49 protein-coding genes and 1 pseudogene are annotated in these 57,031 nt (G+C 65.6%); 27 read left to right on the top strand and 23 right to left on the bottom strand.

Translation table 11 applies throughout. The annotated features are described in order from the left end of the window. Nucleotides 1-446: ABC transporter ATP-binding protein (locus BFF94_RS33555; RefSeq protein ID WP_219140315.1), on the bottom strand; the 446-nt coding region annotated here is incomplete at its 3' end. Between the two features lie 11 nt (nucleotides 447-457). Next, complete coding sequence (locus BFF94_RS33560; RefSeq protein WP_128842749.1) at nucleotides 458-1,579, bottom strand: polyamine ABC transporter substrate-binding protein; 1,122 nt, start codon at nucleotides 1,577-1,579, stop codon at nucleotides 458-460. A 241-nt stretch (nucleotides 1,580-1,820) separates the two neighbouring features. Between BFF94_RS33560 and BFF94_RS33565 the strand changes: the two genes are divergently transcribed. Together BFF94_RS33565 and BFF94_RS33570 are read left to right on the top strand one after the other, a co-directional pair. Beyond that, nucleotides 1,821-2,654: a helix-turn-helix transcriptional regulator gene (locus BFF94_RS33565; RefSeq protein ID WP_128842748.1), complete on the top strand. Its 834-nt coding sequence runs from the start codon at nucleotides 1,821-1,823 to the stop codon at nucleotides 2,652-2,654. Between the two features lie 23 nt (nucleotides 2,655-2,677). Continuing rightward, nucleotides 2,678-3,142, top strand: coding sequence for a hypothetical protein (locus tag BFF94_RS33570; protein ID WP_128842747.1), 465 nt, complete (start codon nucleotides 2,678-2,680; stop codon nucleotides 3,140-3,142). A gap of 423 nt (nucleotides 3,143-3,565) precedes the next feature. Here the strand turns inward: BFF94_RS33570 and BFF94_RS33575 are convergent, their stop codons facing one another. Both BFF94_RS33575 and BFF94_RS33580 read right to left on the bottom strand, forming a co-directional pair. Continuing rightward, entirely contained in the window at nucleotides 3,566-5,902 is a 2,337-nt protein-coding gene (locus BFF94_RS33575) for a WD40/YVTN/BNR-like repeat-containing protein (RefSeq protein ID WP_128842746.1), read from the bottom strand. Nucleotides 5,903-5,960: 58 nt separating this feature from the next. Continuing rightward, a complete protein-coding gene (locus BFF94_RS33580; protein ID WP_128842745.1) occupies nucleotides 5,961-8,234 on the bottom strand; it encodes a LamG-like jellyroll fold domain-containing protein in 2,274 nt (757 codons plus the stop codon). A 373-nt stretch (nucleotides 8,235-8,607) separates the two neighbouring features. On the opposite strand from BFF94_RS33580, the gene BFF94_RS33585 reads away from it, so the two are divergent. Both BFF94_RS33585 and BFF94_RS33590 read left to right on the top strand, forming a co-directional pair. Further along, nucleotides 8,608-9,771: an acyltransferase family protein gene (locus BFF94_RS33585; protein WP_128842744.1), complete on the top strand. Its 1,164-nt coding sequence runs from the start codon at nucleotides 8,608-8,610 to the stop codon at nucleotides 9,769-9,771. A 124-nt stretch (nucleotides 9,772-9,895) separates the two neighbouring features. Next, on the top strand, nucleotides 9,896-10,450 hold the full coding sequence (locus BFF94_RS33590; protein WP_128842743.1) for a hypothetical protein: 555 nt from the start codon (nucleotides 9,896-9,898) through the stop codon (nucleotides 10,448-10,450). 79 nt (nucleotides 10,451-10,529) lie between these two features. Here the strand turns inward: BFF94_RS33590 and BFF94_RS33595 are convergent, their stop codons facing one another. From BFF94_RS33595 to BFF94_RS33610, 4 genes are all read right to left on the bottom strand, one after another. Then, nucleotides 10,530-11,030, bottom strand: coding sequence for a hypothetical protein (locus BFF94_RS33595; RefSeq protein WP_128842751.1), 501 nt, complete (start codon nucleotides 11,028-11,030; stop codon nucleotides 10,530-10,532). A gap of 224 nt (nucleotides 11,031-11,254) precedes the next feature. Continuing rightward, nucleotides 11,255-11,722, bottom strand: a complete 468-nt coding sequence (locus tag BFF94_RS33600) for a sodium:proline symporter (protein ID WP_128842742.1) — start codon at nucleotides 11,720-11,722, stop codon at nucleotides 11,255-11,257. A gap of 49 nt (nucleotides 11,723-11,771) precedes the next feature. Then, complete coding sequence (locus BFF94_RS33605) at nucleotides 11,772-12,440, bottom strand: nitroreductase (RefSeq protein WP_128842741.1); 669 nt, start codon at nucleotides 12,438-12,440, stop codon at nucleotides 11,772-11,774. A 172-nt stretch (nucleotides 12,441-12,612) separates the two neighbouring features. Further along, nucleotides 12,613-13,599, bottom strand: coding sequence for a LysR substrate-binding domain-containing protein (locus BFF94_RS33610; protein WP_219140316.1), 987 nt, complete (start codon nucleotides 13,597-13,599; stop codon nucleotides 12,613-12,615). A gap of 57 nt (nucleotides 13,600-13,656) precedes the next feature. Here BFF94_RS33610 and BFF94_RS33615 point away from each other — a divergent pair. The 3 genes and pseudogenes from BFF94_RS33615 to BFF94_RS33625 form a co-directional block, all read left to right on the top strand. Continuing rightward, nucleotides 13,657-13,938: pseudogene (locus tag BFF94_RS33615) on the top strand (EamA family transporter); the annotation flags it as partial. 651 nt (nucleotides 13,939-14,589) lie between these two features. After that, nucleotides 14,590-15,744, top strand: coding sequence for a branched-chain amino acid ABC transporter substrate-binding protein (locus BFF94_RS33620; RefSeq protein ID WP_128843973.1), 1,155 nt, complete (start codon nucleotides 14,590-14,592; stop codon nucleotides 15,742-15,744). An 87-nt stretch (nucleotides 15,745-15,831) separates the two neighbouring features. Further along, complete coding sequence (locus tag BFF94_RS33625; RefSeq protein ID WP_128843974.1) at nucleotides 15,832-16,134, top strand: XRE family transcriptional regulator; 303 nt, start codon at nucleotides 15,832-15,834, stop codon at nucleotides 16,132-16,134. 88 nt (nucleotides 16,135-16,222) lie between these two features. On the opposite strand, the gene ydiJ is transcribed toward BFF94_RS33625, so the two are convergent. Beyond that, nucleotides 16,223-19,270 (bottom strand): D-2-hydroxyglutarate dehydrogenase YdiJ, encoded by a 3,048-nt coding sequence (ydiJ, locus tag BFF94_RS33630; protein WP_219140317.1) that lies wholly within the window; start codon nucleotides 19,268-19,270, stop codon nucleotides 16,223-16,225. Between the two features lie 163 nt (nucleotides 19,271-19,433). Between ydiJ and BFF94_RS33635 the strand changes: the two genes are divergently transcribed. Continuing rightward, nucleotides 19,434-20,321, top strand: a complete 888-nt coding sequence (locus tag BFF94_RS33635; RefSeq protein WP_219140318.1) for a LysR substrate-binding domain-containing protein — start codon at nucleotides 19,434-19,436, stop codon at nucleotides 20,319-20,321. 22 nt (nucleotides 20,322-20,343) lie between these two features. Here BFF94_RS33635 and BFF94_RS33640 read toward each other — a convergent pair whose 3' ends face one another. Then, the gene (locus BFF94_RS33640; RefSeq protein WP_128843976.1) at nucleotides 20,344-21,195 is read right to left on the bottom strand and encodes a LysR substrate-binding domain-containing protein; all 852 of its coding nucleotides are present in this window, start codon (nucleotides 21,193-21,195) and stop codon (nucleotides 20,344-20,346) included. A gap of 110 nt (nucleotides 21,196-21,305) precedes the next feature. On the opposite strand from BFF94_RS33640, the gene BFF94_RS33645 reads away from it, so the two are divergent. After that, entirely contained in the window at nucleotides 21,306-21,953 is a 648-nt protein-coding gene (locus BFF94_RS33645; RefSeq protein WP_128843977.1) for a LysE family translocator, read from the top strand. 60 nt (nucleotides 21,954-22,013) lie between these two features. On the opposite strand, the gene sfnG is transcribed toward BFF94_RS33645, so the two are convergent. Together sfnG and msuE are read right to left on the bottom strand one after the other, a co-directional pair. Then, nucleotides 22,014-23,117, bottom strand: coding sequence for a dimethylsulfone monooxygenase SfnG (gene sfnG, locus BFF94_RS33650; protein WP_219140319.1), 1,104 nt, complete (start codon nucleotides 23,115-23,117; stop codon nucleotides 22,014-22,016). A 36-nt stretch (nucleotides 23,118-23,153) separates the two neighbouring features. After that, nucleotides 23,154-23,714 (bottom strand): FMN reductase, encoded by a 561-nt coding sequence (gene msuE / locus BFF94_RS33655; protein WP_128842616.1) that lies wholly within the window; start codon nucleotides 23,712-23,714, stop codon nucleotides 23,154-23,156. Nucleotides 23,715-24,200: 486 nt separating this feature from the next. On the opposite strand from msuE, the gene BFF94_RS33660 reads away from it, so the two are divergent. Then, nucleotides 24,201-25,355, top strand: a complete 1,155-nt coding sequence (locus BFF94_RS33660; RefSeq protein WP_219140320.1) for a sigma-54 interaction domain-containing protein — start codon at nucleotides 24,201-24,203, stop codon at nucleotides 25,353-25,355. Between the two features lie 240 nt (nucleotides 25,356-25,595). Further along, entirely contained in the window at nucleotides 25,596-27,296 is a 1,701-nt protein-coding gene (gene dhaL, locus BFF94_RS33665) for a dihydroxyacetone kinase subunit DhaL (protein WP_219140321.1), read from the top strand. Between the two features lie 46 nt (nucleotides 27,297-27,342). Here dhaL and BFF94_RS33670 read toward each other — a convergent pair whose 3' ends face one another. The 3 genes from BFF94_RS33670 to BFF94_RS33680 form a co-directional block, all read right to left on the bottom strand. Then, nucleotides 27,343-27,804, bottom strand: a complete 462-nt coding sequence (locus tag BFF94_RS33670; RefSeq protein ID WP_128846574.1) for a hypothetical protein — start codon at nucleotides 27,802-27,804, stop codon at nucleotides 27,343-27,345. Between the two features lie 58 nt (nucleotides 27,805-27,862). Next, nucleotides 27,863-28,150: a DUF1330 domain-containing protein gene (locus BFF94_RS33675; protein ID WP_128846572.1), complete on the bottom strand. Its 288-nt coding sequence runs from the start codon at nucleotides 28,148-28,150 to the stop codon at nucleotides 27,863-27,865. 381 nt (nucleotides 28,151-28,531) lie between these two features. Continuing rightward, nucleotides 28,532-29,392 carry an HTD2 family dehydratase gene (locus BFF94_RS33680; protein ID WP_219140322.1) on the bottom strand — a complete coding sequence of 287 codons (861 nt, stop codon included), beginning with the start codon at nucleotides 29,390-29,392 and terminating at the stop codon, nucleotides 28,532-28,534. A 319-nt stretch (nucleotides 29,393-29,711) separates the two neighbouring features. Here BFF94_RS33680 and BFF94_RS33685 point away from each other — a divergent pair, with 319 nt between their 5' ends. From BFF94_RS33685 to BFF94_RS33720, 8 genes are all read left to right on the top strand, one after another. Further along, complete coding sequence (locus tag BFF94_RS33685; protein ID WP_219140323.1) at nucleotides 29,712-30,176, top strand: MarR family winged helix-turn-helix transcriptional regulator; 465 nt, start codon at nucleotides 29,712-29,714, stop codon at nucleotides 30,174-30,176. After that, nucleotides 30,173-32,305 (top strand): FUSC family protein, encoded by a 2,133-nt coding sequence (locus BFF94_RS33690; RefSeq protein WP_219140324.1) that lies wholly within the window; start codon nucleotides 30,173-30,175, stop codon nucleotides 32,303-32,305. Before BFF94_RS33685 ends, BFF94_RS33690 begins: the two co-directional genes overlap by 4 nt. 34 nt (nucleotides 32,306-32,339) lie before the next feature. Beyond that, the gene (locus BFF94_RS33695) at nucleotides 32,340-32,552 is read left to right on the top strand and encodes a DUF1656 domain-containing protein (RefSeq protein WP_128848949.1); all 213 of its coding nucleotides are present in this window, start codon (nucleotides 32,340-32,342) and stop codon (nucleotides 32,550-32,552) included. Nucleotide 32,553: 1 nt separating this feature from the next. Then, the gene (locus tag BFF94_RS33700; protein ID WP_219140325.1) at nucleotides 32,554-33,531 is read left to right on the top strand and encodes an efflux RND transporter periplasmic adaptor subunit; all 978 of its coding nucleotides are present in this window, start codon (nucleotides 32,554-32,556) and stop codon (nucleotides 33,529-33,531) included. Further along, the gene (locus tag BFF94_RS33705; RefSeq protein ID WP_219140326.1) at nucleotides 33,528-35,009 is read left to right on the top strand and encodes an efflux transporter outer membrane subunit; all 1,482 of its coding nucleotides are present in this window, start codon (nucleotides 33,528-33,530) and stop codon (nucleotides 35,007-35,009) included. The genes BFF94_RS33700 and BFF94_RS33705 overlap by 4 nt, the downstream gene beginning before the upstream one ends. A gap of 179 nt (nucleotides 35,010-35,188) precedes the next feature. Then, on the top strand, nucleotides 35,189-35,614 hold the full coding sequence (locus tag BFF94_RS33710) for a TOBE domain-containing protein (protein ID WP_128849845.1): 426 nt from the start codon (nucleotides 35,189-35,191) through the stop codon (nucleotides 35,612-35,614). Between the two features lie 84 nt (nucleotides 35,615-35,698). Next, nucleotides 35,699-36,289 carry a nitrogen fixation protein NifQ gene (locus tag BFF94_RS33715; protein ID WP_128849847.1) on the top strand — a complete coding sequence of 197 codons (591 nt, stop codon included), beginning with the start codon at nucleotides 35,699-35,701 and terminating at the stop codon, nucleotides 36,287-36,289. Nucleotides 36,290-36,349: 60 nt separating this feature from the next. Next, the gene (locus BFF94_RS33720) at nucleotides 36,350-36,715 is read left to right on the top strand and encodes a bleomycin resistance protein (protein WP_128849849.1); all 366 of its coding nucleotides are present in this window, start codon (nucleotides 36,350-36,352) and stop codon (nucleotides 36,713-36,715) included. A gap of 98 nt (nucleotides 36,716-36,813) precedes the next feature. Here the strand turns inward: BFF94_RS33720 and BFF94_RS33725 are convergent, their stop codons facing one another. Both BFF94_RS33725 and BFF94_RS33730 read right to left on the bottom strand, forming a co-directional pair. After that, entirely contained in the window at nucleotides 36,814-37,875 is a 1,062-nt protein-coding gene (locus BFF94_RS33725) for a DMT family transporter (protein WP_219140327.1), read from the bottom strand. Nucleotides 37,876-38,368: 493 nt separating this feature from the next. Further along, nucleotides 38,369-39,124: a ProQ/FinO family protein gene (locus BFF94_RS33730; RefSeq protein WP_219140334.1), complete on the bottom strand. Its 756-nt coding sequence runs from the start codon at nucleotides 39,122-39,124 to the stop codon at nucleotides 38,369-38,371. A gap of 651 nt (nucleotides 39,125-39,775) precedes the next feature. Here BFF94_RS33730 and BFF94_RS33735 point away from each other — a divergent pair. Next, complete coding sequence (locus BFF94_RS33735; protein WP_128849851.1) at nucleotides 39,776-40,360, top strand: DUF2889 domain-containing protein; 585 nt, start codon at nucleotides 39,776-39,778, stop codon at nucleotides 40,358-40,360. Nucleotides 40,361-40,489: 129 nt separating this feature from the next. Here BFF94_RS33735 and BFF94_RS33740 read toward each other — a convergent pair whose 3' ends face one another. Continuing rightward, nucleotides 40,490-40,981, bottom strand: coding sequence for a flavodoxin family protein (locus BFF94_RS33740; protein WP_128849853.1), 492 nt, complete (start codon nucleotides 40,979-40,981; stop codon nucleotides 40,490-40,492). 199 nt (nucleotides 40,982-41,180) lie between these two features. Next, nucleotides 41,181-41,834 carry a TetR/AcrR family transcriptional regulator gene (locus BFF94_RS33745; RefSeq protein ID WP_128849855.1) on the bottom strand — a complete coding sequence of 218 codons (654 nt, stop codon included), beginning with the start codon at nucleotides 41,832-41,834 and terminating at the stop codon, nucleotides 41,181-41,183. Nucleotides 41,835-41,917: 83 nt separating this feature from the next. Between BFF94_RS33745 and BFF94_RS33750 the strand changes: the two genes are divergently transcribed. The 4 genes from BFF94_RS33750 (at nucleotide 41,918) to BFF94_RS33765 (ending at nucleotide 47,736) form a co-directional block, all read left to right on the top strand. Then, nucleotides 41,918-43,042, top strand: a complete 1,125-nt coding sequence (locus tag BFF94_RS33750) for an MBL fold metallo-hydrolase (RefSeq protein WP_128849856.1) — start codon at nucleotides 41,918-41,920, stop codon at nucleotides 43,040-43,042. 125 nt (nucleotides 43,043-43,167) lie between these two features. Continuing rightward, on the top strand, nucleotides 43,168-44,184 hold the full coding sequence (locus BFF94_RS33755) for an AraC family transcriptional regulator (protein ID WP_128849872.1): 1,017 nt from the start codon (nucleotides 43,168-43,170) through the stop codon (nucleotides 44,182-44,184). 1,832 nt (nucleotides 44,185-46,016) lie between these two features. Beyond that, nucleotides 46,017-46,712, top strand: coding sequence for an AAA family ATPase (locus BFF94_RS33760; protein WP_128849857.1), 696 nt, complete (start codon nucleotides 46,017-46,019; stop codon nucleotides 46,710-46,712). Continuing rightward, the gene (locus tag BFF94_RS33765; RefSeq protein WP_219140328.1) at nucleotides 46,705-47,736 is read left to right on the top strand and encodes a ParB/RepB/Spo0J family partition protein; all 1,032 of its coding nucleotides are present in this window, start codon (nucleotides 46,705-46,707) and stop codon (nucleotides 47,734-47,736) included. Before BFF94_RS33760 ends, BFF94_RS33765 begins: the two co-directional genes overlap by 8 nt. Nucleotides 47,737-47,830: 94 nt before the next feature. Here BFF94_RS33765 and BFF94_RS33770 read toward each other — a convergent pair whose 3' ends face one another. Both BFF94_RS33770 and BFF94_RS33775 read right to left on the bottom strand, forming a co-directional pair. Next, on the bottom strand, nucleotides 47,831-49,147 hold the full coding sequence (locus BFF94_RS33770) for a replication initiation protein (RefSeq protein ID WP_128849858.1): 1,317 nt from the start codon (nucleotides 49,145-49,147) through the stop codon (nucleotides 47,831-47,833). Between the two features lie 2,062 nt (nucleotides 49,148-51,209). Next, the gene (locus BFF94_RS33775) at nucleotides 51,210-51,380 is read right to left on the bottom strand and encodes a hypothetical protein (protein ID WP_158062137.1); all 171 of its coding nucleotides are present in this window, start codon (nucleotides 51,378-51,380) and stop codon (nucleotides 51,210-51,212) included. Nucleotides 51,381-51,749: 369 nt separating this feature from the next. On the opposite strand from BFF94_RS33775, the gene BFF94_RS33780 reads away from it, so the two are divergent. After that, the gene (locus tag BFF94_RS33780; protein WP_128849874.1) at nucleotides 51,750-52,064 is read left to right on the top strand and encodes a DUF4148 domain-containing protein; all 315 of its coding nucleotides are present in this window, start codon (nucleotides 51,750-51,752) and stop codon (nucleotides 52,062-52,064) included. Between the two features lie 179 nt (nucleotides 52,065-52,243). Here the strand turns inward: BFF94_RS33780 and gcvA are convergent, their stop codons facing one another. Beyond that, on the bottom strand, nucleotides 52,244-53,149 hold the full coding sequence (gcvA, locus tag BFF94_RS33785) for a transcriptional regulator GcvA (RefSeq protein WP_128849859.1): 906 nt from the start codon (nucleotides 53,147-53,149) through the stop codon (nucleotides 52,244-52,246). 140 nt (nucleotides 53,150-53,289) lie between these two features. Here gcvA and BFF94_RS33790 point away from each other — a divergent pair, with 140 nt between their 5' ends. Both BFF94_RS33790 and BFF94_RS33795 read left to right on the top strand, forming a co-directional pair. Next, nucleotides 53,290-54,588, top strand: a complete 1,299-nt coding sequence (locus tag BFF94_RS33790; protein ID WP_128849860.1) for an adenylosuccinate synthase — start codon at nucleotides 53,290-53,292, stop codon at nucleotides 54,586-54,588. Nucleotides 54,589-54,875: 287 nt separating this feature from the next. After that, nucleotides 54,876-55,826 (top strand): LysR family transcriptional regulator, encoded by a 951-nt coding sequence (locus BFF94_RS33795; protein ID WP_219140329.1) that lies wholly within the window; start codon nucleotides 54,876-54,878, stop codon nucleotides 55,824-55,826. A gap of 200 nt (nucleotides 55,827-56,026) precedes the next feature. Here BFF94_RS33795 and BFF94_RS33800 read toward each other — a convergent pair whose 3' ends face one another. After that, complete coding sequence (locus BFF94_RS33800) at nucleotides 56,027-57,007, bottom strand: AraC family transcriptional regulator (protein ID WP_128849864.1); 981 nt, start codon at nucleotides 57,005-57,007, stop codon at nucleotides 56,027-56,029. Nucleotides 57,008-57,031: the final 24 nt, after the last annotated feature.

The following is a 57,031-nucleotide window of genomic DNA, read 5'->3' on the forward strand; positions in this document are numbered from 1 at the left end:
GGCTTGCGCTGCGCGTACTTGCTCATCTGCACGAGCGCGAGCGCGTCGGCCACGCGTTCCTTGATTTCGTTCTTCGGCGTGCCTTCCTGCTTCAGGCCGAACGCGACGTTCGATTCGACCGACATGTGCGGGAACAGCGCGTACGACTGGAACATCATGTTCACCGGGCGGCGGTACGGCGGCAGCGACGCGAGGTCCTCGCCGTCGACGAAGATCTTGCCGGAGGTGGCCGTTTCCAGCCCGGCGAGCATGCGCAGGAGCGTCGACTTGCCGCAGCCCGAGCTGCCGAGCAGCGCGAACAGCTCGTTCTTCGCGATCGTCAGGTTCACGTTGTCGACGGCCGTGCTGTCGCCGAATTTCTTCACGACGTTTTCGATGCGCACGAAGGCGGCCGTGTCACGGCGTGCGCCGATCGCGGCCGGTACGGCAGGGAACGTATGGATCATCGTCGTCTCCGTCAGCCGCCCGACTTCAGTTGCAGCCACAGGCGGTTCTGCATCCGCGCGATGTCGGCGCTTCTCGGCATCGCGAGCGACGTCTTCGCGATCGTGCTGTCGGGCAGGTAGACGCTCGGGTCCTGCACGATCGCCGGCGTCACGAACGTGCGCGCGGCCTTGTTGGCGCTCGGATAGAAGATCTCGTTCGTGATCGCCGCGTTGGTCTTCGGCTCCTCGATATAGTTGATCCACTTCAGCGCGGCTTCGGGGTGCGGCGCATCCTTCGGAATCGCCATCACGTCGAACCACAGCAGGCCGCCTTCCTTCGGATTCACATAGCGGATTTCATACGAGCGCTTCGCGTCGAGCGTGCGCCGCCGCGCGATGCTGACGTCGCCCGACCAGCCGAGCACAACGCAGACGTCGTTGTTCGCGAGATCGTCCCCATAGCCGGCCGAGCTGAACTGCGTCACGTACGGGCGGATCTTCTTCAGCACGTCGTAGGCCGCCTGGTAGTCGGCCGGGTTCTTGCTCTCCGGATCCTTGCCCATGTACTGCAGCGCCGCCGCGAACGCGGCGTCCGGCGCGTCGAGCAGCGAGATGCCGCAGCCTTTCAGCTTCGCCGCGTTCGCCGGGTCGAACAGCAGCGCCCAGCTGTCGGTCGGCGCGGTATCGCCGAGCCGCTTCCTGATCGCCTCGACGTTGTAGCCGATGCCCGTCGTGCCCCACGCCCACGGCACGCCGTACTGGTTGCCCGGGTCTGCCTTCGCGATCATCTTCATCAGCACCGGGTCGAGGTTCGCGAGATTCGGCAGCTTCGACTTGTCGAGCTTCTGGTACACCCCGGCCTGGATCTGCTGCGCGAGATAGTTCGACGTCGGCACGACGATGTCGTAGCCCGAGCTGCCCGCCAGCAGCTTGGTCTGCAGCGTATCGTCGCTGTCGTAGCTGTCGTAGCGCACCTTGATGCCCGTCTGCTTCTCGAAGTTGGGCACCGTGTCCTTCGCGACATACTCCGACCAGTTGTACACGTTCAGGTTGGCGTCGCCCGCGCGGGCGGACAGGCTGGCCGCGAGGGCCAGCCCCGCCGACGTGACGAGCGCGGCGCGCAAGGCCGGTTGACGGCGGATACGGATACGCATGGGGATTCTCCTTGTGATGGGGATCGGCCGTTGCGCCCGGTCCGGGTCCGGACTCGCGTCAACGCCGTCAAGCGGTGTTCAGCACAAGGGTCAATGTAAAGATCGCGGCCCGTACCGTCAGTCCCGAAAACCGGGACAAACGGCGACGTCGATCGGGGCCGTTTGGGTAGATTCCCGCGTAGGCAGTCGAAAATATTCGTGATACCTGTAGCGCCACCTGAAATCTTCGAAACCCCACGCCATGAGCGCTGCGCTTCCCGCCCCCGACCTCCCGCTGAGCCACGTCGCGTTCGTGACGGAAACGCTCGGCGACATCGCGCAAGCCGTCGGGACGCCGCAGTTCATGCGCGCCGTCTACGACACGCTGGTGCGCTACGTCGACTTCGACGCCGTGCATCTCGACTACGAGCGCGGCACGTCGTCCGGCCGGCGCAGCGTCGGCTGGATCGGCAGCTTCGGCCGCGAGCCCGAGCTGGTCGCGCAGGTGATGCGCCACTACTACCGCAGCTACGCGAGCGACGATGCAACGTATGCGGCGATCGAAACCGAAAGCGACGTGCAGTTGCTGCAGGTGTCCGCGCAGCGCGTCGCGAGCGAGCTCCGGCATCTGTTCTTCGACGCCGGCGACATTCACGACGAATGCGTGATCGCGGGCGTGACGGGCGGCACGCGCTACTCGATCTCGATCGCGCGCTCGCGGCGGCTGCCGCCGTTCTTGCTGAAGGAGCTGAGCCTGCTGAAGCAGCTTTCGCAGGTCGTGCTGCCGATGGCGTCCGCGCACAAGCGCCTGCTCGGCGCGATCTCCGCGGACGAAGGGCAACGCGACGAGATCGATCTCGACCTCGTCGCGCAATGGCTGCCGGAATGGCAGGAACGGCTGACCGCGCGCGAGATGCACGTGTGCGCGTCGTTCATCCAGGGCATGACGTCGGCCGCGATCGCGCAAACGATGGGACTCAAGACGTCCACCGTCGACACGTACGCGAAGCGCGCGTTCGCGAAGCTCGGCGTCGATTCGCGCCGGCAACTGATGACGCTCGTGCTGAGGAACGCGTCGCGGCGGCACGACGCGTAGGAATCGTCAAATGCGCGCGAGGTTTGCAGAATGTCGAAGGTATCGAGCTGGTGCCGAGCCAACGACAACGTTGCATTCAGATTCCGGTGAGTCGCCGCTTCGATTATCAATTGGAACCGGATGCCAGTGGTGCAGCTGAGGCGGTGGTTCACATTCTTTGCGAGCAAGATTGCAGCGTTACGATGACGGCGAAGGACTGGGAAGACCTGTCTGTCGCGACCCACACCAAGACTGCCTCAATCTCTCTGGCGCTCGCTCGGAAGGTATTCCTCTATCCTCATGACCGATGGACGCTGGCCACCATTGCAGAACAAACTGAAATGACGATTCGAGCGCTGCAAGCGCGCATCTTCCGTGAGAACGCTGCATTCTCGGAAATACTGTCCCGCCAACGCAGATTGCGAGCGCTACTCGATATGCTTGCAATGGGTGTGCATGTCGGCGACGCGTCGCTGAGCGCACCCAGGACTCGCGGGGAAACGTCATAGAGACGGACCCTGGCTCGAGGCTATCTCATACTCTGAAACGCCAGTTCGAAGTCCTGTCGGTAATCGTAGACCAAATTAAAGTTGTCACCGTTTGCGAAGTAAAAATGTCACTTCGCCGCCAAGCGCCGGCGACGATGGGCGAAACTCTCGGAAATTCGTGACGTTGCACGTCGCGAATTAAAGCTGGCACTGACCATAGCCTTGCGAAGACCAGTGTCAACTCCCGAGCAGCGCCGGCAGCTCCTATCGCGCGTTGTACGAAGCCAGAGTTTGAGCAGGCGATCGTACCGTAGTGGTAAAAGATCAACTCAAAGTCTTTGTCGACCATAGGTGCCCACCTCCCCAATCGGTGGACACCCATGCTCCTCGGTCAGAGCGCCGTGACGTAGACGTCGAGAATGGACCCCTTACGGTCGATCAACCTCAATTGCTATAGATCAGACCGCGAGCGGCGCCGTTGACGTAAATCCTGCCATACGTGTTCCAGTCGCCGGCCATCACGCCGGAGTCGCCGAATTGGTGCGCGTCATCGTTGAAGCGCGCCCACGTTGCACCACCGTCGTCGGAATGGTAAATGCCCCAGACGCCGTTCAATGTGCCTTCCACGTAGACCGCGGCCGAGTACGACGAACCGGTCGGTGCCCTGCCCAAGGCGATCACGGTGGCGCCCGGTGTGTCGTTGGTCGACGCAAAGACGCTGAGCTTCGTCCAGGTTGCCCCCGAGTCCACCGAGTGGTACACGGCCGTGCCGTCGGCCAGCCAGAGGTCACCCTCGGCGTTCGGATTGACCGCCATCGACGTATCCCGCCACGAATTCCAGGCCAGGTTCGCGTTCACGGCGCCCTGGCTCAGCGCGAACGTGTGGCCGCCGTCGTTCGAGACGTAGATCTTGCCGCGCTGCCAGCTCCACGGTGCGCCGCCGGAGTCGTAGGCATAGACCTTGTTCGGGTTCTTGCGGTCCGCGGCCAGGCGGTAGGCACGCGGGAAGCCGTTCCATGTGGCACTGAACGCCGGCAGGTTGGTCGCTGTCCAGCTGGCGCCATTGTTTGTCGTGTACGACGGCACCGAGTCCGGCGGTGCCCAGGTCACGTTGTTGCGGGACGGGACGACCAGGTTGCCCACGTTGCTCTGGCTTGCCGCGGCGCCGTTGGGCAGCGACGCGAACGTCGCCCAGGTATTGCCGCTGTCGCCCGACCAGAAGCCCTTGGTGGCATGGCCGTTGGCGTTGTCGACGCCCGCGGCGGCGATGTACGTCGGATCGGACCACGACATATCGGCCGAATTGCCGCTGCTCCACGTGTTCAAGGGGCCTTTCGTCGGCCTCGTCGAGAGATCCGTATTGACCCACGTGCCGATGTCGCCGGCACTGTTGATGAACTTGTACGACGCACCGGGCGGCGCCGTGACGAGCGCCAGCGTCACGGTTTCCTCGAGGTTGTCGACCTTGGGGCTCCAGGTTGGCGTGGGTGACGAGGCGTTCATGGTTTCACAGATGCCGCCGCCGTGGACGTGCATGACGTGATCGCGATTGGCTGGGTCGATGGTGACGCCCTCGACCCAGCCGGCGCAGCCACCCGAGGCAGTGCCGGTGTGCGGCATGCCGGCCTCGATTTCGCGCCACGTACTGCCGCCGTCGTCGGATAGCTGGATGGTCTTGCTGGTGTCGCTCCAGCCCGTCATGCCCAGTGCGATGCGGGCGGACGAGCCCAGACCCGAGACGGACAGGCCGCCAAAGCCGTTGCTGTTGGAGCTGTTGAGCAGCGTCCAGTTGCTGTTGTTACTTCCGCCGAACTTGTAGAGATAGCTCGGTCCGCCGATGCCCTGGCCGACGCCCGCGTTGAACACCACGTAGAAGTTGCCGTCGGACGTGCGCACGACGTGGGGGATGTAGTAGCCAGACACCGTCGGCGGGACGGGCACCGGCGTCCACGAGAAGCCGCCGTTGGTGGACTTGTACAGGGTCGACGTCAGGCCCGCCGCGTTGGCGTAGTCCGGGGCGACGGTGGCCCACATGATCCAGGTCGGCTGGCCGCCGCCCGTGCCCGACGTGTCGAAGATGACCTGCTCGACGCCCAGCGGGGAGCCGCCGCCGCTGATCGTATTGGAGGACAGACCCGTGACCTGCGTCCAGGTGCGGCCGGAATCGGCACTCTTCCACAGGCCGGCCGTGCGCGATCCGTAGAACAGCGTCGAGGGATTGTTCGGGTCGACCTGCAGGCGCTCGCCCGTGGCACGGCCGTTGTCGTTGCCGCCCACCGGGAACGGCAGGTCGTAGTGCGTCCAGGTGTTGCCACGGTCGCTCGAGATGTAGATGCGGCCGTTGTGACCCTGCGTCACGGTAATGCCGGTCATCATGTAGACGAGCTGATCGTTGTTCGGGTCGAGCGCGAGGCTTTCGACGCCGTGGAAATCGCCCTCGCCTACACCGAAACCGATGCCGTCGGTGATAGGCGTCCACGTCGAGTTGGTCGCGTTCCAGCGGTACGCGCCGCCAACGTCGGTGCGTGCGTACAGCAAGCTCGCGTTGGCGGGATGGTAGATCAGGCCGGTGACATAGCCGCCGCCGCCCCACTTGACGCTGGTCCAGCTGGCCGCCGGCAGGTTGCTGCCGCTGCCATTTCCGCCGATCTGACTACGATTAGCGGCTACATTGGCACCCGCATTGGTCACACCTGTCGCGCTATCGGATCCGTCACCACAGCCCCATAACGCACACGCCATCGCCGCAGCGGCAATCCATCGTTGAGAAAACGCGGTCATCGGAGAAATCCTTAAAGGAAGAGGTCCATCGCAGGGCCCGCCATCGGGCCCAGCACAATCAATTCGCCAAGAGCGATGCGATCTGCGCAGCGCTGAGCGCACCGCGATAGATGCGGAAATCGTCGATCAGGCCGTTGAACGTGGCGTCGGCACTGTATTGCGATTTGCCCAGCCAGTTCTGCGTGGTACTGCCCAAGCGGAACGGCGCCTGGAACATCGCCGTGTTGGTACTGACGGGCGTGCCGTCCACGTACATCGTGCCGGTCGAACCCGATAGCGTGACGGCCACATGCACCCATCGCTTGCTCGGCAGCTCGGTGGGAGCGTCGATGATCTGTTCCGGAGGGCCGTCACCGGGGCCGTTGGCCGTCATGGCGAAGCGCATGCCGGCCCAGCCGTTGCGCAACTGCCCGCGCGGCGTGAACATCATGTAGCGGTGGAAGCCCGTGCCGAAGTCGAACAGGCGTGCCCACGTTTGCGAGCCGTTCCAGAACACCCAGGAGGCGATGGTGAAGTCCGACACATCGGCCAGCAGATCGTCGGGCAACGCCACATACGCGCCCGAGCCGTTGAGCGAGACCGCGTTGCCGCTGTGCCCCGCCGCCCACGTTGCGCCGTTGAGCGTGCCATTGCGCCCGTTGCCCGAGCTATCGGCGGCCGTGATGCCGCTGCCTTCATCAAACGTGAGGTGCGCGAGCAGCTGCTGCGCCGTGATCACTTTCACTTCGTTGGAGAGCGCCGATTCGCCCGCAATCGTTTGCGCTGTCACGACATAAAAATACGTGCCGGCAGCGGCTGGCATATCCGTATAGGTCAGCAGATCGGTGATACCGCTCTGGATGGTGCTGTACAGTCCGCCGGCAATGGTGGCGCGCTTGACGTTGTAGCTGACGGCGTTGCTGCTGCCCCACCACGACAGCACCACCTTGCCCGCGCTGGCGTAGCCGGTCAGGCCGGTCGGCGTTGCGGCAGGGGTGCCGGGGTCGAGCGTGCAGGTGAGCGTGCCGTAGCCAAGCTGGTCGAAGCCGCCACTGTTGGGGCCGTAGTTGCCGCCGCCGCCTTCCGGTGCCACAAGCTCGGCAGCGCGCTTGGTGTAAGGCGCCGCCAGACCTTTGCGGTTGATGTAATGGTTGGCCACCAGCGCCCAGCAGGGCCGCCCCAGGGCGTCGCCTTGCCCGCCGGCGGCGAACTGCGTCTGGATGACGCCAGCGCTGTTCTGGTACGTGACGAAAGGCACCGTGTAGAACGCGCCGCCTGCCTGCTTCAGGTTGGCCTTGGCCACGTATTCCGCGCCCGCCAGAAAGCGATTGTTGTCATAGCCGTACAGGTCGATGCCCTGATTCCACGCCATCTCGCAAATGGCGCCCGTCAATGCAATGCCGAGCGTGCTGTGGCCCTGGTCCCGGCCGGCTTCCTGCCATTGCCCGAGGTTGCCGGGGTGCAGGTAGTACACGGCTTGCCGGATGCAGCCGTTACTGCCACCGGTCCTGAAATGGGTGACGGCCTCGTTGACAAGCTCGGCATCGTCGCACAGCACGCCAATGGCCAGGACGCACGCGATGTTGGCCAGGCCCCAGTTGGCCCAGTAGTGCGTGTCCATCGCGGTGTCGATACGGGTCAGGAAAGCGTGACTGACCGGGTAGAAGACATTGCGCATCATTGCCTGAAACGCGGCGAGTCCGGCCGGACTCCAGCCGCTATAGCCGCGCATGATTTCGGCTGCGTTGGCGAACTCGTAGCCGTAGATGCCGGCAGCGAGCGCCACATCGCTGCCGCCAAGCGTCGTCAGCGTCGAGGCCCATTGGTCCAGATACTCCACGGCTTTGTCGGCATAGCGTTTGTCGTCCGACACCTTCCAGCACAGCGCGTCGCCATAGGCGGCGGCGATGTCGTTGTAGAGAGCGCCGTAGTTCTGACCATGCGTGGGATCATTGCCGCGATAGATGCCGACCTGCGGGTTCGGCTTGTTCGTCAGGCGCGTGTGACCGTTGGCGACGAGCACGTTCCAGCTGTCGATCCACGGGGAAGCGTGAGCCCCGACTTTAGCGCGCATGCGTTCGAAATCCGCCTCGGTATGCAGCAAACCGGGATGCGTGAAGGCGCGGGTTTGGGCAGTGCCTGCCGATGTCGCCCCTGCGTCGATACCGTCCGAAGCTGGAGCAACTCCGGACGCCTGGCCGGTGCCGTTTGCCGATGTACGCTCACCGCCTGTAACCGCGTTGCTTCCGTCGCCGCCGCATCCTGCCAGAAGCGTTGCACCGAGCCCCATCACGAAATGGCGTCGTGCGATATTTTCGATGTCGCCGAGTGGGACGATTTCCTCGGGTAGCATCGTCGGTGCTCCGTTGTCTCGCATGTCTGGATCCCCAGTTTTTTTAGCTATAGTCGAAGCGACAAAAAATGTACGAACCGTTCCGTATTCATCAGGAACGCGTAGCATTCTATCCAGTGCGATAGGGATTCAATCAAGCGAAAAAAAACATATTCACCAATGACACGCACTTGTCACATCGGTGATGCAGGGATTGAGGAATACGCGAAGCTCGACTAACCCGGTGTCGTGCCGGCAGCGGAACGGCTTGTTGGAAGGTTGTAAGAACAACGGTGTATGTTGCCGATCTGGACGCCCGCCGGATATGCACATGCCATCGCGACGACGCTCGGTGCCAGGCGGGTCATGGCCGACCAACCATACAGGCAATGCGATGAGCGCTCAGAACGTTCCGGTCGACTTCGCGCTTCAGCCGGACAAAGCGGCTGCCGTGCATCGAAACGCCGGCCTGGACGCATTGCGGGCCTCTCTGACGTTGCTGGTGATCTTTCACCACTGCGCGATCACGTACGGTGCACTTGGCGGGTGGTACTACCACGAAGTGGCCGCTGGCCCATCGGTGGAATCCGCACTGTTGACGCTCTTCTGCGCGATCAACCAGGCGTTCTTCATGGGCCTGTTCTTTTTCCTGGCGGGCTATTACACGCCGCCATCCATCGATCGCAAGGGCGCCGCCCGTTTCCTGGCCGACCGGGTTCTCAGGCTCGGGCTGCCGTTGCTGGTGTACGGCTTCCTGATCGGCCCCGCCACAATTTCCCTGGCGCAGTCGGGCGCCGGCTACCCGTTTGCGGATACGCTGGGACGTCTGTGGCGAAAAGGCACGTTCGAGAACGGTCCGATGTGGTTCGCCGAGGCGTTGCTGATTTTCAGCGCGGCTGCAGTACTCCGGCACATCGTCTTCCCGCGCACCGTGGCGCCCGATACGAACCACCCCGCTCGGAACCCCTTCCCTTCCGACCGTACGTTGGCCGCCGCGGCATGGCTGACGGGTGTCGCGGCACTGGCGTTGCGGTCCCGATGGCCGATAGGTATCAACGTATGGGGGCTGCAGCTCGGCTACTTCGCCAGCTACGTCGTGTTGTACGCAGCCGGTTGCCGGACAGCGCGCGTGCGCTGGATCGAGCAACTGCCGGCACGGCAGGTCGGACTGTGGTGGCGCATCGCGCTGCTGGCACTCCCTGTCCTGCCGCTCGCCTACCTGCTCGCGAAGCACGTTCCCGGGCTGCGTGGCCGTCCGCACGATGTGATCTACGCGTTCTGGGAACCGCTGGTCGCATGGGGCACGATACTGTTCCTCGCAAGCCATTTTCAGCGACGCTTCGATCGGCTGACGGGTATGTGGCAGCCGCTGTCGCGACGCGCGTACACGATCTACCTCATCCATCCGCCGGTGCTGGTGTCTGTCGCCCTCGCGTGGCGAAACGTGCCGGCAGCCCCGTTCCTGAAATTCGCCGTGACCGGCAGCGTCGCTTGCGGCGCGTGCTACCTGATTGCCGGCCTCCTGCTTCGCGTGCCAAAACTCGCGTCGATCCTGTAAGCGCTGGCAATCGTCTTGCGCTGTGCGAAATACCGCACCGGGCCCGCAGCTACTACACTGCATTTCAGGGTGGTCCGTCTCCCTTCGTCGACCGATACCTGCTGTCCTGCGTAGGAGCACGAAAATGACACATCGCTGGCGGGCGCAGCTCTGGATGTGTGTCGCCTGGGCACTGTCGTCGCTGATGCTTGCTTCTCCACACATCGCGCTGGCGAGTGACGAATCGGACGCCAGCGCTAACAAAAATGCTTCCGAACCGCAACCAAAGGTCACTTGGGCTGATCGCATTCGCGAAGCGGACGTGCACGAGCGAGAACCGATTGTCCTGATCGTGCACGCGGCAAAGGATTGCGTTTTTTGTCAGCGCTGGGAAGGTTCATTAGGCGGGAAAGGCGAATTTGAATCCTGGGCCAAAACGCATCCGGATGTGCATCTTTTCATCGTGGAACGCGATGCCATTGCCGCCGCCGAAACCATCGACAACTATCCGCCGATTGTCCGATGGCTTTTCGAGCGGCGACGGCGCCTTGAAAAATTGTCTCCACCGACGCCCACGTTCGAAATTTTTGTTAGACGAAAGATACTGTGGCAGTCATACGGCCTGGGTTCGTGGGACCGAAGCGTGTTTCCGGCACTCAAGGATCTGGACAGTCGCCGCATACCTTCCAGGGTCGAATAGGCGTCGCACCGAATGATGCGGGAAGCAGTGCACGCAGGTTGTGCGCAGGGTGACGTCCGATACCCGTGACGGAACAGGTCTAATGTCGCCGCATTCCGCCGCCCCCGCCCATGCCGCCGAACCGGTGCATTCCGCCGAATCCATGGCCACCTTCAACAGGGAACGCGCCATGATGAAAGCCTGCGCCCGCCGGCACGCCGAAGCGGCGATGACCGATCGGGTTGAAGTGATCGACGTGATCGAAGCGGTGGAAACGACGGAAGCGATCGACGAAGATGAAGCTCACGCCTGCGCCGATGAAAAGCGGCGGCCCCCAGTACCACGGGTCGGCATACGGATAGGCCGCCGCCGGGTACCACAGCACGCTGCCGTCGGGACTTTGCACGATCTGCCAGGTGCCGTCGCTTTGCAGACACGCACGCCCGACGATTTGCTGCTCCGTGCCGTCGATGTCCGCCTGCGCGACGACCGCACGGCAGTTCGTGCCGTAGTCCGATGGATCGTCAGCCATTTGCGCAAAGACGGACGCGGAAAAACCGAGACAGACGATGCCTGTCAAGAATCGAAACAAGTTGCACATGATCGGCTCCTGCCATGTTGCCCCCGACCATTTGATCCGTAGCGTCGCCAACGGCGCCCGGCACACCGGTTTGCTTGCGCACGATTTATCGCGTGGCGGTCACGGCTCGCCGCTTCTTCGTATCAGGTCTCCTGACGGCTAAACGGTGCGGCATGCCGGGTTATTCCAGGGGTCGGGATACGACGAGCGATCGTAACCGAAGCCCTCGGCAATCGTTGCCGAGCTCAGCGTGTGACCTGGCGTCTGGCGACGCAGTAGATGGCCGCGGCCGTGATCCCGAATACCAGATGGGCCACCAGCGTGATCGCGCCGCGAGCCGGAATGAACCACGGGAAAATCGCAGTGAACGCGTACAGGTTGACGCCATACAGGATGAGTCCGAACGCGCCGCCCGCGAGAAGCGCGGGCCCGAGCGACAGGCCGCGAACCACCTTCGCCAGCACGGCCGCATAGACAAGCGAGAGCGCACCATGCACGAGCGTTGCCACACCCATGACCGGCAGGTCGAAACCGGTGGACGAGCCGAGCACCCGCCGCCCCATCACGATGGCCGCCGTGAGGCGCGCGTCGCGAAACAGGTTCGCAACGACATCTTCGCCGGCGATCGACCAGAGCAGCAACTCGATGACGGTCGATCCGACCGCCGCGCCGAACGCGGCCCAGAGAATCGGCACCCGTCCGGTGTGTTTCAATTGTCGTCCGCCATGGCGACCGGCGGATACATCGCGCCGCCGTGCACAGTCACGACGCCCTTTCGCAATCCGTCCAGTACGCAAAAGGATCGCGATGTTTGGGATAGTGCTCGTCAAGCCATTTCAGCAACGTCGCCCGGGCATTGTCCATATCGGCTTTCAACGACGAAGTCGTCAATTCGTGTACCTCGATGGACTTTTCCCGATCGATCACGAAGCAGTTCCAGTCGGGGCCGTCCAGATCCGGATCGTCGGATGCCTTCGACGACTTTCCCCAGCCAAACCCCTTGCGTGCGTCGATGTAGTAACGCGGATGCACTTTCAGATACGACATCTCGCCGCCCTGCAGGCTGCTCTCCGCTCGCAGCACATCGTGTCCGTCGACGATCTGCGTGACTTCCGGAAGCCGGCGCGACCGCCATCCGGCAGGTAGCGTCGCGATGGCCTGAACGCTGTCGTAGGTCCCCCACTCCAGCCCCCAGGCTTCGGCCATGCGCGCCATGAACGCGTCCGCGCCCGGATAGCCGCGCAACTGGATTCTGGTCGACAGCTTGACCTCGACCCGGCCGCGACCGCCGGGGCCGGTGGTGACCTCGTCTCCCGCCGCTTCGAACGGATTGCCCGGACGCGTTGCGCTCTTCTCGTCCGCGGGCGCAATGCCCGAAAACAGCTGGTCAAGCGCCGCACGCGCTTTCGACGACTTGTCTGGTCTGTTCATCAATTCACTCCTCTGCATCCGATCGGCTGCATAAATTCTCGACTCTCGTTCATCTCTCCAACCTCATGGTTTTTCGCGGTCGCATTGTCGCCGATCCGGCGGCCCGGGACGAGCACCGCCCATCGCGCACCGCTTCCATCGCTCCAGACCGCCATCCTCGGTGGATCGCCACCTAGCCCCGCTCCCCCACCGCCGCCCGCATCCGCTCCATCAACGCCAGCACCTCCGGCCGATTCTCCCCCTTCGCATGCACGAAGTAATACCGGAGCACCGAATCGACCTCGTGACGGCTCACGCGCACGAGTTCGCTGCGCTTGAGATAGGCGTCGGCAAGCGGCACGCGCGCCAACGCCACGCCGAGCCCCGCCTCGGCCGCAGCCAGCACGAGGTTGTAGTCCTCGAAACGGCGATCCTGCGTTCGCGGCTTGAACGGCACACCCAACGCATCGAACCACGTGCGCCAGCCGGTCACATCGGAATCGTGCAGCAACGGCAGGTCGAGCAGCGCGGCATCGCCGCGCCGGCGGCGCGCCTTTGCCAGTTGTGCGGCGAGCCGCGGATGCGCGACCGGATAAAGCCGCTCCGGCATGAACGCGCGGGTTTCGAGCTGACGCCAGTTGCCGCGCCCATAGCGGATCGACAGATCCGCTTCGCCGCTGGCGATATCCACATTGCGAAGATCGATGCCGAGTTCGATGCGCAACGCGGGCGCTTCGCTCTCGAGCGCATGCTGCCGCTCCAGCAGCCATAGCTGCGCGAAGGCGGGCACCACGCTCATCCTGACCAGTCGCGGCGTACGCGGCGAGCGCCACTGATCGGCCGCACTGTCGATGATCGCGAACGCCTGTTCGATCCGGCCGACGAAGCGCTGCCCGTCCGGCGTCAGGCGCACGCCGCGCGCATGCCGTTCGAACAACGCCATGCCCAGCCAGTTTTCCACGGCGGCCACCCGCCGGCTGATCGCGCCGTGCGTCACGCCGGACACGTCGGCGGCCGCCAGGAACGAACCCTGGCGCGCCACCGTGCAGACCGTCTCGAGGCTCGCGAGCGGCGGCCGCGGGCCCGGCGCCGGCGCGGCAGCGGGCAGCGCCTGCACAACCCGACGTGCACGCGCCGGATCGTCAGCCCGCCGCTTGGTCGAGCTGTGAGCCATATTCATATCCAACTATCGATTTGCGCGCTAGCTTAACATCTCGCCACGCCGCACCATTGCCGCATGAATACCCTGTCCTCACCGACGTCGCGCGGCGCGCGACAACCGCTCGTCGCGGCAGGCGCAGTCGCGTTCACGATCGTCTCGTGGGCTTGCGCATTCCCGTTCATCCGGATCGGCCTGCACGGCCTGACCCCGCTTCAGCTCGCGGCGGCGCGCTTCGCGACCGCGGCGCTGCTCGTGATCGCGTGGCTCGCATGGCGACGGCCGCCGATGCCGGCGAAACGCGATGCGTTGCGCTTCGTCGCGTGCGGCTTGCTCGGCATCGCACTCTACAACGCATTGCGCGGACGCTCATAGGCTCGCGATTGCAGCGAATGACGATGCCGGCCGGCGATCCGGCAGCACGCGAGTCGAGATAACCCCCGGCATCTGCGAAGCAGGATGCATTGTCCGGGCATCCGATTCGCGCCCATTCGCCGGTGCCGCCGAACTCGACCGTTAGTTGCATCGAAAGCATGTCGCGCTTGATGAAGCCTGGTCGTGAAACCCGATGCACGATCGCGAGCGTCCAAACTGTGCAGACAAATCGACCGAACAGTTCCGGATTGACCGCGCATCAGTGTCCATGGCCTCGCCCCCGCGCGCGGCCGAATAATGGATGCGGCCGTAAGGTCAACGACAGCGAACCGCAGCCAGTGGCCCGCCGCAGCGCACGATTTCCTGCATCCGGAAGCTTCGACATCCGGGCGCCGGCCCTCGCCGCAGCGGCCCGCCACGGGATTCGCCGCAGCGCGCAAAACGGGCTTCATATATATTCATACGAATTGCGCGGCATCCGGCGCCGGTTCGCCCGCTCGCCCGGGCGGCAGGTCACACGGCCGGGCGCCATGCAAGTGAAGCCCGTGATGGGTATGGGGACTCGTCCGATCGCCCCGGCCTCGCCGTCGGCCGGTCGAGACGCCAATAGAAAGACATTCAATTCGGAGATGGCAGATGGAACGAAGCACTGTCGGCATGCGCTGCAAACCCCTGATCACCGTTGCACTGGCTGCCGCCGCGTTCGCAGCCGCGTCCACCGCAATGGCCGACCAGGTCGTCAGGATCGGCAGCGTCGAACCGACGACGGGCGGGATCTCGCACCTCGGCAAGGACAACGAGAACGGCGCGCGCCTCGCGGTCGAGGAAATCAATGCGAAGGGGCTGACGATCGGCGGCAAGAAGGTCACGCTGCAGCTCGATGCGCAGGATGACGCGGCCGACCCGCGCCAGGCCACGCAGGTCGCGCAGAAGCTCGTCGACGACAAGGTCGTCGTCGTCATCGGCCACCTGAACTCGGGCACGTCGATCCCGGCGTCGAAGATCTACAGCGACGCCGGCATCGTGCAGATCTCGCCGTCGGCCACGAACCCGACCTACACGCAGCAAGGTTTCAAGACGACCTACCGCGTGGTGGCAACCGACGCGCAGCAAGGCCCGGCGCTCGCGAGCTATGCGCAGCAGAAGGGCGTGAAGAGCGTGGCGGTGGTCGACGATTCGACCGCCTACGGCCAGGGCCTCGCGAACGAGTTCGAGAAGAAGGCGAAGGCGCTCGGCCTGAAGGTGCTGTCGCACGACGCGACCAACGACAAGGCGGTCGACTTCCGCGCGATCCTGACGAAGATCAAGGGCGAGAACCCCGACGCGATCATGTACGGCGGCATGGACGCCACCGGCGGCCCGCTCGCGAAGCAGGCGAAGCAGCTCGGCCTGCGCGCGAAGATCCTGTCCGGCGACGGCGTGTGCACCGACTCTCTGGCCGAGCTGGCCGGCCCGGCGTCCGACAACGTGCTGTGCTCGCAAGCCGGCGCGGCGCTCGAGAAGATGCCGGGCGGCGCGGCCTTCATCGCGAAGTACGAGAAGCGCTTCAACCAGGGCATCAAGTTCGATGCGCCGTTCGCCTATGACGCGGTCTACATCGCCGTCGACGCGATGAAGCGCGCGAACTCGACGGATCCGGCGAAGATTCTCGCGGCGATGCCGGCGACGAAGTACGACGGCGTGATCGGCACGACGACCTTCGACGCGAAGGGCGACCTGACGCACGGGATCATCTCGATCTACGGCTACAAGAGCGGCAAGAAGACCTTCCTCGACCAGGTGAAGATGTAACCCGCCGCGGCGCCGGCACGACGGGAACGCCACCCGTCGGCGCCGGCGCCGAGCGGGCCGGTTCATGTTTTGCGGAGACGAAGCAACATGTGTGCAATGGCGTATGCGGAATTCCAGCAGGAGTTGAAGAAAGCGCAGTTGACGGCGCGCGAGTTCGCCCGCCTGATCCGGATGAACGAAAGTTCCATCACGAACTATTCGAGCAAGGGCACCGTCCCGTCCCACCTCGCGGTCATCGCGACGCTGATCGGCGTACTGGCGGCGCACGAGATCGATTTTCGCAAGATCATCCGTCGCACGAAGATCGAGCCGAAGCGGCCGCGCGGCGTCGGCGTGTTTCCCGCGGCGGACAAGCCGCGTGCGCGGAAAACCGCGAAAGCCGACGCCTGAACCACGGCATGCGTCGAGAGCGGCACGAAGATTGCCGCTCGACGCTCGACGTCATCTTGCGGGCAACGCAACACGCGCCGCCCGATCGTCACCCCACCGCCCGCACGTGATCGAGCAGCACCTGCAACGGATGGCGCACCTGCCGCGCCGACAGGCGCTTCACCTGGCTGCGGCATGAATACCCGGTCGCCAGCGCCTCGCCTTCCACCTCCGGCGCATCGACGTGCGCCGCCCACGACTGCGCATAGATCGTCTTCGACGTCTGCAGGTTGCGCGCCTCGTGCCCATAGGTGCCCGACATCCCGCAGCACCCGGTCGCCTGAATCTGCAAACGCAGCCCGCGTCGCGCGAACACCTGCGCCCACTGCTTGCCGCTGTCGGGTGCGTTGGTCTTCTCGGTACAGTGCGGCAGCAGCCGGTACGCGCCGGGTACGCCGCCCGCGCCGGCTTCCGGCAGCGCCTGCAGCAGCCATTCCTGCGGCAGCGCAACCTTGGGCACATCGGCGAGCCCCGTCACCTTCAGGTATTCCTGCCGATACGTGAGCGTCATCGCCGGATCGAGGCCGACCAGCGCGACCCCCGACCGCGCCAGCGCGGCCAGTTGCGCGGCGTTGCGGATCGCGGCCCGTTCGAACGCCCGCAGAAAGCCCTGCACGTGCAGCGCCTTGCCGTTCGGCGCGAGCGGCGCGAGCCACACCTGGAAGCCCACGCGCGCCGCCAGCTCGATCAGCGTCGCCAGTTGCTCGGTATCGAAGTAGCGCGTAAACGTGTCCTGGACGATGACGACGCTGCGCGCGCGCTGCGTGTCGCTCAACGCCGCGAGCGCGTGCGGGTCGGCCGGCTTCACGCGCCATTGGCGGATCACGGCCGCGAGATCGAAGCGGCTCAGCAGCGGGCTGTCGACCATGCCGACCTGCCGCTCCAGCAGCGTGCGCACCCATCCCGCACGCATCAGCCCGTTGTACAGCGCGGGCACCCGCGCCATCCACGGCATCGTGAATTCGAGCGAGCCGATCAGGTAGTCGCGCAGCGGCCGCAGGTAGCGCTGGTGATACAGCTCGAGGAAGCGCGAACGAAACTCGGGCACGTTGACCTTGACCGGGCACTGCCCCGCGCACGACTTGCACGCGAGGCAGCCGGCCATCGCGTCGTACACCTCGTGCGAGAAGTCGGCCGCGCCGTCGCGCGCGGCGCGGCTGTTGCGCCAGCGCTCGGCGAGACCGCGCAGGAACGGCGACCGCGCGCGCGCCGCCGCGACGACGTCGATACCCGCCTGTCCTTGCAGGCGCAACCATTCGCGCATCAGCGACGCACGCCCCTTCGGCGAATGCACGCGTTCGCGCGTCGCCTTCCACGACGGGCACATCGCGTCGTCCGGATCGAAGTTGTAGCACGCGCCGTTGCCGTTGCAGTGCATCGCGGTGCCGTAGCTCTGCCACACGCGCTCGTCGATCTGCCGATCGTGGTCGCCGCGCGTCGGCACTTCGTCGATCTTCAGCAGCCGCATCGTATTGTCCGGCGGCGTCGCGATCTTGCCCGGGTTGAACTGGTTGTACGGATCGAACGCGGCCTTCAGTTGCTGCAGCGACGGATACAGCTCGCCGAAAAACGCCGGCGCATATTCCGAGCGCACGCCCTTGCCGTGCTCGCCCCACAGCAGCCCGCCGTGACGCTGCGTCAGTTCGGCCACCGCATCCGACACGGGCCGCACCAGCGCCGCCTGCTTCGGATCCTTCATGTCGAGCGCCGGGCGCACGTGCAGCACGCCCGCATCGACATGGCCGAACATCCCGTACTGCAGCCCGTGGCCGTCGAGCAGCGCGCGGAATTCGGCGATGTACGCGGCGAGGTTCTCGGGCGGCACCGCGGTGTCCTCGACGAACGGCTGCGGACGCGCCTCGCCCTGCACGTTGCCGAGCAGGCCGACCGCGCGCTTGCGCATCGCATACACGCGCTTCACCGCATCGTCGCCGGCCGCGAGCGTATGGCCCAGGCGCTCCACGCTCGTATCGGTGCGCAGATGGTCGACGAACGCGCGCACGCGCGCATCGACGTCCTCCGCGTCGTCGCCGCTGAATTCGATCAGGTTGATGCCGAGCGTCGGCCGCCGGTCGTCCTGCGGGAAATACTCGGCCACGCTGCTCCACACGAAATCCTTCATCGCCAGCATCAGCACCTTCGAGTCGACCGTCTCGATCGACAGCGGCCGGTGCGCGAGCAGCGCGCGCGCGTCGCGCAGCGCGTCCATGAAGCCGGCGTAACGCACGTTGACCAGCACCGAAACCTTCGGGATCGGCAGCACGTTGAGCTTCGCCTCGACGACGAAGCCGAGCGAGCCTTCGGCGCCGCACAGCACGCTGTTCAGGTTGAAACGGCCGTCGGCTTCGCGCAGGTGCGCGAGGTCATAGCCGGTCAGGCAGCGGTTGAGCTTCGGAAACTTCGCTTCGATCAGCGCGGCCTTGTCGTCGCTGATGCGCCGCGCGGTGCGGTAGACCTTGCCGATGCGGTCCTGCCGCGCACAGCGGCGCGCCAGTTCGTCGCTCGCAAGCGCGTCGCTGTGCAGCTGCTCGCCGCCCAGCAGCACGAAATCCAGCTCGAGCACGTGATCGCGCGTCTTGCCGTACGTGCAGCTGCCCTGCCCGCTCGCATCGGTGTTGATCATTCCGCCGACAGTCGCGCGGTTCGACGTCGACAGCTCCGGCGCGAAAAAGAGGCCATGCGGCTTCAGCGCCGCATTGAGCTGATCCTTGACGACGCCCGCCTGCACGCGCACCCAGCGCTCGTCGGTATTGATTTCGAGGATCCGGTTCATGTTGCGCGACAGGTCGACGACCACACCGTCGGTCAGCGACTGCCCGTTGGTGCCCGTACCGCCGCCGCGCGCGGCCACCGCGACGTCGCGATGCGCGGGCTCGGCGAGCAACCTGGCCAGCAGCCGGACGTCGTCCGCATGCGCGGGGCAGATCACCGCCTGCGGCAGGCGCTGGTAGATCGAGTTGTCGGTGGCCTGCACCGTCCGGTTCGCATGGTCCGCGCGGATTTCCCCGGCGAATCCGGCGGCCTGCAACGCGGCGAGAAAATCGCGGTACGGGCGCGCGGGCGGGCTGGCGGGACGGGGCAACGGGGCGATCGACATGGGGTAGAAGCGGGGCAAAAACGCATGTGGGTGGAGCCGGCGTGCTTCCGCGCTCCCAAACATGAGTTTTGAGCAAGTTTCCACGCGACCGAGAATTCCAGTATCTTTGGATATTCCGCGAGAAACAAACGAATTCTCACCCGGCGAATATTGCATAAAACTCATGAATTACCGTCGCCTCACCCCGTCCATGTCGCTGCTGCTGGTGTTCGAGGCGGCCGCGCGGCACGAAAGCTACACGCGCGCGGCCGAGGAGCTGTCGCTGAGCCAGAGCGCGATCAGCCGGCAGGTCCAGACGCTCGAGGATCAGCTCGGCGTGCCGCTGTTCCGGCGCGAGGGCCGCTCCGTGAAGCTGACGGAAGTCGGGCGGCGCTACTTCGCCGAGCTGAGCGGCGCGCTCGGGCGCATCCGCGGCGCGACGCTGCAGGCGATGTCCCACCAGGCGGGCGCCGGCACGCTGCGGCTCGCGACGTTGCCGACGTTCGGCTCGAAATGGTTGCTGCCGCACCTGCACGACTTCTACGCCGCGCATCCGGGCGTGACCGTGCACCTTCATTCGCGGATCGGCGGCATCGATTTCCTCAACGACGACCTCGATGCGGCCATCACCGTCGGCGCGGGCGACTGGCCCGGCCTGCACGCGCATCGGCTGTACAACGAGTTCCTGATCGCGATCGCGCCCCCCGACACGGGCCGCCGCAAGGCCGGCGCACGCACGCCGGCCTGGGCCGCGACGCAGACGCTGCTCGGCGTGACGAGCAACCAGCAGGCGTGGGCGGAGTGGTTCTCGCACTATCGGCTCGACCATCGCCAGATGCGCATCGGCCCGAGCTTCGAGCTGACGTCGCACCTGATCCAGGCCGTGCGGGCCGGGATGGGGATCGGCCTGGTGCCGAAGGTGCTGGTGGAGGACGAGCTGAGCCGCAACGAGCTCGTGTCGATCGGTGACGCGATCACCAGCCAGCGCAGCTACTACCTCGTCTACCCGCCGGGCAACGAGACGCTGCCGTCGCTCGCCGCGTTCCGCGAATGGTTGCTGAAGTCATGCTGAAACGCCGCCGGCCGCGTGCCGGTCAGGCGCGCCATTCGCCGAGAATCTGCTCGGCGAGGTAGTCGCACGGCGGGCGCGCGGACTGCGCGCTGCGCGCGAGCACGACCTCGAGTTCGCCCAGCGGCGGCAGCCCGTGGCTTTCCGAAAGCTGCACGAGATGATCGGGAATGCAGCAGCGCGCGAGCGGCGCGACCGCGAGCCCGGCCTCCACCATGCTCAGTAGCCCGAGGTGGCTCGGGCTTTCGTAAGACATCCGGTACGGGATCTTCCGCCGGTTTAGCGCCCTGACCGCGTGATCGCGCGCCATGCTGCCGCCGTGCGTGAAGAACGCCACCGGCAGCGGCCGCTCCTCCCACACGTTACGCTTTGGTGAGCCGGCCCAGACGAGCGGCTCCATCCGGATCAGCTCGCCGGTCACGCCCTTGATGCGCGTGAGGCACGCGAGGTCGACCGTGTTGTCCTTCAGCATCGGCACGAGTGCGCTGCTCGGCTGGCCGATCACGCGCACTTCCACGCGCGGATGCATCGCGGCGAACTTGCCGAGCACCTGCGGCAGCAGCGACGAGATGTAGTCGTCGGGCACGCCGATCGTCACGCGGCCGCGAATCTCCGGGCGCACGACCGACGCCCACGCCTCGTCGCGCATCGCCAGCATCCGGCGGCCGTATTCGGCAAGCATCGTGCCGTCGTCGGTCGCCGTCACGTTGCGCGTGTCGCGGATGAACAGCGGCTTGCCGAGCGCGTCTTCCAGCGCCTTGATCTGCATGCTCACCGCCGACGGCGACCGGTGCACGGCCTGTGCGCCCTGCGCGAACGATCCGGATTCCGCGACGGCCACCACCATCGCCAGCACATCGAGGTCGAGCTTTTTCATCGTATTCAGAAAAACTGATCAATCCATTCAGTTTATCCCGTTTTACTGTGCATCTCCACGGCCGGACAATGAATCCCGTCAGCACTCATTCGATGCAGGAAGCGAACAACATGCAACCATCCGGATCGCTCTACGGGTTTCTCGTCATCGGCGGCATGCTCGCGGTCACGCCGGGGCCGAACATGGTCTACGTGATGTCGCGCTCGATCGCGCAAGGGCGCACGGCCGGGCTCATTTCGCTGGCCGGCGTGATGATCGGCTACCTGTTCTACATGTTCGGCGCGGCGTTCGGCATCACGACGCTGTTCATGAGCGTGCCCTATGCGGGCAGCGTGCTGGGCGTGGTCGGCGCGGCCTACCTGCTGTACCTGGCCTGGCAGGCGGTCCGGCCCGGCGGCCGCTCGCCGTTCGAGGTGCAGGCGCTGCCGAGCGAACAGCCGCTGCGCCTGCTGGCGATGGGCGCGACGACCAGCGTGCTGAACCCGAAGCTCGCGATGCTGTTCCTGTCGCTGCTGCCGCAGTTCATCGACTACCGGCAAGGCAGCGTGTTCGGGCAATCGCTGTTGCTCGGTTCGCTGCTGATCGCTGCGTTCGCTTCCGCGAACGGGCTGGTGGCGATCTGCTCGAGCAGCATCGCGCAGTACCTGCACGCTCGCCCGACGCTGCTGCTCGCGCAGCGCTGGGCGATGGGCCTCATCCTCGGCGGTCTCGGCGTGCAGATGGTGGTCGATGCATCGAAGCTGGCGGGCGTGGCGTGAGTGTTGCGCCGGCGCGGCGCGGGCTCGCGCCATCGCGAGCCGCGCACCGGCCGGCAGCCATCACGCGGCCACCGCCTGCCGCCGCGCCTCGAGTTCGCGCACGAGCGGCAGCACGCGCCGGCCGAAGTACTCTACTTCCTCGATGAAATGCAGGAACCCGGCCAGCACGAGATCGACGCCGATCGCCTTCAGCGCGACGATCCGCTCGGCGATCTGCTGCGGCGTGCCGATCAGGTTCGTGCGGAAGCCGTCGTTGTACTGCACGAGATCCTCGAACGTCGATTTCGCCCAGTTGCCCTCGCGTTCCGGCGATGCGCTGCCCGCCTCTTTCACCGCGTCGCCGAACGCATGCACGGCCTCGACGTGCGCATGCCGGATGATGTCGTCGAGCACGGCCCGCGCCTCTTCCTCGGTGTCGCGCGCGATCACGAACGCGTTGACGCCGATCCGCACGCGGTGATTGTTCGCGGCCGCCTTCGCGCGGATGTCGTCGATCTGCGCCTTCAGGTTCTCCGGCGTATTGCCGTTCGTGAAATACCAGTCCGACACGCTCGCCGCGTTGTCGCGCGCCGCGCGCGAACTGCCGCCCTGGAAGATTTCCGGGTGCGGTTTCTGCACCGGCTTCGGGCTCAGCGTGTAGTCGTTGAAGCGGTAGAAGTCGCCCTTGAACGTGAAGTTGTCCTGCGTCCAGATGCCCTTCAGCGCCTGGATGAATTCCTTCGAGCGCCGATAGCGTTCGTCGTGCTCGAGCCACGGCTCGCCGATCGCGGTGAATTCGCCCTTGAACCAGCCGCTCACGACGTTGATCGCGATGCGCCCGTTCGAGATGTGGTCGATCGTCGCGAGCTGCTTCGCGACCACGGCCGGATGCCACGGCCCCGGCAGGATCGCGGCGAGCACCTTGAGCTTCGTCGTCGCATGCAGCAGCGCCTGGCTGAACGACACCGACTCGTGCTGGTATTCGGCGCCGTAGCCGGCCGTGAAGCGGATCTGGCTCAGCGCGTAGTCGAAGCCGGCCGCCTCGGCCGTGCGCGCGAGCTGCTGGTTGTATTCGAGGCTCCAGTCGGTGCGCTGCTCGATCGTGCTGACGACGAGGCCGCCGCTGACGTTCGGCACCCAGTACGCGAATTTGACGCCGTCGGCGGAAGGGTCGGTAAGGCTCATGAAGATGTCCTGGTCGGGGGAGGAAACGGAAGCGGCCTACGCAGCCGCGACGGCGAGCGCATACGGGCGCAGTTGCGGCACGGCGCGATCCACGGCGAGCGCGATGCGCTCGCGCAGCGCCGGGTTCGCGATCTCGTATCGATCGAAATCGCTTTCGGACGCGTACACGCCGATCGGCAGCGTGCGTGCCTGGAAGAAGCTGAACAGCGGGCGAAGCTGATGGTCGATCACGAGCGCATGACGCTCGCTGCCGCCGGTGGCCGCGAGCAGCACGGGCACGTCGACGAGCGCGTCGTGACGCACGAGGTCGAACAGGTGCTTGAAGAGGCCTGTGTACGACGCGCGATACACGGGGCTCGCGACGACGAGCGCATCGGCCGTCTCGATCGCGCGGAGCAACGCATCGAGATCGGCCGGCACCTGCGCGCGCGTCAGCGCGCCGGCCAGCCGGCCGCCGATCTCGCCGAGTTCGATCAGCCGCGTGTCGATCGGCAGCGCGGCGCCGAGCGACGCGACGATCGCGTCGGTCAGCACCAGCGTGCGCGACGGCCGCTGCAGGCCGCCCGATATCGCGACCACGTTGAGGGGGTTGCTCATGCGATGCGTTCCCGTTGTCGAGCCGCGCGTTGCCGCGCCGATACCGTTTCGGGTCAGCAAGGAGCGTGCCACTTCCGCCCGTGCGTCAACGCTCGATCATCTGCATCGCGAAGCTTTTTCGCAATCGCCCGCCCGGTGGGCCGCTCGCGCCAAATCTCCAGTCGCGGCAAGCGTTCCAGCGAACGCATCACATCGATGTTCGTCGGCGCGATGAACCGGATGAAGCGGCGTTGCTGATTCGCTGCTGCGCAGGCAGCAGTGCGGTCATGCAATGACGTCGAATTCGCTGTCCAGGCGTCGCGGCTACATCACTTTCCCGCACCATTGCACGCTACGCAGCAATCGCGCTTTGGTTATCAGAAATCGATGCTTTTCGCGCGCGCCGAAACGTTGAACACTCTGCTGACCACGCAGCAACCGGACCACGAGGACCACGACGCCCGTCGGCACGGGTCCGATCCGTCCGGCCATCAACGGTTCACCGCCATGACTTCCCATTCCGCCTCGCCGCATCCGCTCAACCTGCGTGTCGTCACCGTGCCCCGCGACAAGCCCGGGCGGCGCGATGCGGCCGATCAGCCGGCGGCGGAGCGCATCGCGCCGGTCCTGACGCTGCCCGGGCGCCACGCACAGGTCCGCGCCCGCGCGCAGGTGTTCGTCGATCCGCGTTCGGTCGCGCTGCTCGAACGGATTCGCCTGGTCGCACCGAGCGACGCGAACGTGCTGATCGTCGGCGAGACGGGCACCGGTAAGGAACTGATCGCCCGCCACGTGCACGGCCTCAGCCACCGCGGCAATGCGCCGTTCGTCGCCGTGAACTGCGGCGCGTTCTCCGAAACGCTGGTCGAGAGCGAATTGTTCGGCCACGAGAAAGGAGCGTTTACGGGCGCGTTCAGCGCGAAGCCCGGCTGGTTCGAAGCCGCGAACGGCGGCACGCTGTTTCTCGACGAGATCGGCGACCTGCCGCTGTCGATGCAGGTCAAGCTGCTGCGTGTGCTGCAGGAGCGCGAGGTCGTGCGGCTCGGTTCGCGCACGGGCATGCCGATCGACGTGCGCGTGGTCGCCGCGACCAACGTCGACCTGCAGCAGGGGGTCGCGACCGGGCATTTTCGCGGCGACCTGTTCTACCGGCTCAATGTCGTGCAGCTCGCGGTGCCGACGCTGCGCGAGCGCCCGGGCGACATCCTGCCGCTCGCCCGCCACTTCTTCGACGACTACCGGAGCCGCCTCGGCCATGGGCCGCGCAGCATCGATCCGCGCGCCGAGCGCCGGCTCGAGGCATACGGCTGGCCCGGCAACATCCGCGAACTGGAGAACGCGATTCATCACGCGCTGCTCGTGAGCCGCCACGATGCGCTGCAGGACTTCGACCTGCCCATCGCGCCGCCAGGTGTGCCGGCGGCGGCCGCGCGCGCGCCGGAGCCGTCCGCCGGCGCGCAGGCCGCACTCGAGCGAGCGCTGCGCGACCTGTTCGACGAGGATCACGGCAATCTGTTCGAACGCATCGAGGACACCGTGATGCGCGTCGCATTCGAATTCAGCCACCGCAACCAGATCCAGGCCGCGCGACTGCTCGGCATCAGCCGCAACGTGCTGCGCGCGCGGCTGATCCGCGCGAAGGCGATAGCGGCGATGAAGTAGCCGCACCCGGGGCGCGCCGCCGCCCCGCGCGATCGCGCCCGCGATCCGTGCCGCGACGTCCGAACCTGATGTATCTTGGCGCGAAGCGCGCGCCTCGTTCTCCCCTCCCGCATCCGGTCGCCCGTTACGCGACCGCCTGCGCCCGGCGACAGGGCGCCCCCGATCCTCCGCAACCCGAAAGCCGTCCAGTGCCCGAGCGGGCCCGGACGAGCCCCTTTCACCCGTCCGGAACCCGTCGCCATGAAAAAGCTTGTCAACCGCCCGTCCGATGTCGTGCGTGAAATGCTGGAAGGCATCGCGCGGCAGTCGCCGCATCTTGCGATCCTCGGCGACGAGCACGTGCTCGTCCGCCAGCCGCTGCCCGAGCCGGCGCAGCGGCCCGTCGCGATCCTCTCCGGCGGCGGCAGCGGCCACGAGCCCGCGCACGGCGGCTATGTCGGCGAAGGGATGCTGAGCGCGGCCGTCTGCGGCGAAGTCTTCACGTCGCCGTCCACCGACGCCGTGCTCGCCGCGATCCGCGCGAGCGCCGGCCCGAACGGCGCGTTGCTGATCGTGAAGAACTACACGGGCGACCGGCTCAATTTCGGGCTTGCCGCCGAACTCGCCCGGGCCGAAGGCATTCCGGTCGAGACGGTCATCGTCGCCGACGACGTGTCGCTGCGCGGCCGCGTCGAGCGCGGCCAGCGGCGCGGGATCGCCGGCACCGTGCTGATCCACAAGCTCGCCGGCGCGGCCGCCGCGCGCGGGCTGCCGCTCGCCCGCGTCGCGGGAATCGCGCGCGACGCGGCGGCCGAGCTCGGCACGATGGGCGTCGCGCTCGACGGCTGCACGATCCCCGGCGCCGACAAGTCGGGCTTCAGCCTTGCCGATCACGAGATCGAGCTCGGCCTCGGCATCCACGGCGAGAAAGGCGTCGAACGCCGTGCGCCGCTGCCGGCCGACGCGCTGGTCGACACGCTGCTGTCGAGCATCGTCGCCGATCTCGTGCTCGACAGCGGCGAACGCGTCGCGCTGTTCGTCAACGGCCTCGGCGCGACGCCGGACATGGAACTCGCGATCGTGCTGCGCGCCGCGTACGACAACCTGAGCCGGCGCGGCATCGTCGTCGCGCGCGCGTGGGCCGGCACGTTCCTGTCGGCGCTGAACATGCCCGGCTGCTCGATCTCGGTGCTGCGGCTGAACGACGAACGTGCGGCGTTGCTCGACGCGCCGACCCAGGCGCGCGCATGGCCGGGCGGCGGCGCCGTGAACGCGCACCTCCGCGTAGCCGCGGCCGCTTCGCGCGACGAAGCGCGGCCCCCGCTCGACGCGGCCGGCCGCGCGTGGGCCGCGCGCCTGCAGCCGGCGCTGCACGCAGTCGCGCAGACGCTGATCGATCACGAGCAGACGCTGACCGACCTCGATACGGCGGCCGGCGACGGCGATCTCGGCGCGAGCATGCTGCGCGCCGCGCAGGCGATCCTCGCATTGCCTGACACCGCGTACAGCACGCCGGCCGGCGCGCTCGCGGCGCTCGGCGCCGCATTGCGCCGCGCGATCGCCGGCAGCTCGGGGCCGTTCTATGCGACCGCGCTGTTGCGCGCGTCGCGCCGGCTGGCCGATATCGCCGAACCGGCGGCGCGCGACTGGGCCGCGGCGTTCCGCGCCGCGGTGGATTCGATCAGTGAACTGGGCGGCGCGCACGCCGGCGACCGGACGATGCTCGATGCGCTGGTGCCGGCCGCCAATGCGTTCGACCGCGCGCTCGATGACGATCGCGATCCCGCCAGCGCGTGGGCGGCCGCCGTCGAAGCCGCCGAGCACGGTGCGCAGGAAACGGCGCGCATGACGCCGCGCGCGGGGCGTGCGAGTTATCTCGGCGAGCGCGCGATCGGCACGCCGGATGGCGGTGCGGTGGCCGTGTCGTACTGGGTGCGCGCGTTGCAGGCGCACATTCGGTGAACGTCGAAGGCGCGGCATCGACGTCGCGCCTTCGACTTGTCCGCAATCAGCGCGACTTCGTCCGCCCCGGCAGCAACGCGGCACCGATCGACGCCGCACCGAAACTCGCGAGCCAGCACCAGTAGCCGATTGCATCCAGATGCACGGGTTCGACGTCCCCCCCTTCGTTGACGGCAATCCGCTGCTGCGACAGGAAGCTCAACCCGAACAGCAGCGCGAGCACGGCCAGCACGATCGCCGGTGTGCGCCGGCGCTTCGCCGTCAGCAGCCAGGCCGCGAACACGAGCGGGTTCGCGAGCCATGCGGTGATACCGACAAGCACGCCCAGCCAGCCGGTCAGCAGCACCTCCCAGCCGTCGCTCCACGGGTGCGGATCCGGTGTGCCGGTGCGGAATGGCGTGGTGAACATCGCGATCAGGTAGAGCACCACGCTGATCGCGAGCAGCACGCTCGTGGCGCGGCCCATCGGCGGGCGAGCCGGCGCGGAGACAGGCGTCGTCGTGGTCATGATCGGGGCGCGCGCCGGGCGTTGCATCGCATCCGAAGCAACACCCGCGGCGTCTCGCTCACACGCCTTCGACCAGCACCGCGCGATAGCGGGCGCCCTTGAACCGGTGCTGGACGACGGTCTGGTATTCGGGGCCGTGATACCACGCATGCGCCGCTTCCTTCGACGGAAACTCGACGATCACGACGCCTTCCGGGCCTTCGCCCTCCAGCGTTTCCTGCGGCCCGTAGGCAGCGAGCACCTTCACCGGATGCCCGGCGAGCGTCGCGCCGACCTGGCCATGGTAGAGATCGAGTTCGTGCTGGTCCTGCGTGCTTTCCCGCGTGAAAATCATGTAGGTTGCCAAGATGCGTACTCCCGGTGCATTGCGTTAAGGGGGCGGACGCACGCGGTGCCGTGGGAAGCTGCGCGCGCCGTTCAAACCGCGACCGCACGCGCTGCATGCGCGGCCAACGTGCAGCTTACCGGGATTCGCCGAAGCACGTCGCGCCCGGCTCCGGCCTGTCGTACAGGTCATCTTCGGCGATGAACGACTGCTCGTGCTTCGACGCCCGGATGGGGGGCGATGCCACGGGGCATGTCTTCGGGGAAGGCGTGAAAAGATTCGACCGACGGTGCGACCGACGCCGGTGTTGCGGGCCGAACGGGGTGCAATCGGCATGCCCGGTGCGGACGCTACCCGGGAGCGCCGTGCCGGATTCGTCGTCGATGAGTGTAAGGAAGCGCGTTATGCAAGGGTCGCAGTGGCCTGCATCGTCAGCCAGCCGTCGCGATCCTTCGCCCACAGCTCGATCGTGCCGCCGTCGTCCGACGGCTTGCCGCACAGCGTGAACGGCTGCCCGTCGAAGGTCGGGCGCACCGCGCGAAACGCGAAGCTCGCGAGCGTCGCGCCGGGCCGCTCGCGGTGCACGAGATCGACGAGCAGCGTCGCGATCAGCGGGCCGTGCACGACCAGCCCCGGATAGCCTTCCTCCTGCGTCACGTAGCTGCGGTCGTAGTGGATGCGGTGACCGTTGAAGGTCAGCGCCGAATAGCGGAACAGCATCACGGAATCGGCGGTGACGGTACGCGACCACGTCTCGCCTGCCGGCGCCGCGATCGGCTTCGGCGCGGGTGCGCCCGGCTGCGGCGCGTCGCGATAGACGATGTCGTGCTCTTCCTCGACGCACGGCGTGCCGTCGCACTCGATCCGGTGCTGCACCGTCACGAATACGAGCCGGCCGCTGCGGCCGGTCTTGTCCTCGATGTTCGCGATCGTCGATTCGCGCGTCGCGCGCCGCCCCGCGCGCAGCGGCGCATGGAACGTCAGGCGGCCGCCGGCCCACATGCGCCGCGGCAGCGGCACGGGCGGCAGGAAGCCGCCGCGCCTCGGGTGGCCATCAGGGCCGACTTCGGCCAGCGGCGCGATCGGCAGGAAGTAGAGCCAGTGCCACATCGGCGGCACGACGTCGCCGGGCGACGGGCGGTCGAGCGTGGCAGCCAGCGCGTTCAGCGGGAACGCTGTGATGTCGTCGCCGAGCGTTTCGGTCTTGCCGAGCCACGCGTCGAGCGACGCCTGGGTGGTGGAATGCGAGGATGAGGTCGACACGTGTGAAGTCTCCAGAGCGCTTGCAATGGCCCAAATATGCACGCCGCGCGCCGTTTCGCGAAATCGGATTTCCCGAACCCGGGCTTCGAATCTGCCTAACGGGCGGCACGGCCCTGCCCGACGATTCTCGTCCGACCATTCAATATAGTCGCCGCGACCGCCGCGTGCGGCTCGGGGGCCGCCAGCCTTACAGCTCGACCATCCCGGCACGGCGCCCAGATTGCTTCAAACGGGCCGGCCGCGCCGCGTGCGACATGTCATCCGGGTGACAAAAACCGATAGTTTGCTATCGAATGTTTTTGCCCCTATCATCTCGCCCATGACCAATCTGCACGACCTCCGCCTCGCCGTCAGCAGCCTGCTCGTGCTGTCCGCGCGCAAGTGGCGCCGCACCAGTGACGGCGTACTGACCGCGTACAACGTGTCCGAGGCCTGCGCGACGCCGCTCCTGATTGCCGGCCGTCTCGGCGAAGGCGTGCGGCAGGGCACGCTCGCCGAGCACGTCGGCATCGAAGGGCCGTCGCTCGTGCGCCTGCTCGACCAGCTATGCGCGGCCGGCCTCGCGCGCCGCGACGAGGATCCGCACGACCGCCGCGCGAAAACGATCTCGCTGACGGCCGCCGGCCGCGCGGTCACCGCGAGGATGGAGGAAGACCTGCGCGGGCTGCGCGCGCAAGTGCTCAAGGGAGTCACGCGCAGCGATCTCGAGGCGACGCTGCGCGTGCTGAACGCGTTCAACGCGTCCGACGCCCAAGCTTCCCACGCCGCCGATTCCGCGCCATGACCTACCCGAGCCTTCGCGACTGGCTGTTCTCGGGCAAGACGTTCGCCGCGTCGATGCTGGCGCTGTACCTCGGCCTGTATTTCCAGTTGCCGCGGCCATACTGGGCGATGGCGAGCGTCTACATCGTGTCGAACCCGTTCGTCGGCGCGACGCGCTCGAAGGCGCTGTATCGCGCGCTCGGCACCGCGCTCGGCGCGGCCGCCGCGATCTTCTTCGTGCCGCCGTTCGTCGAGACGCCGCTGCTGTTCGCGATCATCGTCGCCACCTGGTGCGGCACGCTGCTCTACCTCGCGATCTCCGACCGCACCGCGCGCAGCTACGTGTTCATGCTGGCCGGTTATACGATGCCGCTGATCGCGCTGCCGACCGTGACCGATCCGTCCACGGTGTTCGACGTCGCGATCGCGCGCACCGAGGAAATCGTGCTCGGCATCGTATGCGCGAGCGTGGTCGGCAGCGCGATCTTCCCGAACCGGCTCGCGCCGACGCTGATCGAGCGCACCGACGCGTGGTTCAAGGACGCCGCGTTCTACGGCCGCGAGACGCTGTCCGGGCACATTGCCGGCAACGCGCTGTCCGCGTGCCGGCAGCGCCTCGCGGCGACCATCACCGGCCTCGAATTCCTGCTGAGCCAGCTCGGCTACGATCATGCGCACCCGCGCATCCTCGCGCGTGCACAGGCGCTCGCGGGCCGGATGCAGCTGTTCCTGCCGCTGATGTCGTCGCTCGCCGATCCGCTGATCGCGCTGATGCGCGACCTGCACATCCGGCCGGCCGGGCTCGACGAACTGCTCGCCGACGCCGCGAAATGGTTCGACGCGCCGCTGCCCGATGTGAAGTCCGGCGCCGACGGCGACATGCCCCACGACCCGGTCGCGGACCGCCTGCGCGAACGCATCGCCGCGCTGCAGCCGGCCGACGGCGCGCTGACGAGCTGGGACGGCGCGCTGCTGTCGAACGCGCTGTGGCGGCTGCGCCAGGTCATCGACATCTGGCAGGACTGCCGCTCGCTGCGTGCGCTGATCGCCAACGAATCGGGCGTCTGGCAGCCGCGCTACCGGCACTGGCGGCTCGGCGGCACCGAACGCTTCTTCGATCGCGGGATGATGCTGTTCTCCACGCTGACCGTCGTCGTCGCGATCGTGTTCGCGTGCTGGCTGTGGATCTCGTCCGGCTGGCACGACGGCGCCGCGGCCGTCACGCTGGTGGCCGTGTCGTGCAGCTTCTTCGCCGCGCTCGACGAGCCGGCGCCGCTGGTGTTCAAGTTCTTCCTCGCGACCACCGCGAGCGTCGTGTTCGCGGGCCTGTACCTGTTCGTCGTGCTGCCGCACGTGCACGATTTCCCGATGCTCGTGCTGATGTTCGCGGGCCCGTTCATCCTGATCGGCACGCTGCTGCCGCGCCCGCAGTTCAACATGGTGACGATGCTCGTCGCGGTGAACACGGCCACCTTCATCAGCATCCAGGGTGCGTACGACGCCGATTTCTTCGTGTTCCTGAACAGCAACCTCGCGGGCGTCGCCGGGCTGCTGTTCGCCTACGTGTGGACACGAGCGACGCGGCCGTTCGGCGCGGAACTCGCAGTACGGCGCCTGCTGCGCTCGGGCTGGGAAGATGTCGCGCGCTCCGCGTCGACGCAGCCGCTCGACGACCAGCGCAACCACGCGTCGCGGATGCTCGACCGCGTCACGCAGCTGCTGCCGCGCCTCGGCGCGTCCGACGACCACCGCCACCCGTCGATCGAAAGCTTCCGCGACCTGCGCATCGCGCTGAACGCACTCGACCTGCGCCGCTCGCGCCGCCGGCTGTCGGGCGACGTGCCCGATGCGATCGATCGCGTGCTGGCCGGCGTCACCGATCACTACACGCGCTGCGTGGCCGCGAACGCGCGCCAGCCCGCACCGCCCGCGCTGCTCGCGTCGATCGACGACGCGCTGCACCGCGTGGCCGGCCGCAACCTGCCGGACGCCGCGCCGGCCGACGGCGGCACGGCACCCGCGGCGCCGGCCACGCCCGCGACGCACCGCCGGCTGCGCGACACGCTGCACGCGCTCGTCGGCCTGCGCCTGTCGCTGTATCCGGCCGCGGCCGCGCAAGCGCCGCAGGCGCCTGACGGAGCACGCGCATGATCCGTCTTTCCAACCCGTCTTTCCGGCCGCGACCATGATCGGCGAAATCGACATCTTCGGCGTCTTCGTGCCGGCCCCGCTCGTGCTGATGCTGGTCGCGTACCTGATCAACATCGTCGTGCGCGCGGTGCTCGAGCGCGTCGGCTTCTACCGCCTCGTCTGGCACCGTTCGATCTTCGACCTCGGCATCTACGTATTCGTGTTTGCCGCCGTCGTGATCGTTTCCCACCATCTCGTGGCTACCTAACGTGAAAAAATCCTGGCTCTCGGCAGGGCAAATCCTGCTCACCCTGATCGTCGTCGTCGTGGCCGCCGTCGTCCTGTGGCGGATCGTCAACTACTACATGTTCTCGCCGTGGACGCGCGACGGTCACGTGCGCGCCGACGTGATCCAGGTCGCGCCGGACGTGTCGGGCCTCATCACGTCGGTACAGGTCGCCGACAACCAGGAAATCAAACGCGGCCAGGTGCTGTTCGTGATCGACCAGGCCCGCTACACGCTCGCGGAACGGCTCGCCGAAGCGACCCTCGCGCAGCGCCGCGCGACGCTCGCCCAGGCAAAGCGCGAATACGCGCGCAACCTGCAGCTCGGCAACCTGGTCGCGAGCGAGCAGGTCGAGGAAAGCCGCACGCGCGTCGAACAGGGCGAAGCCGCCGTCGCCGATGCGCAGGTGTCGCTCGACACCGCGAAGCTGAACCTGCAGCGCACGACGATCGTCAGCCCCGTGGACGGCTACCTGAACGACCGCGCGCCGCGCGTCGGCGAATACGTGCCGGCCGGCCGCGCGGTGCTGTCGGTCGTCGACCGCAATTCGTTCCGCGTCGACGGCTACTTCGAGGAAACCAAGCTGCGCGGCATCCATATCGGCCAGCCGGTCGACATCATCGTGATGGGCGAGCCGCATGCGCTGCGCGGCCACGTGCAGAGCATCGTCGCCGCGATCGAGGATCGCGACCGCACGCAGGGCGCGAACCTGCTGCCGAACGTGAACCCGGCATTCAGCTGGGTGCGGCTCGCGCAGCGCGTCCCGGTGCGCGTCGTGCTCGACGAGGTGCCCGACGATTTCCGGATGATCGCGGGCCGCACCGCGACCGTCTCGATGCGCGCATCCGACACGCGCCGCAACGACAAAGCGAAACCGGCTGCCGGCGCATCGGCGTCGGCGGTGACGCCGGCATCGCCGGCTTCCGGTACGGCCGCCGGCGCGGCGGGAGCATCGCAATGAAACGGCACGGTCTGCGCCTCGCGGCGGCGCTCGCGCCGCTTGCGCTCGCACTCGGCGCGTGCAAGTCCGTCGGCCCCGATTACCGGCTGCCGCAGCAGGCCTACGTGAATGCGCCGCTCGCGAATCATGCGCTCGACGACGCGAACGGCACGCTCGTGTCGCGCGACGCCGTCCCCGGCAACTGGTGGCAGCTCTACGACGACCCCGTGCTCGACGCTCTCGTGCGCGATGCACTGAAGTCGAACACCGACCTGCGCGTCGCCGCGGCCAACCTCGCGCGCTCGCGCGCGGCGCTGGAAGTCGCGAACCAGCAGGGCGGATTCTCGGGCGGGGCGGAAGCGGCCGTGCAGCGCGCGCAGGAATCGGCCGAGCAATACCTGCTCGAAAACAAGCTGCCGGTCGTCAACGAAGGCACGGTCGGCATCAACGTGTCGTACGAGCTCGACCTGTTCGGCAAGCTGCGGCGCGGCGTCGAAGCCGCGCGCGCGGACAGCGAGTCCGTCAAGGCCGCCGGCGACCTCGCACGCATCACGGTCGTCGCCGACGTCGTGCGCGCGTACGTCGAATCGTGCTCGGCCGGCGACGAGCTGGCGATCGCGAAGCAATCGCTCGCGCTGCAGAAGCAGCGCGTCGCGCTGTCGCAGCGGCTGCGCGATGCCGGGCGCGGCAACCAGACCGACGTAACGCGCGGCGTGACGCAGGTGCGCACGCTCGCCGCTGACATCCCGCGCTTCGAGGGCCGCCGCAAGGTTGCGCAATACCAGCTCGCCGCGCTGCTCGCGCGCTCGCCTGCCGACCTGCCGAAGGCCGTCGCCGAATGCGAACGCCTGCCGAAGCTGCGCCAGCCGATTCCGATCGGCGACGGCGCCGCGCTGCTGCGCCGCCGCCCCGACGTGCGCGAAGCCGAGCGGCAGCTCGCCGCCGCGACCGCGCGAATCGGCGTGGCGACCGCCGCGCTGTATCCGTCGATCAGCATCGGCGCGTCGGCCGGCTCGGTCGGCGTCGCCGCCGACCTGTTCTCGTCGACGACGAATCGCTGGTCGTTCGGCCCGCTGATCAGCTGGTCGTTCCCCGTCAACGGCCAGCGCGCGCGCGTGCGCGAAGCCGAAGCCTCAACGGGCGGCGCGCTCGCGCACTTCGACGGCGTCGTGCTGAACGCGCTGCGCGAAACGCAGTCGAGCCTCGCGACCTATGCGGCCGACGTGCAGCGCACGGACGCGCTGCGCACGGCCTACGAATCGGCGCGCAGCTCCGCCGACGAAACGCATCGTCTCTATGTGGCCGGCCGCGAATCGTTCATCTCCGATCTCGACGCGACGCGCACGCTGACGGGCGTGCACGCGCAGGTCGCGGCGGCCGAAGGCCAGGTCGCGGCCGACCAGGTGCGGCTGTTCCTCGCGCTCGGCGGCGGATGGGAACCCGAGCGCGCAGCGGCCGCACAGGATGCCCGGCCCGCAGCCAGCGAGTCATCGCAGTAGCGTCATCACCTTCGGTATAAACGAAAGCGTGGCGAAACCCCCGGCGCCGGCGGGTTTCCCTGATTCGCGCCATAGCATCGGCAGCGCGACGGACACCCGCGTTGACGGTAAACTTGCCGATGCAATTTCATTCATCTTCCGCTGCCGGTCCGGCAGCGGAATCCACTCGGAGAGTCATCATGCGAACCAGCGCCCGCAACCATTTCGCCGGCCAGGTCAGCGCCGTCAAGCCCGGTGCGGTCAACGACGAGATCACGCTGCGCACGCAGGACGGCCTCGACATCGTCGCCGTGATCACCCACGGCAGCGCGGCTTCGCTGGGCCTCGCGGCCGGCACGAAGGCGTTCGCGCTCGTCAAGGCATCGTCGGTCATCGTGATGGTCGACGTCGACAGCAGCAAGGTGTCGGCCCGCAACTGCGTCGCGGGCACCGTGTCGTCGGTCGCAAAGGGCGCGGTCAATTCGGAAGTCGTGATCAAGGCCGCGGGCGGCGCCGAGATCGTCGCGATCGTCACCAACGACAGCGTCGATCGTCTCGGCCTCGCGAGCGGCACGGCCGCGTCCGCGATCTTCAAGGCATCGAGCGTGATCGTCGGCGTCGAGTGAGCACGTGACGATCGCGATGGCGATCCGTTTTGCGCCGCGCATTCGCGCGGATCGTGCGGCCCGGTTGTCATGCGGATGGGCACGATGACAGCGCCGCTCGAGCGCGCGCATGAACAGGCGTTGCAGTCGCTGCTGTCCGCGGCGGCCGACGCCGACGCGCCCGATGCACGCCTGTTCGGCGCCCTCGTTGCGGCACGCGCGTGCCGCAACGAACTTGCGCTGCTGGGCCTTTCCCCCGGCCGGTTCGCCGGCCTGCTTGCCCGGCAGTTCCCGCGCCTGCCTTCCGCGGATGCCGCGGCACTCATGCCGATGGTCGCGCCGGCGCTGCTGCCGTCAGCCCACTCGTCATTCGTCGCGACACTGCATGCGCGGCTGATGGACGACGCGAATCCCGCCGTCCCCCGCGACGACGCCGACTGCCTCGCGTCGATCATCGCGCATGCGTGCCTGCGCCCCGATCATCTGTGGCGCGATCTCGGGCTCGACCGGCGCGACGCGGTATCCGCGATGCTCGATCGCTATTTCCCCGCGCTTGCCGCGCGCAACATCGCCCACCTGCGCTGGAAGAAATTCCTCGCACAGGAAGTGGCGGCCTCGCTCGGCGTGCCGCCGGGTCCCGCCCCCGGATGCCCGGGCTGCGAGGATTTCGGCTTCTGCTTTCCTCAAGCGCGATAGCCGCCGCGGCAGCGCGAGCGGCCCGCTTGTTTCACCGCATCGCCCACCGGAGAAACCGCCTTGACCGACCTTGCGAGCCCGAACCTGCCGTCGCGCGATTTCGAAGCCACATCCCGCTTCTACGAAAAACTGGGGTTCGCCGAAACCTGGCGCGACGACGGCTGGATGATCCTCAAACGCGGCGACCTGTTGCTGGAATTCTTTCCGCACCCCGAACTCGATCCGGCGACGAGCTGGTTCAGTTGCTGCTTCCGGCTCGCGGATGTCGGTGCGTTCTTCGCCGACGTGCTCGCAGCCGGCATTCCGGAGCAAGCGACCGGCTGGCCGCGCGCGCACCGGCCGGCACGCGAAGCCTGGGGCGGCACGGTCGGCGCACTGATCGATCCGGACGGTTCGCTGATCCGGTTGATCCAGACGGAAGACTAGGCTCGCCCCCTGCCGTTGCCGCGATCGAGCGGTGATGGAAATGCACGCCCCATAAACGGTCACCTTTCGATGCGAATCGTCCGCCGTCCATCACGCAGTCAATGCCGATGCCGGTGATGAATGTCCGGAAAATGCGCATGGCTGTGCGTGATCGGCAGATGCACGTGCGGATGCGTGTGCGGTTCGTTGCCGTCGTACTCAAAATCGTGCGCATGCTGGTGATGTTCGTCGTGCCGATGCCGGTGCGTGTGCTCGAGCCGCTCATGCTCATGCGAGTGCTCATGCCGTTCGCGCACGTGCAGCCAGATGCCGAGCGCCATCAGCGCGGCAGCGATCCAGAACATCGCGGGCGGCAGCGCGGGCCAGATCAGCAGCGACAGCACGACGCCGAACAGCGGCGCGATCGAGAAATACGCACCCGTACGCGCGCTGCCGAGATGGCGCAGCGCGACGACGAACAGCACGAGGCTCACGCCGTAGCCGCCGAGCCCCGTCAGCATCGCGGCGGCCGTGACCGGTACGGCAGGCAACGTCGCCCCGGTCGCCAGCGCGATGCCGATGTTCACGGGTCCCGCGATCAGCCCTTTCACGCACGCGATGACCATCGCGTCGTTCGCGGCGACCCTGCGCGTCAGGTTGTTGTCGACCGCCCAGCACAGGCATGCGCCAACGATCAGCAGCGCGCCGACCGGCACGCCCGCCCGGCCCGGCGTCCACGACAGCAGCGTCCCGCCGGCAACGATCGCGACCATCCCGAGGAACACCTGCGTATCCACGTTCTCGCGAAACACGACCCACGCGATGACGGCCGTCAGCACGCCTTCCAGATTGAGCAGCAGCGCACTCGTCGCCGCCGGCGTGCTCGACAGCCCGAGCATCAGCAAGGCCGGACCGGCCACGCCGCCAGCCGCGATCGCACCGGCCAGCCACGGCAGGTCGGCGCGCTGCAGCGGCGCGGCGTCCGCGGCCGGTGCGCGGCGGTTGTGCAGCCCGCGAAGCAGGATTCCGATGCCGAGCCCGACACCGCTGCCGAGATAGAACAGGCCGGCGACCATGAACGGCGACATCGCGCCGATCAGCGCCTTGGCGATCGGTGTCGCGGCGCCGAACAGCGCGGCAGCGGTAAGCGCGACGAGAATCGCGGAATGTCTCGGGTTCATGATCCGGTTTGAATTGACGTTGAAAATCGGTGGCCGCGGCGTCGGGTCAGGTCGCAGCAAACTTCCCGAATCTTTCGAAATGCAAGCTGCATCGCACTGGCCAGCTTGCGTGTAGCCTGACGATCCAGTCGGGATTATCGCGCGCATCATGTCACCATGACAGGGCGGGCCGCTCGCACGTGAATCGGCGATCCCGGCATCATTATTTTAGGAAACCGAATTATCTGACTGAAGCGTTACCCTATTCAGGCATGCGTACTATCCATGTGCAAACGGAAAAGCCGAAGCATCACGCGTGCAGCGTTGATTGACGAACTTTCTTCGTCCGGTTGCGTTGTCTGTCCGACGTGGGATGGGCGTGTGCCGGCAGTCGAGCACCGGCGGAGGCAGTCCTGACCCGCCTCTGTCGAGGCAGGTCAGTCTGTCGTGTCATTCGCCGCATGCGGCGTGCTTGCGGGTACGCGCCGTGCAATCGACGGCGGCGCGGTGCGGGTTACTCGTTGCCGGCCGTTTGCTGCTCGGCCTGCGGCGCGGCGTCGGTCTGCGCTTTCACGTCCGCCGGTTGCGGCGTGACAGCGGCCTCGGCTTGCGGCGCGGCTTGCTGCTCGACTTGCGGGGCAGCGGCGGTCTGCTCTTTCGCTTCCGCATCCACTTCCGCCGGTTGCGCGACAGCGGCCTCGGCCTGCTGCTCGGCCTTCGGCTGCTGCGGCGCACCCTTGGCCGATTGCGCTGCGCCCTTGCCCGGGCGGCGTGCCTTCAGCCGGCGCGCGCGCGCTGCATCGTCATGCGTCACACGCCCTGCTTCGTTGCCCTGCAGATCGACCCGCACCGCGTCTTCGACGAGGCACGACCAGTAGCGGTTGCCGCGGCACCACGTCGACATCGCTTCGCGCAGTTCGGCTTCGTTGAGGCCGACGGCCTGTGCTTCGCGGGCGAGGTCGTCCCAGATGCCGACCTTGAGCGGCACTTTGGGGGCCGGATTCTTCGGGAACGCGCGCGGAAACTTCCGCTGCAGTTTGCCGATCGCAACGATGACCGGATCGACCGGCGCCGACGGCTTCGCCGAAGCGGGCTTCGCGCGATGCGGCGCCTTGGTGCCGGCACCCGGCTTGGCGCCACGGTGCGGCTGGTCGCCGGACTTCGGCTTCGCGCCGGCGTCCGTCGGCGTTGCCGGCCGCTTCGCGTTGCGCTCCTGCTTGGCCTTCGCTGCGAGCTGCGCCCGCAATTCGGCAAGTTGTTCAAAACCCATAAATTCAATCCACCAGGAATATAAGGTGTGGTTCGTGCGGTCATTCCGCGCGGCACAAAAGCTTCGCCGCCACGCGTGCGGCCCGTCTGCCGCCGATGCGGAACACGACGGGGCCGCATCGCGCACGCCACTCTGTTTTCAGGCACCCGGCCACGATGCCGGACAAGGCAGGAGCGAAGTATACCGGTACGCGCGACGGCCGGTTGACTCGCCGGTCTGCATTTGCCCGATCCGGGGGACCGGAAATGCGTCCGCGGTCGTGTTGCGCATTATATGGATACGTGTCCGGAAGTCACGCCGTTCACGGCCGCCGTCGGAAATCGGGCCAGGCTCGGCTTCGGTGCCTGCCCGCGCCCGGCATGCCGTATTCCACGTCACGGAATCGAACGCGATCGTGACGCTCGAGTACGGCGAGGGGTCGACGCACCGTCGCGCGACATGCCTGTCCGCCGTTCGATCGCACCGGCGCCTGCGCACGACTCGTTGCGTCCGCATCGATCGCGTGGCGTACGAAGATGGCGAAAAGTGCGTAGTATGGCCGGGGCAACGTCGTCGGCAACGTCCCTCGGCCCGGTTCGCTACGCGCCCGGGCAGCCGGCGATATCCCTCTTGCCTGCCAGAAGAACCGGTTGCACGAAACGGAGCGGATACATGGTTCCCCGACACGACATCCCGCACGACGACATCACGCGCGAGGAAATTCACCATCGGCAGATCGACATGCGCGGCTATCGGCGCAGCGATGGCCTGTTCGAAGTGACGGCCTGCCTTGCGGACCGCAAGACCCGCGATTTCATGCCGCCGGGGGGCACGCGAACGGTCGCTGCGCTGTCGCCGATCCACGACCTCGGCGTGACGCTGGTCTTCGACGCCGGCATGGTCGTCCGCGCCGTATCCACGTTCATCCGTTCGCATCCGTATGCGCAGTGTCCGGGCGGCGGCGACTCGCTGCAGGCGCTCGTCGGCTTGAGCATCGGGGCCGGCTGGAACAGCGAGGTCCGCAAACGGCTGCCATCCTGCGATACGTGTACGCACCTGAAGGAATTGCTCGGCCCGATCGCAACCACGGCCTATCAGACGATGGTCGGCATGCGACAGTCGTCGCTCGACTACCGCGACAGCGAAGGAAAGCCGCTCAAGATCGACAGTTGTCATGCGTATGGCGCATCGCGCGATCTCGTGAAACGTCTTTGGCCCGAATACCACCGGCCTTCGACGGCGGCAAAAGGCGGCTAGGGTCCCGGCATTCGGCCGGTCCCGTGTCCGCAGGATCGGTACCGCACGAGCATGCGTGCGTTGCCTGCATGAACAGTTGCGACCCGGCCTCGCTGCGACAGGTCGCCGCTGCCGCCGCAGCGATAATCATCAGAAAACGCCCAGTGCCAGTCCCGCGGCAAGGCCCGCGCCCAGTTCGGCACAACGCGCGAGATCGTCGCCGTCGATCGTCTTCGCCGCGAGGATGCGCTCCGGCGTCTGCGCATGAGTACAGACGATCAGGCCCGGCGCCACGTTCTTCAACCGCCATCCGGTCGCGATCCGGTCAATCTGGCGCAATGCGTTCTGTCCGTCGCTTCCCGCGCAGATCATTGCCGCATACGGGCGGCCGTTCACGCGATCGAGCGCCGCGTAGTAGCAGCGATCGAAGAAATCCTTCATCAGCCCGGACATCGCCGCGAGATTCTCAGGCGTCGCGAACAGGTATGCGTCGGCGGCCAGCACGTCGTCTGCACTCGTCGTGTCCGCGCGCTGCAGCCTGACGTCGACGCCGGGTTGCTCGCGCGCCGCGCCGGCAGCCGCTTCGGCCATCTGCCGCGTGCCTCCGGTCATCGTGTGATAGACGATCAACAGCGTCTTCATTCGTCGTCGCTCGTGTTCGGCTTCAGGTGCGCCGGCAGCCTTGCCGGTTTCCGCTGGATGGCCAGCGGGGGAGGTTCTGGGTTCGCTTCTGCCGAGCAGCCGGTTTGCCGTCTCGCCGGTGCCGGGTGCGCATCGATCGTGCGCTTAGCGCCGGCTTCGATTCGCGCGTCGATTCGCACCTGACCGTCCGGATCCACGGTCAGTCAGGTGTGGCGCGTGATGCGCCGCCATCGTCCGGCCGCGCGTAGTACGCGAGAAACATGTCGGCAGCGGATTCCGCGACTTTCTGTTGTTCCGGCGCCGCGAGCGGCGGCTGGCCCATCGTGATCTGCGGCCAGAACGCGAACGCCTTCACGACACCATGCAACTGATGCGCGGCGAACACCGGATCGGTGACCGACAGGCGGCCGGCCGCTGCCGCGGCGCGCACCCAGACCGTCAAGTCTTCCTCGCGCTCGCCGAGACGCTCGACCATGTCGCGCGCACGTTCCGGCGAATGGATGGCCGCGCCGATCGCAACGCGTGCGAGCGCGAGAAATGCCTCGTCGTTCAGCAGGCGCAATTTGCGGTCCAGCAACGCGAGCAGTTGCTCGCGCAATGGCACGTCAGCGCGATAGGTCGGCGAACTGCCGGTCCGGGCCGCATCCCACAGCTTTTGCAGGATCGCGGCGAACAATGTTTCCTTGCCCGGGAAGTGGTTATAGACCGTGCGCTTCGACACGCCCGCGCGCGCGGCGATACGATCCATGCTGGTCGCGTCGTAGCCCGCCGCGAGAAATTCCTCGATCGCCGCGTCGACGATGGCCGCGCGCTTTCGATCGGTCAGGCGCTTAAGGGGAGTGCTGGTATCCATACAGAAATTTTACACCGGGCAGTTTACTTATCCAAAAAATAAACTACACTGTTTAGTGTAATTTATTCTCCGGACGAATCTCCATGGCATCGCCTCTCGTTTTGATTCACCGCATTCTGGGTTTTGCAGCTGCCAGGCGCGGCCGCGCGCTGTCCGGTGGTTCGCCGCAGCACAATGGCGAGCGCTTCAGCAATGTCGCGCCGCGTCCTGTCGATGGGTTCGGCAAGACGCTCGGGATCGTCTGGAACATGCTGGTCAACAAACCGCGCAATACCGTGCCGGCAGGCGCGCTGCCCGTCGATTCGCTGACCCGCGCGGAACTCGACGCGGCACCCGATCGCAGCCTGTTCCGGCTTGGTCATTCGACGCTGCTGCTCAAGCTGCGCGGCGAATTCTGGCTGACCGATCCCGTGTTTGCCGAGCGCGCATCGCCGTTTCGGCGCGTCGGCCCCAAGCGTTTCCATGCGCCGCCGATCGCGCTCGAGGATCTTCCGCCGCTGCGCGGCGTGATCCTGTCGCACGATCACTACGATCACCTCGACCGCGACACGGTGCTCGCGCTCGCGGCAACCACCGACGTGTTCGTGACAACGCTGGGCGTCGGCGATCGCCTGATCGAATGGGGCATCGATGCGAAGAAGATCCGTCAGCTCGACTGGTGGCAAAGTGTCGACGTGGCCGGCCTGACGCTCACCGCGACTCCCGCACAGCACTTCTCCGGGCGCAGCCTGTTCGACGGCAACAGCACGCTGTGGGCGTCGTGGGTCATCGTCGACGGCGACCTGCGCGTGTTTTTCAGTGGCGACACAGGCTATTTCGACGGATTCCGGACGATCGGCGAGCGCCTCGGGCCGTTCGACGTGACGCTGATCGAAACAGGCGCATATGACGCACAATGGCCGTACGTGCACATGCAGCCGGAAGAAACCGTGCAGGCGCACATCGATTTGCGCGGACGCTGGCTGATCCCGATCCACAACGGCACGTTCGATCTCGCGATGCATCGCTGGCACGAACCGTTCGAGCGCGTCACGGCGCTGGCGATAGTACGCGGCATCGAATTGTCGACGCCCAGGATGGGCGAGCGCCTCGATCTCGACGAGCCGCATCGCGGCGAGCGGTGGTGGCGCACGGTAGACGAGCGCGCGACAGCGCCGGCAACGAAATCGCGCCGCTGGCAGCTTTGCGCATCGCAGGCGACGAAGTAGGTCCACCGGTCATTGCGCATTCGGTCCGGGAGCGCGGCAATACCGCGATTCCGGAAGGCGCGTTGCCGGAGCACCCGCATGTCGACGGCCTGCCCTGTAGAACCGCTTACCTGAATAGAGAAGTCATGCCTCCGGCACCCGTCCGATACACCCCCGGCCAACGAGACGACGACGCCACAATCGCTGCATTCGACCATGCCGGTCGCCGGTCAACCACCCACAACAAAGAGAACGACCTGCGGCAGACGCTCGCCGAGCGCGTCGCGAAATGGACCGAAGGCGTCGACCACCTCACCACGGCCATTCCGAACCTGAGCTTCCATCGAAGGGAAGCGCCGACGCAACCGATGGATTGCATGGTCGAGCCGAGCTTCGGTCTCGTCGTTCAGGGCACGAAGCGAGTCATTCAGAGCGGCGACGCCTATATCTACGACGCCAACCGCTTTCTGATCACGTCGCTCGATTTGCCCGGTTCGACGCAGGTCATCGAGGCCAGCCGCGAAAAACCGTTTCTCGGGCTCGGGCTCAAGCTCGATTTTCGCGTCATGGCCGAGCTGATGGTGCAGGTCGCGCCGGATCACGACGAGGCCCCCGCGGGCCGCGGCCTCGTCGTCGGCGACATGACCGAACCGCTGTACGACGCATTGAACCGGTTGCTGGCGTTGCTGGATGACCCGAACGCCATTGCCGTTCTCGCACCGTACGTCGAACGGGAAATCTACTATCGATTGCTGACGAGCGACCAGGGCGCCCGCCTGCGTCAGATCGCGTCCGCCGGCAGCCAAGGCAACCGCGTGTCGCGCGCGATCCGGTGGTTGCGGGCTCACTATGACGAGTCGCTGCGAGTCGATGATCTCGCGGCGCAGGTTCAGATGAGCAGTTCGACCTTCCATCACCACTTCCGTCAGCTCACGGGCATGAGCCCGCTCCAGTATCAGAAATGGATCCGGCTCAATGAGGCACGGCGGCTGATGCTGTCCGAGCGGCTCGACGCCGCGTCGGCGTCGTTCAGGGTCGGGTATGCGAGCCCTACCCAGTTCAACCGCGAATACAGCCGGTTGTTCGGAAATTCGCCGCGGCGGGATATCGACAGCCTGCGGAGCGGGACGGACGTCGTTCTTTCGATTGCCGCAAGTTATTGATCGCGGAAGGTTCGGCTGAAGAGGCTGGATGCCGACTTTGGCGGGAGCCGCGGAATTGTCGGGTCGACTTCACGCGTGACGGATCTGGCAGACTAAATCGAGCGAACGCAGCAGGATGCGCGCTTCTTGCCAACTCAGGATTGATTGCCCGGCGTCGATCAAAAAAATCCCGGTTGAATGTCGAGCGATGGGCGGCCACCCTTCGAAAGTCGTCCTCGCACCCAAGCTCGCGAGCGTCAATCGGCTACAGACTGGCTGCCCCATATCGCCCTCCTGGACTGATGACGACGTCACCCTCGGTCGAAAATCAAGTTTCTTTGCTGTCTTTCGGACTCTCGGCCGTAGATACCCCATGGTTCAGTTTTCTCGCGAGGCTCCGCAATTCAATGAATCGCGCAACAGGTGCGTGCGTTGTCACGTGACAACTCGCGTTGAATATCGGCGCTACGCATCGGGTAAGAAACTCGACAGGGTGCTGTGATGGGCTGGATCAGCTGCAAATCGATTTCTCTTCGGTACGGAACCCCGCACCGAAAATCGTTTTATATACTACAAATTACGTATCGAAACGTACAATTCATACCTCTTTCGGGTCGGCGGGCGATGGCGGCACATGAAAACTCATACGCCCCCATTTTCGAGTGCGATCTAGTCAATTTTGCGTGAAACAACATGAAGAATATGGCGCAAGCCATTGCCAGACAAGGATTTCCGAGAATGCGCCATTTCTCGAAAATGTTTCACGATCCGGCCCGCTTGTGTTGTAGCACGGCTTTCAACACGGGGTTTTGCTGCCAATCGGAGCCTCCATGCGCGTCATGGTTGTGTTGAGATGCTGATTGGCATCGGCCGCAGTGCTGGTATGCATGACGAAACCACATCCCTCCCCTGCCGGCTAGGTATGTGATGGCCTGGATTTAAGCTCCCCTTTAAATGGGGACATATCATCGACATCCACGACATGTTTTCCCGGATGCAGTTCGGCAAGCGACTGGATGCATCATGTCGGCACGAGAATACGAGTAGGCTGCGATCGGGGATCCAGGAGCAGCAGTTCGATTGATGCCTCGACATCTTCGACATAGCCGTGTTTCTACAACGGCAAGTCGAGCGTTTCAGACCACTTCACTGCTCGAGTTTCCGGGTACAACGTTCCTGTTGTCACGTGACAACTCGCCAACCAAACCGCGCGGCCGCCTGCGTTTAGCGACAAGCCATCTCCGGCAAATTCCTCCTTACCGACCTACTTGTGCTCCATCCGTATTGTTCGATCGCAACAGATTTTGAGAAGCGTCTCAGCTCTGCGTTGACTCGTGCTTTGAGTCGATTGTCACGTGACAACTCGCCTTGCCGACAGGTAATTCCACCAAGCCAGAGGCGGTATATCGGATGTTGAAGTGATCGCGCCACGCCAAAAAAACGACCGAATCAAGGATTTCTTAGCGACGCATCGGACCGACGAGGATCAACCCCTTGCGACTTGTCACGTGACAACTGCGCGTCCCGATGCCATTCGGGACACCAACCAATCGGAGTCACAACGTACTCTGCCAGGAACAAAAACGTAGTCAGGCGGCAACCGATCTCTGCGTTCCACCTTCGTCATTGTCGTTAAAGACAATCAATTTTCTCTAGATTCTTGCAAATTCTTTCGAACACGATCGTCAATTTTATTTTTACTCGATCGTGATTCGCGGATGATTCGTTGGCCATTCGGCCCACTTGTCACGTGACAACCACAGCGATCATCAAAATATCCATCACGTCGAACGCTTTTCTGGACATTTCAACAATAACTACATATATTACGCAAAACTCCTTGGAGGAATTTAATGGCTTTCAAGATCGCCGTCAGTAATCAAAAAGGTGGGACTGGAAAGACAACCATCTCGGTCAACATCGCAGCCGCATTCGAGGCCGGCGGCAACAAGGTCGCCCTGATCGATGCCGACCCTCAAGGCACTTCCGTCCGATGGGTTACGAGCGGCGAGAACACGCTGCCGATGACGGTCCTTTCGCTGGCTCCTGCCGGCCGCGGCATCGGCGGCGAGATCAAGAAACAGGACGCGAACTTCGACGTGATCGTCATCGACTGTCCCGGTAACCTCGAAGATCCGCGGATTGCGTCCGTACTCGAAGTTGCCGACTTCTGCCTCGTGCCGCTGTCGCCATCGCCGGCCGACCTGTACAGCACTGTCGCGATGATTCGCATGATCGAGTCGATGCGGACCATCCGTAACCCGAGTCTTTCTTCCGCATTGATGCTGAACAGTGTCAATGGAAAAACTAAAATGCGTGAAGAGATTTTAAAAATTCTAAGGGCTGAAGAAATAGGGGAGCATCTGCTGGACAGCCAGATCGCGCAACGCGAGGTCTACCGTCAGACGTTCGCGCTCGGCACCACGATCCATCATCACAATCGGTACCTGAAGGGCCTGAAAGAAGCCCGCGCGGAAATCGAAAAACTGGTCACGGAAATGGCCCAATACATCGCGTCGACGCGCGCTACCGGAGCCGCCCATGGCTAAGGACACATCGAAAGAGAAGAAGCCGACCGGCAATCTGCATCTCGCAGCCGGCCTGTTGCGCGGGCTCGCGCAGGAGAATGCGGCGCTCGAAACGCGGCTGCCCGAACCGGCGGCCGCACCGAATGCCGCCGTCGAAACGGCGCCCGACAGCGCCCCGGCCGCAGCCACGCCCGCCGGTACGTCGGATCTCGGCGCGCCGCAGAAGGTGCTGGTCAAGGACTGCATCCCGAACCCGTTCAACCCGCGCGTGTTCTACTCGGAGTCGAGCCTCCACGAACTCGCACTGACGTTGAAACGGGAAGGGCAGATCGAGCCGATCAAGGTCACGCGGCTCCCGGAGTTTCCCGGCAAGCTCGTCGTGATCGACGGGCAACGCCGGCTGCGCGCGACGAGCATCAACGGCGACGAGACCATCAACGCCACGTTCCGCACGGACCACACGCCCGAGCAGCTCTATACGATCGCGTATCGGGCGAACCACGACCATGAACGCCAGACGATCTTCGACGATGCGGTTGCGTGGAAGCGTCTCCTCGACGAGAAGGTCTTTTCCGACCAGAACACGCTGGCGGAAAAGATCGGCAAGGACAAGGCATCGATCAGCAAGACGCTGTCGCTCAACGCACTGCCCAACACGCTCCTGGAACGGATGGCCAGTTCGAACGACGTGGTCGGCCTGCAGGCCGCGTACTTCCTGAAGCTGATCTTCGAGCGCCTGGGCGAGCCGACGGCCGACCGGCTACTTACGGCCGTCATCGACCGGAAAAAATCGGTCCGCGATCTCGAGAATTTCCTGCGTGCGCAGAGCGACGGCAACAAGAAGGCAGGACGCACGCGTTACAGCGTTCGTCACGACTTCGCGCTCGAATCGCGAGCGGTCGGCCAGTTGAAGACCTATCCGGACGGACGCCTGGATCTGCAGCTCAAGGGCGTCGACGCGTCCCACCAGGAAGCGCTCGCCGACAGGCTCAAGACCGTCATCGACGCGTACGTCGCCGAGCTGGCGGCGGCCACGCAAAACTAACCCGCCAAAAGTAGAAGGCCTCGCATCCGCGTTGCACCGCGAAGCCGGACGACAAGATCCGGCGCACGGTGCACACCCGGCTGCGAGGCCTCGTTCAATTGCCTGCGAGACTGCTTTTGAGCAGGAATTCCAGCAGATCGTCCGAGGTCGGTTCGCCCCAGGTATCCAGTGCCAGCCATCGGAAGAAGCTGGTCTGCGCGAGCTTGCTCGCCTTCTTCTTCGGCGACAGCGTCAAGTCCTTCGAGCCTGTCACCGTCTCGTTGTAGCGCTCGATCAGCTTGGTCTGGTCGTCGATCTCCAGCTCGCGGAAATACGCGCCGGCTTCCTCGACCTTCGCCGCCAGATATTTGTCGCGAATCTGCTCCTGCTTGCTCTGCGCGGATTCCTTCACCGGTGCGGCCGCCTCGGTTCCCTGCCCGTCGGCCAGCGTATAGCCGTGCGTCAGCGCCTTGCGGAAATACGCGGCCACGTTGTCGACCGGTGCCGCATTCTTCTTCGTAGTCCGATTGACCGTATAGGCGATCGCCGCCTTGATGCGCTGCACACCGTATTGCGTGATCAGCCGGCGCGCTTCCGAACGCGGAATGCCGAACTTGGCGACCTCCTCGACCAGTGCTTCGTTCTTGACGTCGCCGTCCTCGACCGTATCGGCGCTCTGCTTGCGCGTCACCTTGAACTGAACGGCTTCCACGCTGCGGCCGGACTTGTGTTCGATCAGCTCGAGCGTGTGATCCGATACTTCGTTCACCTCCTGAATGCACGGCACCAGGACCTTGCTCTTGAACAGCTTGTACTCCTTGTACGACTGCGACGCCTTGTCCTGGCCGAGAATGAGGTCACGGAATTTCGGCAGCGGGATCTTCGCGGTGATACCGATCCCCTCGTAGCGCACCGTGTTTTCCCACAGCGCAAGCGAATGCGACCGCCGGAACTCGCGGGCGATCCGCATATCGATCAGCGCGTAGATTTCGGGATTGAGCAGTTCGCTGCGAATCTGGTCGGAGAAGCTGTACTTCAGCACCGATTGCTCGAGCTCCGCGCCGGCGAGCAGACCCGACGCCTTCCAGACCGTCGAACGGTCCGCGGCCAGGTAGTCCCAGTTGACGACGGTACTGATCAGCGAGTTGACCGTGTCCTTCACGTACTTCGTGTTGTTGCTGTTCAACCCGCTCTCGTGGGAAAGCGACGCGATCGAGATCGAGAAACTCGTGCGGCCTGGCTCGAACGCCTCCTGCCGAAGCGCGTTCTTGATCAGCGAACTGAACATCTTGCGCTGCTGCAGACCGATCTTTCCCGACTTGGGCGCGATATGAATCGCCTGGACCGCCTTGCGCAGCAAGTCGGGAGGCTCTGGTGTCTGAAACAGCGAAACCTGTTTGTCTGAGCCTTTGCTTGCGGGCTTGCGCGGCATCGTGATGTCCGGATCAGGTGACCTTGGTGAGAGCGGACTTTATACCTTTTCGTGTCGAGGGGCAACGTCCTTGCTCCTGAATCACTTGCACTATCGGGTCTAAGCCTCAGATATAAAAGGAAAATTTATGATTGCGCAATCTGAGCAGAGCCCCATATCCATCTACCTTTTGGCCAAAATACCTCCCAAAAGTCGCTACCTTTCGTGTCCGCGCCCGGAAACCCGGCACGAGATTTGCCCGCCAGGAAGGTAGCCATCCATGGGGAGCAAACGAGCGAAATCGCGATCGGCGGGCAGATTCGTGGTGCCCCGCAGCACGGTCGCACTTTTCTCCCATAACTGGCTACCTTTATCGATTCCCATAGGTGGGTACCTGTCGATCGACTCCGGATTCGTCGGCTGCGCTGTTTTCGGTCTCGAAGGTAGAAAGCGCCCCCATAAACGGCAACCAGTCGCTTTCCCCATAAAAGGTTACCTGTCCGCTGCATCGATCCTGTCTATGGGAACAGCCAACAGAGAATCCTGGTGAAATGCAACCGATCGATCCCAATTGCCACCCATAACCGGCTACCTTTCACGGTCCCCATAAACGGCTCCCCAAAGAAAAACGCTGTGCTTACAAGCGCTCGCCGATCAACAAACCGCCCCCATAAAAGGCTACCTTCGTGCGTTCCCATAGATGACTACCCAATGCGTTTTCCGGCCGGTTTCCCATAACCGGGTACGCTTACCCCATATCCACAACCCCGATTCCCCACAACGCGGTACCCCAAACCCCAAATCCACAGACCTGAAACCCCAGACCCTTACACCTGTGCTCCCATAAATGGGTACCGAACCCCCATCAAACCCTTGCTGGATAAGGCTGTGAGCCGTCTAAAAGTAGTTAAAGAAGTAAACGTTGTTAACAAAAGATGTAAACACACGTGTGCAGGCACAGAAAGACAAGCCCCATAAACCGCTACCAAAGGGAGCCGTCTGTGGTACGGCACGCGTCTCGACACTCCCGTTCCGGCTTGCCGAACAACAGCCCGCCGCCTTGTTCCACCAAGGCTCCAGGCCCGACAAGGCTTTCAGCGGAGGTGAGTGCCTACTCACAAGCCCCGAAACGTAGAAACCTATGGGAGGAAATCGGCTAGAAACCCCCCGTTTCGACGTACAGGTTCCTATCTATGGGATCGAAAAACCGGCGTCGTGACCACCCCGGGCCCCAAAATTGACCGGCAAAACGGATCATCGGCCGGAGTCGCCGACCTCTCCCGATTCACCCACGGCAGTTCGAAATCATCCTGGACGGCGCGCGAGTGGTTTTTTGCACTCGTACTTCCCCATCCGTGGACAAGTTTTTTTTCGAAGACCTATCGACGTTCCTCGTCACATTTAGCCTGTGGCCTGTGCACGGAGGAAATCGCCTCGGTTTGCCTCGCCACCCGGTGGTCTAGCGATTTTCTACCTTTGGAAAACCAAACGACGATCAATGCTGTGCCTTCGGATCGCAAGGAGAGGCCAGTGAGGCTTCCAGGAGGCGAACTGCGTGGGGCCGGAGCCGTCTGCAAACGTCGCCGGCTCCCGGGCCGATCTCGTGAACGTTGCGTACCAACGTGAAGATGCTGTCGGCGACGAAGCTCACCTCAATCGAATTCGAGCGATGATCCCGAACATTCTCACCCTCCAACGCTTCCAACTCCCGTAAAAGCTCACCGATCAAACGAACCCACAGGTATAGACACGCTGTGCCGTCCGTGACACCCGCACGGGATGCCGGGCAGCCGAAGGCGCCGAATGAGAAATCTGTGGCCAGCACGCGTCGCCTGATGTGTTCACGCGCAGAGTCGGACGGACTCACACGCGTCGTCGCGACATCGACACGACACGCAGCGTTCGCAAGACGAACATCGCAACAGGTGTGCGGCTCCCTTGCGCATTCGAGAAGTGAATCGGGTCAACGTCTTCATCGCACGCAAGGCGTCCACTCTTATCGTCATACGGACCAGACGGTAACCAGCGTCATTGGCACAGGTAACCCTCGGCATCACAGCGCAGAGATCGGTTTCCCGATTCATCACCGCGCGCCGGGGCGATGCAATGCGATTGCCTTGGTCGCCGTACAAACCGAATCGTGGTCGTTTATGGGAGGAACCGTCGCTCGAATCGCGTCGACTGACAACGTGATGGACAGGTCGACTGCCGCTGCGGTGATCGCGCCTTGTGTGATGACAATCACGTCGAGCATGAGCGGAGCGTATGGACAACACCACCTATGAAACAGTCACGGGTGCTTCGCGACGCACTGTCTGCGCGTCCCCGTCGTCTTCACCGCAGTGTGCGGCACGTCGACCGTTTCCGCATGTCGCAACAACACGGTCTGCACATGTGCCGACACGCAATACGCCGCTCCTATCCCTGCCTGGCGACGGTAGAGCGAAGGACACATTTTTCTCCCATACATGTATCCCCATTCCGTCATCACGTTGACGCCACATTTTTCGCGACGCGGTTATGATGCACAGGTCCCGATCGCGGCATGGCGACCGATCAGGGCAGGGGCGGTATCTCGAAGGTTTTTCAAACCGTGATAGTCATCAAAAGAGAGAGTTCAGCGATGCGAATCCAGATCAAAAAACTTACGCTGGCTGCTACTGCAGCCGCGTTCCTGTTCGGCTCGGCAGTTCCCGTGTTTGCGCAGACCGAGCCCGCCAGCGCGCCCGTTGGAGCGGACACCAAGGCAGCGAAGAGCCAGGCACGCAAGGCGGCCAGGGCCCAACGCAAAGCCGAGCACAAGGCTGCGCGTGCAAAGAACACCGCCGAGCTGAAGAAACTCGAGGACGCCGGTTACAAGCCGGCAGCCAACGACCCGAACTATCCGCAGAACCTGCAGAACGCGGAGAAAAAAGCCGGCGTCGGCGCAAGCCAGTAAGCGTCGCCAGGCGGCAAGCCACGGTTCGATCCGCGGCTTGCCGCGTGCGTCGCGGTCACGCGACGCACATCGTGAGCAGCATTCCCCGCATCGACGAAGGCAAGCACGTGCCGCACGTTTGCATTATTTGATTCGTAATCCTACATTTATTGGTGCGCATGACCGACACGCCGATGCGGTCAGTGCCGGCCGCCCGACGCAGTCGCGTTCCCCGTCACCTTCAGCCAGTCCCTGAATGCGCGCACCGCGTCGTCGTTCGCGCGTGCGGATGCCGCGTAGGTGAAGTAGCGCCACGGCGGCAGCGCCGGTTCGCTGAACGGCTGCACGAGCCGGCCTTCGGCGATGTCGTCGGCGACGAGCGCGATCGGTCCCATCGCGACGCCGAGCCCGTCGAGCGCACCTTGCAGCGTCAGGTAGAAATGCTCGAGCGTGAGCGAGTGTCGCGGCACGAGATTCGCATGCCCGGCCGCCGCGAGCCATTCGGGCCACATGCCGGGATAGGTTGCCGCGTGCAGCAGCGTGAAGCCGGCGAGATCGACCGGCGTATGCAACGGCCGGCCCTCCAGCAGCTTCGGCGCACACACCGGCAGCCGCGCTTCGGACAGGAATTCCTCCGCGACGTAACCGTCGATGGCCTGCGGGCCGCCGCGAACGATCAGGTCGACCTTGTCGCACAGCTTCTCGATCGGCTCGTTCGACGTCGACAGCCGCACCTCGATGGTCGGGTGGGCGACCTGGAACGACGACAGCTTCGGCACGAGCCAGCGCAACGAAAACGTCGCGGGCGCGCTGACGCGCAGCACGCGCTGCTGCGCATGGCCGAAGTGCTGCGCGGTGGCGAGCGCGATCCGGTCGAACGACGCGCCGACCTCGGCGAGATACGCGCGGCCGGCGTCGGTCAGTTCCACCCGCCGGTTGTGTCGCTCGAACAGCGGCCGCCCGAGCCACGCTTCCAGTTGCTGCACATGCCGGCTGATCGCGCCATGCGTCACGCACAGCTCGTCGGCGGCCAGCGTGAAGCTGCCGAGCCGCGCGGCGGCTTCGAACGCGCGCAGCGAATTCAACGGAGGGAGTCGTCGGGCCATTGCATCTTTTCGCGTGAAATTTACTCACACGATGGTTCAGGTTTAATCGTTTGATCGGGCGCTGCAGCTCCGCCAATATGGCACACAAACGGCCGGCTCGGCCGAGCAAGTGTCTGAATTTCTCACATGGAGTGCGGAGCATGCCGAACGTGGTGGTAGTGGGCGCCCAATGGGGCGACGAAGGCAAGGGGCGCGTCGTGGACTGGCTGGCGGCGCAGGCCGATCTCGTCGCACGCTACAACGGCGGCCACAACGCGGGCCATACGCTGGTCGTCGGCGGCAAGACATACAAGCTCGCACTGTTGCCGAGCGGTATCGTGCGCGGCAAGCGCGGCGTGATCGGCAACGGCGTGGCGCTCGATCCGGAAGCGCTGCTTGCGGAAATCGGGCGGATGGCCGAGCTCGGGCTGTCGGTGACGCCGGACAATCTGTCGATCGCCGAGAACGCGACGCTGGTGCTGCCGATTCACCGCGCGATCGACCAGGCGCAGGAGCGTCTGCGCCGCGAACCCATCGGCACCACGCTGCGCGGGATCGGGCCGGCCTACGAGGACAAGGTCGGGCGTCGCGGGCTGCGCGTCGGCGATCTCGCGGAACCGGGCCGGCTTGCCGCCAGGCTCGACGTGCTCGTCGATCATCACAACGCGTGGTTCCGCGGCCTGGGGCTCGACGAGCATGCCCGCGACGCGATGCTGCCGACGCTGGTCGACCTCGCGCCGAAGATCCTGCCGTTCGTGCGCCCCGTCTGGGCCGACCTCAACGACGCGACCGACCGCGGCGAGCGCATCCTGTTCGAGGGCTCGCAGGCCGTGATGCTGGACATCGACTGGGGCACGTACCCGTTCGTGACGTCGTCGGGCACCGTGGCATCGGCCGCAGCGGCCGGCACCGGGCTCGGCGCGTCGAAGCTCGGCCATGTGCTGGGCGTGACCAAGGCGTATGCGACACGTGTCGGCGGCGGCCCGTTCCTCACCGAGCTGACCGACGCAACCGGCGAAACGCTGCGCGCGCGCGGGCAGGAGTTCGGCGTCAACACCGGCCGGCCGCGACGCTGCGGATGGCTCGATGCTGCGCAACTGCGCCAGGCCGTCAGGATCTCGGGCATCGATTCGCTGGCGCTCACCAAGCTCGACGTGCTCGACGGCTTCGAGTCGATCGAGCTGTGTGTCGGCTACGAACTCGACGGCGCGCGGGTCGACCATCTGCCCGCGAGCCTCGATGCGCAGTCGCGCGCGAAGCCGCTCTATGAACGGTTCGACGGCTGGCAACGCACCGTGAAGGGCGTGCGCGAGCGGGCGGCGCTGCCGCGCGCCGCGCAGGATTTCATTGCGCGCATCGAAACCGTCGCGGGCGCACCGGTTTCGGTGATCACGACCGGCGCGGAGCGCGACGACACGATCGTGTTGCGCAATCCGTTCGATGCGGCGGCCGCCGCGTAACGCGCGAGACGGGAAGGACGTAATTTGCGGAGCGGCATCGTGGCCGGCGGGTAGTTTTTGCCGACCCGATGCCGGTCGCATGTCGGCGCGCTCGGTCCGGACGCCGCGTGCAGCGTCGCTGCGCGACACGATTCGGCATCCGGATCATGCCGCGTACGGCGAACTGGACACGCCTGCGGGGCTGCTGTACTGTTCCGCACAATTCGCGCCAGACCGGCCCGCGCCGGAACCGCCGGCACCATGGCCGCACGGTGGCGCGACGTGATCTCAATGCCGGGGACAGGTCGATGGACACGTTACAGATGATGCGCATTTTCGTCCGGGTCGCGGAGGAGGGCAGCTTTACGAGCGCGGCCCAGCGCATGGACATCACGACGGCCTACGCATCGCGCTCGGTCGCGCAGCTCGAAACGCATCTGCGCACGCGCCTGCTCAACCGCAGCACGCGCCGCATCGCGCTGACCGACGCCGGGCAGCGCTATCTCGACCGCTGCCAGCGCGTCCTCGGCTATATCGACGAAGCGGAAGCGGAGGCGGCCGACGCACAGGCGAAGCCGTCCGGGCGGCTGCATGTTCACGCGACGACGAGTTTCGGCCAGTCCTACGTGGTCCCCGCGGTCGTGCGCTACCGTGAGCGCTATCCGTCGGTCGCGGTCGAGCTGACGCTGTCGCAGCACGTGCCCGACATCATCGACGAAGGCTACGACGTGTCGCTGCAGTTGAGCACGACGGAGCTGCCCGATTCCGGGCTCGTGTCGCAGCGGCTCGGCGACGTGGGCAGCGTGCTGTGCGCATCGCCCGCCTACCTGAAGGCGCGCGGCACGCCGCGCACGGTGAACGATCTCGAAGGGCATGCGTGCCTGCAGATCGTCACGCCGCTCTTTCCGCGCGACCGCTGGCATCTCGACGGCCCGAACGGCCGCGAAACGTTCGAACTGCCGCTGCCGGATTTCCAGGTGAATATCGCCGATGCGCTCGGCGCCGCGCTGCGTGCCGGCCTCGGGATCGGCTCGCTGCCGATGTCGGCCGCGCTGCCCGGGCTCGCGAGCGGCGCGCTGGTGCGTGTGCTGCCCGATTACCGGTTGCAGAAGCTGACGGTCTACACGCTGTATGCGTCGCGGCAGTATCTCGACGCGAAGATTCGCACGTTCGTCGATTTCCTGCGGGAATGCGTGCCCGAGATGCTGGCCGCCGACGAAGCTGCGCTGAACGCGTCCTGCGGCTCCCGCGGTTCCTGAATCAGGCACGGCCGGTGCGTGAGTACCACGCCTTGCATGGCCGACGTAAATAATCTGTAGTCCTGCATTTGAAGCGTGAGCCGACCGGTCCGGACAACGCTGTCCATGCAACCGGCATGCCTTTATGAAAACGCTTGCTTTCGATATCGAACATCGTGGGTTCGACGCGCGGCGTGCGCCGCGCGCGTGACGCGAGCGGCCTACGGCGCGACGCGGGACAGCGGCACCGCTTCGCCGCGCAGTCTCACGACGTCGCGGCCCGGCGCATCGCCGAACAGCCGTGCGTATTCGCGGCTGAATTGCGATGCGCTCACATAGCCGACGCTGCGGCACGCCTGCCGCGCATCCAGCGCCGACAGGCACATCAGGCGGCGCGCCTCCTGCAGCCGCAGCACCTTCTGACACTGCAACGGGCTCATCGACGTGACCGCACGGAAGTGGTGATGGAAGGTCGACGGGCTCATGTCCACCTGTCGCGCGAGCGAGTCGACCGTCATCGGATCGAGGTAGTGGTCGCGAATCCACGCGACGGCGCGCGAGATGCGCTGCGTCGTCGAATCGGCCTGGCCGACCTGCGCGACGCGCGCGCCCGACGGGCCGCGCAGCAGCCGAATCAGGATTTCGTCGACGATCAGCGGCGCGAGCAGGTCGAGATCGTCGGGTTGCGCGATCAGTTGCATCAGCCGCATGACGGCGTCGACGATTTCCGGCGGCGCATCGTGCGTGTCGAGCGCGCCGCAGTCGACGGCCTTCGGCAGCCCGCGCGGAAAGACGCGCGGCGTGAGTGCCGCGATGCGGGCCGGGTCGAGGTCGAGTTGCGCGTAAAGAAACGGCTCGGCCGGGCTCGCGCGCATCACGCGGCCGGTGACGGGCAGGTCGGCCGTCGCGACCAGCATCCGCGATTCGTCGATCGTGTAGGTGCCGTCGCCGACCCGCATCGATTTCGCGCCTTGCCCGACGATGCTCACGCACGCGTGGTGCACGCCGTGGTTCCAGTGCGGCGGCGACGCGGATGCGCGCGCGATGCGCATGCCGCGCACCGGGAGTTCGAATGCGCCGTCGTGCGGTGCGTAGGCGGCGATCATCGTCGCGAGCCGGGCCGCGGGCGACCGGGCCGGCGATCGAGGGTCGTGACCGGGCGTGGTGCGCTGTAGCAGCGGCGTTCGGGCGTCGTTTTCCATGTTGCGTGAACGGATGGCGGAGTG

The organism is Burkholderia catarinensis (assembly GCF_001883705.2).
GTDB classification, from domain to species: domain Bacteria; phylum Pseudomonadota; class Gammaproteobacteria; order Burkholderiales; family Burkholderiaceae; genus Burkholderia; species Burkholderia catarinensis.

Excerpts from the sequence above, each read along its gene's own strand:
- BFF94_RS33560 (WP_128842749.1), bottom strand. The coding sequence starts at position 1,579 with ATGCGTATCCGTATCCGCCGTCAACCGGCCTTGCGCGCCGCGCTCGTC.
- BFF94_RS33565 (WP_128842748.1), top strand. The coding sequence starts at position 1,821 with ATGAGCGCTGCGCTTCCCGCCCCCGACCTCCCGCTGAGCCACGTCGCG.
- BFF94_RS33575 (WP_128842746.1), bottom strand. The coding sequence starts at position 5,902 with ATGACCGCGTTTTCTCAACGATGGATTGCCGCTGCGGCGATGGCGTGT.
- BFF94_RS33580 (WP_128842745.1), bottom strand. The coding sequence starts at position 8,234 with ATGCTACCCGAGGAAATCGTCCCACTCGGCGACATCGAAAATATCGCA.
- BFF94_RS33585 (WP_128842744.1), top strand. The coding sequence starts at position 8,608 with ATGAGCGCTCAGAACGTTCCGGTCGACTTCGCGCTTCAGCCGGACAAA.
- BFF94_RS33590 (WP_128842743.1), top strand. The coding sequence starts at position 9,896 with ATGACACATCGCTGGCGGGCGCAGCTCTGGATGTGTGTCGCCTGGGCA.
- BFF94_RS33595 (WP_128842751.1), bottom strand. The coding sequence starts at position 11,030 with ATGTGCAACTTGTTTCGATTCTTGACAGGCATCGTCTGTCTCGGTTTT.
- BFF94_RS33605 (WP_128842741.1), bottom strand. The coding sequence starts at position 12,440 with ATGAACAGACCAGACAAGTCGTCGAAAGCGCGTGCGGCGCTTGACCAG.
- BFF94_RS33610 (WP_219140316.1), bottom strand. The coding sequence starts at position 13,599 with ATGAATATGGCTCACAGCTCGACCAAGCGGCGGGCTGACGATCCGGCG.
- BFF94_RS33620 (WP_128843973.1), top strand. The coding sequence starts at position 14,590 with ATGGAACGAAGCACTGTCGGCATGCGCTGCAAACCCCTGATCACCGTT.
- BFF94_RS33625 (WP_128843974.1), top strand. The coding sequence starts at position 15,832 with ATGTGTGCAATGGCGTATGCGGAATTCCAGCAGGAGTTGAAGAAAGCG.
- ydiJ (WP_219140317.1), bottom strand. The coding sequence starts at position 19,270 with ATGTCGATCGCCCCGTTGCCCCGTCCCGCCAGCCCGCCCGCGCGCCCG.
- BFF94_RS33635 (WP_219140318.1), top strand. The coding sequence starts at position 19,434 with ATGAATTACCGTCGCCTCACCCCGTCCATGTCGCTGCTGCTGGTGTTC.
- BFF94_RS33640 (WP_128843976.1), bottom strand. The coding sequence starts at position 21,195 with ATGAAAAAGCTCGACCTCGATGTGCTGGCGATGGTGGTGGCCGTCGCG.
- BFF94_RS33645 (WP_128843977.1), top strand. The coding sequence starts at position 21,306 with ATGCAACCATCCGGATCGCTCTACGGGTTTCTCGTCATCGGCGGCATG.
- sfnG (WP_219140319.1), bottom strand. The coding sequence starts at position 23,117 with ATGAGCCTTACCGACCCTTCCGCCGACGGCGTCAAATTCGCGTACTGG.
- msuE (WP_128842616.1), bottom strand. The coding sequence starts at position 23,714 with ATGAGCAACCCCCTCAACGTGGTCGCGATATCGGGCGGCCTGCAGCGG.
- BFF94_RS33660 (WP_219140320.1), top strand. The coding sequence starts at position 24,201 with ATGACTTCCCATTCCGCCTCGCCGCATCCGCTCAACCTGCGTGTCGTC.
- dhaL (WP_219140321.1), top strand. The coding sequence starts at position 25,596 with ATGAAAAAGCTTGTCAACCGCCCGTCCGATGTCGTGCGTGAAATGCTG.
- BFF94_RS33670 (WP_128846574.1), bottom strand. The coding sequence starts at position 27,804 with ATGACCACGACGACGCCTGTCTCCGCGCCGGCTCGCCCGCCGATGGGC.
- BFF94_RS33685 (WP_219140323.1), top strand. The coding sequence starts at position 29,712 with ATGACCAATCTGCACGACCTCCGCCTCGCCGTCAGCAGCCTGCTCGTG.
- BFF94_RS33690 (WP_219140324.1), top strand. The coding sequence starts at position 30,173 with ATGACCTACCCGAGCCTTCGCGACTGGCTGTTCTCGGGCAAGACGTTC.
- BFF94_RS33695 (WP_128848949.1), top strand. The coding sequence starts at position 32,340 with ATGATCGGCGAAATCGACATCTTCGGCGTCTTCGTGCCGGCCCCGCTC.
- BFF94_RS33705 (WP_219140326.1), top strand. The coding sequence starts at position 33,528 with ATGAAACGGCACGGTCTGCGCCTCGCGGCGGCGCTCGCGCCGCTTGCG.
- BFF94_RS33710 (WP_128849845.1), top strand. The coding sequence starts at position 35,189 with ATGCGAACCAGCGCCCGCAACCATTTCGCCGGCCAGGTCAGCGCCGTC.
- BFF94_RS33715 (WP_128849847.1), top strand. The coding sequence starts at position 35,699 with ATGACAGCGCCGCTCGAGCGCGCGCATGAACAGGCGTTGCAGTCGCTG.
- BFF94_RS33725 (WP_219140327.1), bottom strand. The coding sequence starts at position 37,875 with ATGAACCCGAGACATTCCGCGATTCTCGTCGCGCTTACCGCTGCCGCG.
- BFF94_RS33730 (WP_219140334.1), bottom strand. The coding sequence starts at position 39,124 with ATGGGTTTTGAACAACTTGCCGAATTGCGGGCGCAGCTCGCAGCGAAG.
- BFF94_RS33735 (WP_128849851.1), top strand. The coding sequence starts at position 39,776 with ATGGTTCCCCGACACGACATCCCGCACGACGACATCACGCGCGAGGAA.
- BFF94_RS33740 (WP_128849853.1), bottom strand. The coding sequence starts at position 40,981 with ATGAAGACGCTGTTGATCGTCTATCACACGATGACCGGAGGCACGCGG.
- BFF94_RS33745 (WP_128849855.1), bottom strand. The coding sequence starts at position 41,834 with ATGGATACCAGCACTCCCCTTAAGCGCCTGACCGATCGAAAGCGCGCG.
- BFF94_RS33750 (WP_128849856.1), top strand. The coding sequence starts at position 41,918 with ATGGCATCGCCTCTCGTTTTGATTCACCGCATTCTGGGTTTTGCAGCT.
- BFF94_RS33755 (WP_128849872.1), top strand. The coding sequence starts at position 43,168 with ATGCCTCCGGCACCCGTCCGATACACCCCCGGCCAACGAGACGACGAC.
- BFF94_RS33760 (WP_128849857.1), top strand. The coding sequence starts at position 46,017 with ATGGCTTTCAAGATCGCCGTCAGTAATCAAAAAGGTGGGACTGGAAAG.
- BFF94_RS33765 (WP_219140328.1), top strand. The coding sequence starts at position 46,705 with ATGGCTAAGGACACATCGAAAGAGAAGAAGCCGACCGGCAATCTGCAT.
- BFF94_RS33770 (WP_128849858.1), bottom strand. The coding sequence starts at position 49,147 with ATGCCGCGCAAGCCCGCAAGCAAAGGCTCAGACAAACAGGTTTCGCTG.
- BFF94_RS33775 (WP_158062137.1), bottom strand. The coding sequence starts at position 51,380 with ATGCTCGACGTGATTGTCATCACACAAGGCGCGATCACCGCAGCGGCA.
- BFF94_RS33780 (WP_128849874.1), top strand. The coding sequence starts at position 51,750 with ATGCGAATCCAGATCAAAAAACTTACGCTGGCTGCTACTGCAGCCGCG.
- gcvA (WP_128849859.1), bottom strand. The coding sequence starts at position 53,149 with ATGGCCCGACGACTCCCTCCGTTGAATTCGCTGCGCGCGTTCGAAGCC.
- BFF94_RS33790 (WP_128849860.1), top strand. The coding sequence starts at position 53,290 with ATGCCGAACGTGGTGGTAGTGGGCGCCCAATGGGGCGACGAAGGCAAG.
- BFF94_RS33795 (WP_219140329.1), top strand. The coding sequence starts at position 54,876 with ATGGACACGTTACAGATGATGCGCATTTTCGTCCGGGTCGCGGAGGAG.
- BFF94_RS33800 (WP_128849864.1), bottom strand. The coding sequence starts at position 57,007 with ATGGAAAACGACGCCCGAACGCCGCTGCTACAGCGCACCACGCCCGGT.